The organism is Hyphomicrobiales bacterium, assembly GCA_016125495.1.
In the GTDB taxonomy this organism is placed as follows: domain Bacteria; phylum Pseudomonadota; class Alphaproteobacteria; order Rhizobiales; family RI-29; genus RI-29.
This window is the reverse complement of sequence record WGLQ01000007.1, coordinates 342,143-397,922: the sequence shown is the minus strand read 5'-3', so window position 1 is coordinate 397,922 and position 55,780 is coordinate 342,143. Positions and strand designations below refer to the sequence as shown.

Here is a 55,780-nt window from a genome sequence, read left to right as displayed (position 1 = left end):
GGTGAGGTCTACATCGAGGGCATCGAGAACATCGAGCGCGCCGACATGGAGGCGGCGGCCGAGCTCGGCTATGCGATCAAGCTGCTCGGGGTCGCGCTCGCGACCGAGCATGGGATCGAGCAGCGGGTGCACCCGACGATGGTTGCGCGCGGTTCGGCGATCGCCGGTGTCAACGGGGTTTCGAACTGTGTGGCCGTGGAGGGTGACCGCGTCGGACACATCATGCTGGTCGGTGCGGGGGCAGGGGCGGGGCCGACGGCCTCGTCCGTCGTCAGCGACATCCTCGACGTCGCGCGCGGCGATCAGAGCCCGGTGTTCGTGATCCCGGCGGCCGAACTCAAGGACATCGAGCGGGCCGGCATGAAGGCGCACGAGGGAGCCTACTTCGTCAGGCTCGCCGTCTACGACCGGATCGGCGCGTTCGCCGCCATCGCGACGCGCATGGCCGAGCAGCGCGTCTCGCTCGAGAGCATCGTGCAGCGCCGTGGCGGCAGTGCGGGGGGCGGCAAGCCGCAGGGCGATGGCGTGCCGATGGCCTCCGTCGTGCTGATTACCCACCGCACGACGGAGCGCGCCATTCGCGAGGCCTTGGCGGCAATCGAAACGGATGGTCATTTGAACGGGCGGCCACAATTGATTCGCATCGAGGATTTCTGAGCCGGGGCGGCCGTGACAGCGCGCGAAGGCGGCGATCGACTGGTGGACCGGGAAGGGGCTGACGCCGGACGGCGTGAAGGCGAGCGGCGGAGCGGGGGAGCTTGAAATGGCTATCGAGGCGACTTTGAACCGATCGCTGACACTCGAGATCGTCAGAGTGACGGAGCAGGCAGCGATCGCGGCGGCGCGGCTTCGCGGGCGGGGCGACGAGAAGGCCGCCGACCAGGCCGCCGTCGATGCCATGCGGCGCGAGCTGAACCGGCTGGCGATCAGCGGGCGCATCGTGATCGGTGAGGGCGAGCGCGACGAGGCGCCGATGCTCTACATCGGTGAAGAGGTCGGCGCGGGCGGGCCACGGGTCGACATCGCCGTCGATCCGCTCGAAGGCACGACGATCTGCGCCAAGGCGCTGCCGAACGCTCTCGCGGTCGTTGCCGTGGCACCAGAGGGCACGCTGCTGCACGCGCCGGACATCTACATGGACAAGATTGCCGTCGGGCCCGGCTACCCGGACGGGATCGTCGATCTCGACCGCACGCCGGGCGAGAACCTTTCCGCCATTGCCAAAGCCAAGGGCGTTGCGGTCGCCGACCTCACGGCCTGCATCCTCGATCGGCCACGCCATGCCCAGCTCATTGCGGCAGTGCGCGAGGCCGGGGCTGCCGTGCGCCTCATCGGTGACGGCGACATCGCGGGCGTCATCCAGACCACGGACCCGGCGGAAACGGGCATCGACATCTATTTCGGCATCGACGGGGCGCCGGAGGGGGTCCTGGCGGCAGCGGCGCTGCGGTGCATCGGCGGTCAGATCCAGACGCGCCTCGTTCCCATGAAGGACGATGATATCGTGCGTGCCCACAAGATCGGCATCGCCGACATCAAACGCAAATACACGCGCGACGAACTCGCGCTCGGCGATGTGATCTTCTCGGCGACCGGCGTCACGGACGGCTCGATGCTTTCGGGCGTGCGCTTCGGCACCGGCGTCATCGAGACCGAGACGATCGTGATGCGCTCGGCCACGGGCACCGTCCGGCGCATCTCGGCGCGGCACCGGATCGTGTCGGCGAGCTGACCGGGCGGCGGCCGGTCGACGCGAAACTGGTGGGAAGCCGGCCCTGGGGGTCGCCGAGGCCCTGCAAAGCGAGCACACTCCGGGGCGTCGATTCCCCGGGGGCACGCCATGACCGAAACAGCCACCCTCACCCAATCGCCGGACAGTGGGGCCGGTCCGGCCGAGCGTCGTCTCTTCCTTGGCGTTCGTCGCTCCGCGCGTGGGCTCTCCTGGTACGACCGCCTGGCGCCCGGAAGGGGCGCGCTGGCGACGGCGATCGCGCAACGCCACGATGTGCCCGAGCTGCTCGGCCGGCTGCTCGCGGCCCGCGACGTCGGGATCGACGAGGTGCCGGGGTTCCTCGATCCGCGGCTGCGCGATCTGCTGCCCGATCCCAAGGGCCTCCAGGACATGGGAAGGGGCGCCGAACGCCTCGCAACGGCCATCGAGAAGGGGGAACGGGTCGCGATTTTCGGAGACTACGATGTCGACGGGGCGACCTCCTCGGCGCTGCTGGCGCGGTTTCTCGCCGCGCACGACATCCGCTCGCGGATCTACATTCCGGACCGGCTCTTCGAGGGCTATGGCCCCAATCCCGAAGCGATCGCCTCGCTCATCGATGAAGGTGCCCAACTGATCGTCACGGTCGACTGCGGCACGGCGAGCCATGGTCCGCTCGCGGTGGCTCGCGAACGTGGGGTCGACGTCGTCGTCATCGATCATCATCAGGCGGACGCCGAGTTGCCGGAGGTCGCCGCACTGATCAACCCCAACCGCCAGGACGATCTCAGCGGCATGGGGCATCTCTGCGCCGTCGGCGTGGTCTTTCTGACGCTCGTTGCGACCACAAAGGCGCTGCGTGAACGCGGCCACTATCGTGCACGCCCGGAGCCGAGCCTGCTTGGCTGGCTCGATCTGGTGGCGCTCGGGACGGTGTGCGACGTGGTGCCGCTCGAGGGGCTCAACCGTGCCTTCGTCGTGCAGGGCTTGCAGGTGATGCGCCAGCGCCGGAACCTCGGACTGCGGGCCCTCGCCGACGCTGCCGGGCTCGCGGCCGCGCCGACGCCCTATCATCTCGGCTACGTGCTCGGGCCGCGCATCAACGCCGGCGGACGGATCGGCAATTCGGCGCTCGGGGCAACGCTGCTGATCTCGGAGGACGACGCGGAAAGCCAGCGCATCGCCGAAACGCTCGACCGGCTCAACCGGGAGCGAAAGACCATGGAGACCGAGATCCTCGAGGCCGCGCGCGCGGCTGGCGAGGCGCAGGTGGCCGATGATCCGGATCGGCCCATCATCATCGCGGGCTCCCGGGACTGGCACAAGGGCCTCGTCGGCCTCGTCGCCAGCCGGCTGACGGAGCAGTTCGGCCGACCGTCGCTGGTGATCGCCTGGGGCGAGAACGGCGAGGGAACCGGCTCGCTTCGCTCCATCCGTGGGTGCGACATCGGCGCGGCGGTGCGCCAGGCGGCGGCCGAGGGCGTGATCGTCAAGGGGGGTGGCCATGCCATGGCGGCGGGCCTGACGGTCGCCGAGGCGCGGCTCGGCGCGCTCGAGGGTTTCCTGCGGGCCCGACTCGCTGGTGTGGTGCGCGATGCACGGGCGGTCGCCGGCCTCGGCGTGGACGGCGCGCTCTCGCCCGGGGCGGCAACGCCCGCGCTGGTGACGCTGATCGAGAAGGCCGGGCCTTACGGTGCCGGCAATCCGAGCCCGAGGTTCGTCTTCCCGGCGCAGCGCGTGCGGGCGGTCAAGGTGGTTGGCGAAGCGCATCTGCGCTGCACGCTCGAGGGCGGCGACGGCAGTCGCATCAACGCCATCGCGTTTCGGGCGGCCGGTACCGCGATCGGCGACATGCTGCAGGCGTCCGACGGCATGCCGGTGCACGTTGCCGGGGCCTTGAAGCGCGATACCTGGGGTGGGCGCGAACGAATCGATCTCACCATCGACGACGTCGCCGATCCGCGCCTACAGGAGCAAGGCTGACCTCTGCCGAGACCCGTGAAGTGGCGCCGGTACGAGCCGCGGGTCGAAGCATCGCCCGAAGTCCTTGCGCGGCGCTGCGATCGTCTCTATACCGCTTGCGCGCCGCCCCCTTCGTCTAGTGGTCAGGACGCCAGATTTTCATTCTGGAAACAGGGGTTCGATTCCCCTAGGGGGTACCAAGCCATGCCGGGCCGATGATGCCCGTTGCGCCATGGTGGGGTGGCCGGTCCGCGCCCGAGGGCGCCGAGGACGGGCCCGGGTGAGACGCTAGACAATCGCCGATCCATCGAATGGCCGAAGCCCGCCGGTCGCGGGGGTGCCCCTTGCGGCCCTGCGCCGCCGCGAGCACCACCGCAGGGCGGGAGCGCGGATGCCCCACCGGATGCGACATCCGGCGCGCCAGCCGGCGTTGGCGCGATGGATGTTCGCAGCGGTCTTGCAGCCAGACGGAGCCCAGACGCCGCGGCCGGAGCAGGCGCAGGAAAAAATTCCCACTCCTACCACGTGCCTGTGTTGGGCATCGACGTCCACGGTTCGCAGGGCGTGAGGCTGTCGCCTTTCTGCAGCAATTCTATCGAGATGCCGTCGGGGGAGCGAATGAACGCCATGTGTCCGTCGCGCGGAGGGCGGTTGATCGTCACACCGGCCGCCATGAGGCGTGCGCAGGTCGCGTGGATGTCGTCGACGAGGAAGGCGAGATGACCGAAATTGCGCCCGCCCCGGTACTCCTCGGGATCCCAATTGTAGGTCAACTCGAGGAGCGGCGCCCGATCGGCCAGCGCGCGTTCCTTGTCGGCGGGGGCGGCGAGAAAAATCAGCGTGAAGCGGCCCTGCTGGCTCTCGTAGCGGCGGACCTCCTCGAGGCCGAGCTTGTTGCAGTAGAAGTCGAGGGACTGCGCGATATCGCTGATCCGCACCATCGTGTGCAGGTACTTCATCTTTGCACCTCAATTCGTCGAATGATCGGTCTTGGCGGTGGACTGTGGTGGCTCGGCAACGCCAACCGACACCGGGTGGTCGACGTTCGAACTCCGTTCCGGATACTCCACAGCCCCGCCAATGGGAAGCAGGCCGGCGACCTGGCGCTTGTCCCCGCGAAAAGCATCACTGTGGCAGAAGCTTACCAGGCGACCTGAAAATCGGTCGACGACCTTTTCCCCCGCATGCCGGCCGGTTGTTCCGCCCGATCCGAGGGGTGGCTTGAGATGTCCGGGCCGCCGGGGCAGTGTGCCGCTCAAGACGAGGCCGGTGCGGCGGGTGTGAAACCCTCGACCGCGGCGACGGGAAGGCCGGTTGCGGCGCCCCGTGCTGTTACAGAATTGCCACACACCCGAGGAAAGGCGTTGTGGCACCAAGTGGGATTTGGCCTGCTCGAAAGCTCCGGATTGGACCGGGAAAGTGGGCTGCCGAGGTGCTCGGCGGACCGGAACGGGACGTGGATGTCCATGGGACGTTCGAGGAGCGATCGGGGAAGGGGCAAGAAATGTGGTTCTCGCGGGGGCTATGAATGGTATTCTCGATTCGACGGCTTACTGATTCTGTCCCCAGTGGTGAGGGCCACTCTGGAGATGAGCGATCGGACAGGCCGGGGACTGTGGAAGTGATGCATTCGAGTGCGGGGGAATTTTGAGATGGATAGGTTTCCACCCGAGAAGAGGCCAGAAGGCACACCTGCCGAACAGCGTGATGCGAAGTCGGAAGCAGGTGGCGAGGCCGGTGTGGACGTGTTTGAAGTCGTAGGCCACATAAAGTGGTTCGATGCGAGTAAAGGATTCGGGTTCGTGGTTCCCGAGAACGGTATGCCAGACGTGCTGCTGCACGTGACCTGCCTCAGGGCGGGAGGCTATCAGACGGCCTACGAAGGGGCTCGGGTTCACTGCCAGGTCTTGAAGCGCCAGCGCGGCTTGCAAGCCTTCCGCATCCTCAACATGGACGAGTCGACGGCCGTTCATCCCTCCGAGATCCAGGCGCGCACGCACGTCAGTGTCGAGCCGGAGAGCGACTGGGAACGCTGCCAGGTGAAGTGGTTCAACCGCATCTCCGGCTTCGGATTCCTGACGCGGGGAGAAGGCACGGAGGATATCTTCGTGCACATGGAGACCTTGCGCAAGTACGGTTTTACTGAACTCCGCCCGGGACAGTGGGTGCTGTGCCGCCACGGTCGGGGCCCCAAGGGTGCGATGGCGGCTGAGCTTCGCCCGGACAGCGAAGCCGGTTATCGTTCGCCGCACTGAACGTGTCGACGATGCGCCATCGCGGAATTGATCGGAGGGCCGTGCAAGCGGCCCTCTTTCGTTTGGTGCAGTTCGTCATTTTCGTCGCTTCGCCGACTCTTGCCATGGCCGCCAGCAACACTCTGCCGCGCGAGGCGGTCGTGATCGAAACCGCCAGCGGCCCCGTGTCTTTCGAGGCAGAGATCGCGCGCACCCCGAGCGAGCAGGCCAAGGGGCTGATGTTCCGGCAGTCGCTCGGGGAACGTGAAGGCATGCTGTTCGTCTACCCGCGTCAGGTGGCCAGCATGTGGATGAAAAATACTTATATCTCACTCGACATGCTGTTCATCGACGAACACGGCCGCATCGTGCGCATCGCGCGCGAGACGGAGCCATTCTCGGCCGCCATCATCACTTCGGGCACGCCGGTGACCGGAGTGCTCGAGATCGGTGGGGGGCTGGCGCGTCGGCTCGGAATTGCCGTCGGTGATCGCGTTCGACATCCTCATTTCCCGGAGCCCTGATGCGCCCTAGCGCCGGTCGGCGAGCCGCTACGGCGGTCGCTCCCCGTGTCGCCGATGCCGACTGCCGGAGGGCGTGGCTTGACGCTGTTGCGGGTTGGCGTCAGAAGGATACAGGTTCGGGGTATAGCTCAGCCTGGTAGAGCACCGGCTTTGGGAGCCGGGGGTCGAGTGTTCGAATCACTCTGCCCCGACCATCGTGCATGATCGCTCGGTGTCGAGCGCCCGACATCGTGAGCGGACCAGAAGCCGCGCCCCACGACCTCCTCATTGCCCCTCGGGATCGGGAAGTTCCAGCGCGTATTCGGCGATCCCTTTCGGTGTGTCGATCAATCCGGTCTCAGCCAGAAAGCGCGCGAAACGCTCGTAGCGGGTCACGTCGAGCGCCCGAGGGCGCAGAGCGAAACGGCGGAGCGTGTCGCGCCAAGCCCGCCGGTTCAATTCGTCGTCGAGGTCGGGGTGGGTCGCAACGAAGCTCGTCCAGGCCCGATCCGGGTCGTTGATGAGATCGACGGTCGCGGCCTCGAGCGCGGAGAGGAAGCGTGGCAGGCGGGGATCGTCGAGGCGGGCACTGTTGGCAACCACAATCAGCTCGTCATAGAGGGGAACGCCGTGCTCTTCCGGGTAGAAGGCGCGCCCCGGGCGGCCGACGATGTCCATCTGGTTCAGTTCGAAATTGCGAAATGCGCCGATCACGGCGTCGACCTGCCCCGCGATGATCGAGGGCGAGAGGGAAAAGTTGACGTTGACGAGACGGACGGATTCGAGGGCCAGACCGTGCGAGGCCAGCATCCGCCCGAGGATCGCGTCCTCGAAGCCGCCGATGGAAAAGCCGACCGTGCGGCCCTCGAGGTCGGCGATCGATGCGATCGGACCGTCGGCGAGCACCACGAGGCAGTTGAGGGGGGTGGCAACGAGAGTGGCGATCCGCTTCAGCGGCAGGCCGGCGTGCACCTGCAGATGCAACTGCGGCTGATAGGACACGGCAAGGTCGGCGTGACCGGCGGCCACCAGTTTCGGCGGATCGTTTGGATCGCTCGGCGCCACGAGTTCGACGTCGAGGCCGGCGCGAGCGAAGTGGCCGTGCTCGCGGGCGACGATGAGGGTTGCGTGGTCAGGGTTGACGAACCAGTCGAGGAGGACGGTGAGCCGCTCTGCCGCGATCGCGCGCGGAGAGGCGAAAGCAAGGGCGAGGGCGAAGGCGAGGGGTGCGAGGAGGCCGCGGGCGAGAGCGAGCATAGGTTCATGTCTCCTTGTTCGGCAGCCAGTGGAGGAGGCGGCGGGTTGCGAGGGTGACGACGGCGTGGAGCGTGAGCGTCATCAGGACGAGGATGAAAAGAGCGGCAAACAAGGTGGCGGTGTCGACGCGCTGGTTGGCGCGCAACATGAGGAAGCCGAGCCCCTCTGCCGCGCCGACCCATTCCCCGACGATGGCGCCGATGGGAGCGGAAACCGCGGCGAGCCGCAAACCGACCGCGATGGTCGCAAGGGCGGTCGGCAGGACGATGAGGAGGAAGGTGCCGAGGGGACGGGCGCGCATCAGGCGGGCCTGGTCGAGCAGTCGGTCCGGCACTCCGGAGAGGCCGGCGAGCGTGGCGAGGGTCACTGGAAAGAAAACGATGAGGGTTGCCATGGCGATCTTCGGGGCGAGGCCGTAGCCGAGCCAGGTGACGAGCAGCGGCGCGATGGCGAATACCGGGAGCGCCTGGGCGACGGCCAGGGCGGGCATGAGCCGGCTGCCGAGGGCCGGCAGGCGCCAGCAGGCAATGCCCGTGGCGAAGCCGATGAGCGTGCCGAGAAGAAGCGCGAGTACGATCTCGAGGGCGGTGATCGAGGCGTGGTGAAGAAACAGGCCGGGACGCTCGAAGAGGCGGGCGATCACCTCGCCGGGTGCCGGCACGATGTAGTGGGGGATGCGGAACAGGCGGATGGCCAGCCACCAGATCAATAGGGCGCCCGCGACATGGAGCAGCGTTCGCAGCATTGTTCGTCCCGCCGCTCTCATAGGCGAGCCGCCGACTGTGGCCTGTCGGCATGGTGCGCGCGAGGTGAGGCGGGGGAGGCAGGTTCCCCGGTGAGCATCCGCTGCCAGAGGTCGTCCAATGTCACTCCCGGCTCGAGCGTGACAATGCGCGCGGGCGTGCCCTCGAGCAGCACGATGCGCTCGCCGAGGCGCAAGGCTTCGTCGGGATCGTGCGTGACGATGACGAGGGTTCGGCCGGTGCTCTCGGCAGCGACCAAATCCTGCATGCGCCGCCGCGTTATGGCATCGAGGGAGGTGAAAGGTTCGTCGAGGAGGAGAAGGTCTGCCTGCTCGTAGAGCGCGCGGGCGAGGGAGACGCGCTGGCGCATGCCGCCGGACAGCGTTTCGGGTGGGGCGGCCGCGACCTCGGAAAGACCAATGCGCCGCAACAATTCATCGCGTCGGCGGTGGTTGATCGGCACGCCGCGAAGGCGCGCGCCAATGGAAATGTTGCCCGCGACGTCGAGCCACGGCAGGAGGCTGGCGCTCTGCTCCATGAGCGCGATGCGCGCGTGGCCGTCGCGCCCATGCTCGATCGCCCAGCCGGTGATATCGAGGAGCCCTGCAAGGGCGCGCAGCAGCGTCGACTTGCCCGACCCGCTCGGCCCGAGGATCGCGGTCCGCCGGCCATGCGCGATGGTGAGCCGGCCTGGAGCGAAAAGCCGGGCGCCATAATGCCGCGCGCGGATGGCTTCATCTGTGCGGAATTCGAGTGTCGTGACGGCGCCGGGTGGCTCTGCGACGTCGGTTGCGCGGCTCGCCGGCGCCGATGACGATCCGCCCTCCGGGACCGAGCGGATGGCGCGCGTCAGCATTGAATCTCGTTCGTGCATGTCCCATCCCTTCGCCGGCATGACCCGGATCAGGTTCGAAGGGTGGTTGGCCGGCTCGGGCGGGCGTGCCGCCGTTCAGGCCAATCTCAGCCGGCTGCCGCCGGCCCCCCTTGGTGCGGGGCACGATGCGCCAATCGGGCGGGCAACGCAAGCGCCGAGCGGCACCTCGCGGTTGATCCGGATCGCGCCGCTACCGGCATGGAGGACGGCACGGCGGACCGGGTCCCTTCAAGCAACCGTGTGCGGTCGTGACGTGCGATGGCGGAGCGCCACTGCTATCGTGGTTCGAACGCCCGTCAGCAATGGAGTGGACGAAGAATGGTTCGTGTGGATCGCCTCTCATCTTCGGTGTTCGTGTTGCTCGCGGCCCTGTTGGTTGTGTCGTTGTCGGTTGCGATACCGGCGAGGGCGGCAAAGACCAGCGATCGCGCCGACGGGCTGAGCCCCGAGATGGTCCACGGGCTCCAACTTTTTTCCCCCATCGAGGCCAGCAGCCGACAGGCGGTCGACTACTTCGCCGAGCGCTCCGGCAAGGACGCGGTGCCGGTGCTGATCCTGGCACTGCGGTTCGTCTCGGAGACGCAGCCGGCAATCATCGATCTCCTGCGCAAGCTGACCGGTGAGACCACGCTGCGCTCCTGGGACGAGTGGATGGTCTGGCAGGAGGCCAATCCGATCGCGGAGTATCGGCCCTTCGACGGGTTCGACCACATCAGCATGGCGGTTCATGCGAGTGTCGATCCGGCCCTTTCCGTGTTCGTCTACCCGGGCGTGCGACACGAGATCCGCCTCGAGGAGATCACCTGGGGCGGCGTGGTCAAGGACGGCATACCGCCGCTCACCAATCCGAAGCGGATCGCCGGAGCCGACGCCGATTTCATGAGCGATGACGAACTCGTCTTCGGAATTGCGATCAATGGCGACGCCCGCGCCTACCCGTTCCGAATGATGGACTGGCACGAGATGTTCAACGATGTGGTCGGCGGCGTGCCGGTCAGCCTTGCCTATTGCACGCTGTGCGGCTCCGGTATCCTTTTCGAGACGACGGTCGAAGGGCGGGAAAAGCCATTCGTGTTCGGATCGTCCGGCTTCCTCTTTCGGTCCAACAAGCTGATGTACGACGAGGCCACGCACTCTCTCTGGAATCAATTCACGGGCAGGCCGGTGGTCGGGCCGCTCACCGGTTCGGGGATCGAATTGAAGACACGTCCCGTGGTGATCGGCCGCTGGGCGGACTGGAAGCGTGATCACCCCGCAACGACGGTGCTCTCGCTCGAGACGGGATACCGGCGCGACTATTCGCCCGGGGCGGCTTATGGCACCTACTTTGCGTCCGACAAGTTGATGTTCCCGGCGAGCGTGGAGGATGCGCGCCTCAAGCCCAAGGACTACGTCTTCGCGCTGCGCTCGTCCGGCGCGGAGAAGGCCTGGCCATTGCGTCTCTTCGAGCGCCGGCCCGTGCTCAACGACGTTGCCGGGATCGTGTCGCTGACGCTGGTCGGCGATGCGGCGACGCGCACCGTGCGTGCTTATCGGACCGACGGACGGGAATTCTCGGCGGCCGGCGCAGCGCAACGTGGCGGACCGACAATTCTGAGCGATCCGGAGGGAATCCATTGGCGCGTGACGGAGGAAGCTCTCGTTGCGCCGGACGGCAAGAGCTTTCATCGCCTTCCGGGCCACGTCGCCTACTGGTTCGCCTGGAGCGGCTACCTCGGAAAGAGCGGTGAGCTGGCCAGCGAGTGAGAGCGGGCGGCGTCGGACCGACGGGGAGCAAGATCGTCAGCGTGGCGCACCGCCTCCGGCAGGGAGCGTTGCGGCGCCCGGTGCGCGGTGCGGTGGCCCGAGCAACCGGTGGCGCAGGAGCGCCATGAGCGGCTTTTCGATCGCAAGGTGGTAGACCAGTCCCGCCGCAACCGAGACGGCGATGGCGACGGTCATGGCGACCAGCCAACCGTCGAGGATCGGCACCTTCGCGCAGAGCCGCGAGGTCACCGAGACGATCGGGTTGTGCAGGAGATAGATCGCATAGGACGCGTTGCCGAGGAGGATGAGTACCGACGGAGCGCCGAGGCGTCCGGCAAGCTCGGCGCTCGTTGCCCCGACCATGATGAACGCAACGGCGAGGCCGAAGACGACACGCACCTCGAGGCCCGCGCCGAGCCACCACCAGAGGGTGAGAATGGCAGCTCCGATCAGGACGTAGAGGGCGGGAGGAAGGCGGCGCGCGCCGTTCGCGACCCAAAGGGCGGCGGCGACACCGAACAGGAACTCGAGGTTGATGGCGCCGAGAAAGAACCGCGCCGGGATCGCCTCGGCCGCCCCAGCGTACCAGGATGCCACGATCAATCCCGCCCAGACGAGGCAGCCGGCAACGAGACGACCGGAAAAGAAGAGAAACGCAAAGAGCACATAGAAAATGAGTTCGTGCTGCAGCGTCCAGGCGACGGAGAGGGCCGGAGGACTCGCCGTCGGAAGGAGAAAGAGGGAGGAGAGCCAGCCCCAGTCGCGCGGCGCGCCGGAAAGCCCCGGTGCGAGCGTGTAGATCGCCACCATCGCGAGCCCGATCGGCAAGTAGGGGGCGAAAATCCGGATCAGCCGGCCTTCGAGGAACCTTATGCCCTCGGGCACCGTGCGCTGCCTCATCCGGCTGGCATGGGTGATGACGAAGCCGGAGAGGACGAAAAAGAAATCGACGCCGAGCTCGCCCAAGCGCGCCACGGCATCGAGCGTTGCCGGCAATGGCGCAACGAAGGCGGCCGTGCCGAGTGCGGCGTGAAAGACCACGACGGCGAGCGCGGCGATGGCGCGGCCCGCCTGCAGTGTCGTCAGGGTCGCGGTTCGCTCGGCTGCCAAGGCCATCCCTCCGCCCCGCCCGCCAAGGGCGCGCCAAGTGACCGCTGCCGGTGCAACCGGTCACTGTTGCGAGCCGCGATGCCTGCCCCGGTGGTCACGCGGGTCACCCGCCGAGCTTTCCCGGATTCGCCGGTCCATGCACCACGTTGGCGAGGCTCTCCCCCACCAGATAGCGCTCGAGATTGGCAGCGAAGAAATCGGCGAACTCGACCTGCCAGCCGTTGATCATGTCGGCGCAGTGGGGTGTCGCAAAGAGATTGGGCGTGGTCCAAAGCGGGCTGTTGGCGGGCAGTGGTTCCTCCTCGAACACGTCGAGGTATGCCGCCCGCAAATGCCCGCTGGCCAGCGCGGCAAGGAGGGCCGAGGTTTCCACGCAGCCGCCGCGCGCGGTGTTCACGAGAACTGTGCCGCGCTTCATGAGGGCGATCGTTCGCGCGTTCATCAGGTGGCGCGTGCGGTCGTTGAGGCGGACGTGCAGGGAGACGTAATCGGCACGTGGAAGCAGGTCGTCGAGCGCGTCCGTGCCATGCACCTCGTCGCAGTGCGGGTGCGGTGCCGGGTGTGCGCGTGTCGCCAGGACCTTCATGCCGAGCGCCTTGGCGTTGTGGGCCACCCAACCGCCGATCGCTCCGAGCCCGACGACGAGCAGCGTCTGGCCGGCGAGCGGGCGAAACCCGAGCGGGCGCCAGTCGCCGGTCAGCTGCTGGTCGCGGTAGTCGAAGAACTTGCCGTTGATGGCGAGAATGGCGCCGGTCACCGTCTCGGAGAGATGGCGCGCGAGGACGCCGGCGCAGTTGCAGACGGTGACGTCGGGGCGGGCGAAGGGCAGCATGTGGTCGTAGCCGGAGCCACCGACCTGAAAGAAGCGCACACTCGGTTGCTCGGAGACGATGCGCTGACCGGCCTTCGTGAAGCCCTGGTCGCCGATGCCGAAACCGAATTCGGCGGGTGCTTCGGCGAGGCGCGCTGTGAGTTCGTCGGGCGTTGCGGCGAGGCGGAAGACGATATCGGGAAAGCGGTCTCGGAGACGGTCGATGTAGAGTTCCGGCTCCTTGTCGATGATGATGGCGTTGCGCATCGTGTTCCTCGCGATCGTCCTTCACTCGCCACGTGCTCCGGGCGCCGGAGCGCCGCGCTCGTCACCGGTGCATCCTGCCGGCCCGGGCGCTCGGGCGGTACTCGGGGCGGTATGCCCGCTCGGGCGGGAGAGTTCAATCGTCGTGCGTGCAGCCGAGTTCGGCGGCCCGCGCCTGGTAGAGTTCGAGGCGGGCGTGGTCGGGGCCCGACATCGTCATCAGGGCCTCGTCGCGGGTTCGGTGGCAGTCGGTGGCACCGGGCAGCGCCCTCGCCTTCGGGTCGTTGAAACAGCGCCGGTATTTGATCCAGAGGGCCATGCGGGTGCGCCAGAGCGCGTCGCAGTCGGTGCCCGCGGCGGCCGCGGGCGCAGCGGCCGTGGCCTGCGACTGCGGCGCTCCGACCGTTGCGAGCATCGCGCCAGCCAGCACGAGCGAAAACAACAAGCGCTTGCGAGCGGGCGGGACGGTCATCGTCCCTCCCGCCACCACATCAGGGAGACCAGGGCGATGAGGGCCGCGAGGGCAATGAAGCCGGCATAAAGGGGAATGAGGCGGACGCCTCGCGTCACGTAGGCGTTGCGATCGCGCAGACCGATCCAGCTGGCGCCGTGCATCAGCCGGGCGGACTGAAGCAGGCTGACGCGCGGCATGGTGAGGTCGCCGTCGTCGGCAACAGGCCAGAGGGCGCCGCCGCCCGTCAGCTCGAGCATCGGCGACAATGGCGCGGCGCTCGCGGTCACCTCCATCATCTCGCGGCTGTTGGCGGCACCCGCATGGGCCACACTGGACAAGCCGTCGGCGGCGATCTGATAGAGGCCGGGTAACTCGACCTCGACATCGCCGCGCCAGAGGCCTGGGCTCGCCTCCTCGAGGCGGGTCTCGATAGTCGTGCCGTCAGGAGCCGTCAGGGTCACCGGTCCGGTTTCGTCACCCATGGTGCGGCGCTCGATGGAGATGGTCAGCCCGCGCGCGGACGCGCCGAGATATTCTTCCTCGAGGTCGGGCTCCTTCATGAGCCAGTGGGCGAGGCGGCGCAGCAGCGTGGTGTGGGGACCGCCGCCCTCGAGGCCTCGGGCCCAGAGCCAGGCGTGGTCCGAAAGGAGCAGCGCTACGCGCCCCTCGCCCACGCGGTCGAGCACCAGAAGTGGCTTGTCGGCTGGACCGTTCATGACGACGTGGCCCTTCTCCACCTCGGCATCGATGAGGCGGAACCAGCGGCCCCAGCTCGGCGTGCCGCTCGCGTCCACTGGGCTGCCCGGCAGATCGCGCGTCACCGGATGGCGCCGACCGACCTCGGATACCGTGGGTCGATACGCTTGCTCGACGATGCGGCCGGTCGGGGCGGCGGGAAGAATCTGGCGCAGCGGCGTGCGGTAGAGGCTGAGGTGATCGACGTAGTCCGTGCCGGCCGCCACAAGAACGGCACCGCCGCGTTCGGAAACGTAGCGCGCGATGTTGTCGATGTAGAGCACGGGCAGCACGCCGCGCCGCTGGTAGCGGTCGAAAATGATGAGGTCGAATTCGTCGAGCTTTTCCGAGAACAGCTCACGCGTCGGAAAGGCGATGAGCGAAAGCTGATGGATCGGTGTGCCATCCTGCTTTTCCGGCGGCCGCAGGATCGTGAAATGGACGAGATCGACTGCGGCATCCGACTTCAGGAGATTGCGCCACGTGCGCTCGCCGGCGTGTGGTTCTCCGGAAACCAGCAGCACGCGCAGGTTCTCACGCACGCCCTCGGCCTCGATCACGGCGCGATTGTTGGCCTCGGTCAACTCGCCTTCGGCGGACTCGAGTTCCAGCTCCATGAGGTTCTTGCCGGCGCGCGGAAAGGCGAAGGGCAGGCGGATGCGTTGGCCGGGCCGCGCCATGAGGAACTGATCGGGCCCACCCTGGCGGCGTACCCGGATGCGGGATGGCGCGCTGCGGGCGGCCTCGGCCAGACGACCCTCGCCTTCGACGACGATGGCGAACTCGACATCGGCCTCGCTGCCGACGATGCCGTAGCGCGGCGCCTTGACGATGCCGATGCGTCGGTCGAACTCGCCTTTGCGACCCGTGATGAGGGCATGCACCGGAACGTCGGGGCCGAGGGCCTGGGCGGTCGCCGGTACGTCGTGAATCTGGCCATCGGTGACGAAGACGACGCCGGCGAGCCGGTCGGTCGGGACCGAGGACAGGGCTTGTTCGAGAGCGCCGAACAGCTTGGTTTCGTCAGGGCTTTCGCTGCCGGCAGCAACGAAGCGCGTTTCGAGATTGGGGATGCGGGCCATGCGGGCGGCAAGCTCGTCGCGAATGGCCGTGGCGCGTTCCGCGCGCCCATCGAGGCGCTGGCTGGTGCTTTCGTCGGTGACGACGACGGCGATGTTGGTGAGCGTCTCGCGCTCCTCCTGGCTCAGCGTCGGGTTGGCCAGCGCGCCGAGGAGGGCCAGCAACGCCAGCACGCGCAAGAGAGCGCCCGCGCGGGCCCGCCAAAGCACGAGGACGCAAACGACGGCCACGACCGCGGCGGCGGCATAGAGCACCGGCCAAGGCACGATTGGGGAAAAGATCAGCGACCAGCTCACCGGCGTCTCAATCCTATTGCCCGAGGCGCTCGAGGAGCGCCGGGATGTGGACCTGATCGGCCTTGTAGTTGCCGGTCAGCGCATACATCACGATGTTGACCCCCACGCGGTAGGCCATCTCGCGTTGGAGTTCGCCACCCGGCACGACCGCATAGAGGGGGCGGCCGACGTCATCGGTTGCCCAGGCCGCGGCGAGGTCGTTGGCAGTTATGAGGATCGAGGAAACCCCGTCGACCTGGCGGACCTCGCGGGAATCGCTGGCCAGTTGTCCGCCGGCCTCGACCCAGAGGGGACCGCCGTCCCACCGCCCGGGGAACGACGACAGCAGATAGAACGACTTGCTCATGACGTGGTCGGGCGGAACCTGCTCGAGGCGCGGAATGTCGAGGCGCGAGATGAGGCGCTGGAGGGCGCGCGCGCCGGGCCCGTCGGAAGCCCCTTCCCCGAACGACTGGCCATAGTCGCGGGTGTCGAAGACCAGCATGCCGCCTTGCTTCATGTAGGTGTCGATGCGCGAGAGCGTGGCATCGTCGAGGGCCTCGGCGTCGGGCAGTACGGGCCAGTAGACGATCGGAAAGAAGGCGAGTTCATCGCTTGAGATGTCGATGCCGATCGGCTCACCCGGTTCGACGGCCGTGCGCATGCGCAGGACGTGGGCGAGGCCGGAAAGGCCACGCTCGCTGGTGCGGTCCACTTCCTCGTCACCCGTCACGACGTAGGCAAAGCGTGTCGCGAGCGAGACCGAGAGCGCGAAGGCGGTCGCGGCCTGCTCGTCGGGCGTGGTCGTGGCGGTGGCGGCCGGGCTGCCGGTGCCATCGTTCTGGGCCCGGGCGCCGGTCGAGGCGCCGATGGTGAGCATGCCACTCGCAACGAGCAACAGAATGGCGGCGCTTCGCGTGGTCGTCGAAAGCGCGCGGCGGCCACCCTGTAGCAGCATGAGCGCCAGGGCATCGACGAGAAGGAGGGCGAGCCCGGCCAGGAACAGCCACGGGCGCAACTCGACGGTCTCGTCGTCGCCGATGCCGATGGTCGCAACGCCCGAAGGGGTCGGCGGGCGGGCGACGAGTTCGGAACGGACCGACATCACATTGAGAGCGCGGCTGGCGTCGGACAGGCCGTAGAAGCCGGGCGGATGAATGGCGCTCGGCTCGGCGGCCTCGAAGCCGTTGAGGCTGATGGGCTGGGCGGTGACCGGCGGTGGTCCGAGGCGACCGAGGCCATCGAGGGTGATCTGGGGGGCGAGGACGGTGGCGGTCGAGGCCTGCACAGCGGCCTCGGTGGCGGCGTCGCCATCGTCGCGGGTTTGCACGGGCTTGCCCTCGCCGGCAGCGAGACTGAGGTTCGAAACGGTGAGGAGCTGGCGCATCATGTCGACGAATAGCCCCGAGAGCGGCAGGTTGGACCAATCCGAATTGGCGGTGACGTGCACCAGCACGAGCCAGCCCTCGCCCTCGCGGCGGGCGGTCACCAGTGGCGTGCCGTCGGTGAGCCGGGCCCAGACGCTGACATCGGGCGTGAGGCCGGCCGGGTCCGCCAGAACCTGGCGGTTGACGGTGACCTCCTCGGGGACGGGGAGGCCGGCAAAGATGCTGGTCTCGTCGAACGTCTGGAGGCGCTGCGGGGTGCTCCAGGAGAGGGCCCCGCCGAGCGTGCGGCCACCAAAGCGCAATGGCACCGGCAGCAAGGGGTCGCCCGCTCGCTCGAGGCGCGGTCCGGCGAAACGCACCAGCACCCCGCCCGTGCGCACCCACTCACGCACCCGCTCCTCGGTGCGCCCGACGAGGGTACCGATGTTGGCGAGCACGAGGGTCGAGACGCGCCGCTCGAGGACGCTTTCGAAGGTACCCGACAGATCGCCCTCCTCGCCGCGCACGATGTCGGCGAAGGGCTGCAGTGCGCGCTCGAGGTAATAGAGCGGGGCGAGCAGGGGCTGTGCCCCTTCCTGGCTCTCGCCGGAGATGAGCGCGACGCGCTTCCAGCGCGAGCGGGCGTCGAGCAAGTGCACCGCCGCCGGTCCCGGGCTCGAGGCGCCCTCGAGGGAGCTGATCTCCAGGCGGCTGACCTGATTGGCGAGTTCGAGGGGCAGGTCGAGCGAGGCCGATGCGAGGCTGGCGCCGGCCTCGACGGCGAAGGTGGTGTCGGCGAGGCGCTGGCCTTGCGCGGTGAAGGCCGAGATCGTGCCTTCGCGCCGGTCCCCCGGCAGGGCGAGAACCTCGAGCTTCAGGAGACCGCGCACGCCCGAGGCGCGGCGCAGGGCAAGCAGGCGCGAGCCGCCCTTCGGTTCGACCACGGTCAGTCGGTCGGGGGTCGAAACGAGCGCCAGCAGGTCCTCCTGGAAGGCCTGCGCCGCGCCATAGTCCAACGGGTCGGCGATCCACGAAATCGTGACGCCGTCTGCCCCATCGAGGGCGGCGCGTAAGCGTCTTGCGGCGCCCGCACGTTCCGGGGCGTGGGGCGCCGGGGCAAGTGCGGCGGCCCGCTCGGCGGTTCGGCTGGCCGGTGCGAAGACCGGAACGCTGGCGCGCCCGTCTGGCGCAGTCTCGACGATCAAGGTCGGGCGGTTGTCCCTTTCGGCCTCGTCGAGCAGGAGATCGAGTGCGGCCTTGCGCGCCGGCCAGTCCGCCGCCGCGCCCCAACCGTTGTCGACCACGATGGCGAGCGGGCCGGTGCCCTCGATCGCGCGGCCACGTGGATTGAGGCTCGGCTCGGCGAGGGCCAGGATGATGGCGGCGGCGGCGAGCATGCGGATCAGCATCAGCCACCAGGGGGTGCGCGACGGCGTGCGTTCGCGGTTGATGAGATCGCGCAGGATGCGGACGGCCGGAAAGGCGACACGGTTGGGCCGGGGGGGCGTCGTTCGCAGCAGCCACCAGATGAGCGGCAGCGCCAGGAGGCCGAGGAGCAGCCAGGGGCTGGCAAATCCGATGAGGCCGGCGAAGGGCAAGCTCATCGCGCGCCTCCCACCGCCAGCGGAGCCGACGAAGCGGCAAGCTCGAGGCGGCCGGAAAGCCGTGCATAGAGCGCGAGCAGTGGCTCTTCCGCCGGGCGATCCGTGTGGTGGACGAGCAAGGTCCAGCCGAGGGCACGCGCGAGATCGCCGAGGCCGGCGCGGTGCGCCGCCATCCGCTCGCCATAGGCGGCGCGCAGGGTCTCGACCTTGTCGGCGAGGACGCTTCCCTCGCTCTCGAGGCCGAGGAACTCGGTGCGTCCCGCATAGGGCAGAGTTTCCTCGGCAGGATCGAGGATCTGAACGAGGTGGCCACCGGCCCGCTGACCCGCAAGGCGAGAGAGCCGCTCGGCGAGTGCATCGATAGGTTCGAGGAAATCGCTCAGCAGGATGCAGTCCGAAAACGGTCCGACGGTGGCCTCGGCAGGCAGGCTCGGGGGCGCCTCGGCGCGCCGCTCTTGGGACAACAACTCCTCGGCCAGACGCTGGACGATGTTGCGCGAGAGGCGGGCGCCGGTAAGGCCGAGGAGGCCGACGCGCTCGCCGCCACCGGCGAGCAATTCGGCGAGGGCGAAGGTAATGACCAGCGCGCGGTCACGCTTGGTGATCCTGGCGAGGTGGCTGCAGAACACCATGGAGGGCGAGAGGTCGGGCCAGAGCCAGACGGTGTGAGCTGCCTCCCACTCGCGCTCGCGCACGAACAGCCGGTCGGAGCTGGCGGAGCGCCGCCAGTCGACCTGCTCGCGGCCATCGCCGGGCTGGAGCTGACGAAACTGCCAGAACGTCTCGCCCGGCCCGGCGCGGCGCCGGCCGTGAATGCCGTGGGCAACCGTATGGGAAACGCGCTTGGCTTCGACCAGCAACTCGGGCAGGCGCGCGGCGAGCGCGTCGGCATCGCGCTCGAGGCCGAGATAGCGGGCACGATCCGGCCCGCCGGCCGAGCTTCCATCGCCCGGCCCCGGGCCGTGCCTGCGATCGGTCGTCTCGCTCACTGCGACCTCATGCGATCTCGGCGGTGAGGCGGGCGATGATCCCCGAGAGGGTGGCGCCCTCCGCCCGTGCCGCGAAAGTCAATGCCATGCGGTGCTTCAAGGCCGGCTCGGCCAGCGTGGCGACGTCCTCGACGGAGGGCGAGAGGCGCCCTTCGAGCAACGCCTTGGCACGCACGGCGAGCATCAGGGCCTGGCTGGCGCGGGGGCCGGGGCCCCAGGCGACGAGCCGGGCCGTGCGCTCGTCCGCACCACCGCCAGGGCGGGCGGAGCGGACCAGCCGCAGGATCGCGTCCACCACCTTTTCGCCGACCGGGATCTGGCGCACGAGGTGCTGGGCGGCCATCAGCTGGTCGCCCGAGAAGATCGTCTCGAGGTTCGAGCGCACCGTACCCGTCGTTGCTTCGAGCATGCGTCGCTCGGCGATCTCGTCCGGGTAGTCGACGTCGATCTGCATCAGGAAGCGGTCGAGCTGGGCCTCGGGAAGCGGGTAGGTGCCTTCCTGCTCCAGCGGGTTCTGGGTGGCGAGCACGTGGAAAGGAGCCGGCGTGTCGTAGCGGTGGCCGGCGACGGTGACATGGTGCTCCTGCATGGCCTGGAGGAGCGCGGACTGGGTCTTGGGGCTCGCCCTGTTGATCTCGTCGGCCATCAGGAGCTGCGTGAAGATGGGGCCCTTGACGAAGCGGAAGCGGCGCGCGCCCCCCTCGCTCTCGTCGAGGATCTCCGAGCCGATGATGTCGGAGGGCATCAGGTCCGGCGTGAACTGAATGCGCTTGTTGTCGAGGCCGAGGACGGTCCCGAGGGTCTCGACCAAGCTGGTCTTGGCGAGCCCAGGCACGCCGATCAGCAGCGCGTGGCCACCGGACAGCAGCGTGATCAGGGTGAGGTCGATGACCCGCTCCTGGCCGAAAATGACGCGGCCAGCGGCCTCTCTGATGCGCCGCAGGCTCTCGCCAGCGCGCTCGATGTGAAGGACTGCGTCCTCGGTATTGGGGGTGAGTGTGCTCATGTCCTGGACTATATGTTGTGCGGGCCGGCTACACCAAGCTTGTCCCGCCAAATTGGGTCACAAACGTGTTGTCGACCATCCTGGATGGGGCGCTGCCGGTGGCAGCTGTGCGACCGCACGGTGAGGCCATCGTAGGAGGCTTGACGGCCGCCGTCACGCGGCGAAAACGGTGGCCACGCGGGTTTGATCCCGATGCGGCGCGGCGATCGCGCCGGAAAGCGAGCAGGAGGCGATCGAGGTGGGCGACGCCAAGCACGACACCAGTCACGACAACGGCGGTGGCGGAGCCGTGCTCGGCCGGCTCGAGGCGCTGCTCTCGGAGCAGGCCCGTGCCGACCGGCCGCCGTTGCACACCTGGTCGCCGCCCGAGGGAGCAGACATCGGACTCGCCATCGAACGGGACGCGAGCTGGAGCTATCGAGGGAGCGAGATCCGGCGCGAGGCGCTGGTGCGGCTCTTTGCGCGTGTGCTGATGCGCGATGCGGCGGGCCGCCATTGGCTGGTGACGCCAGCCGAGAAAGTGCCGGTGAGGGTGGCCGATGCGCCGTTCATGGTGGTGGAGATGTCGGTGCGCGGCGGTGGCGAGGGGGGCGATATCCTCGTGCGAACGAATCTCGACGAGGTGGTGGTGATCGGGGCGGCTTCGCCGCTGCGTTTGGTGGGCGATCCGCTCGACGAGGGATTGGCGGTGTACGTGACGGTGCGCGATGGCCTCGAAGCCCGCTTGACGCGGCCTGTCGCCTACGAGCTGATCGAGCACATGATCGAAGCCGGCGACGTGCGGGACGGCATGCTGGGATTGACGAGCGCAGGGGTGTTCTTTGCCGTCGTCGCGCGGGCGCGGCTCGCGGCGGAGGTCGAATGACGAACGAGAAGACCGGCGACATGGAACGCGCGTGGTTCGCCGACACCTCGGCCTTGCGGACCCATGCGCTGGCGCGTCTCGCACCGGGTGAAGTGCGCGAACTCTACGACGGCGCCCTCATTCCTGAGCGCGGCGACCACCAGTTAGGGCTCGCGCTCAGCCGTGGTGCGGTCGTGCTGGCTGGCCCGCGGGCCGTGGGGCAGGACGCCCGGGCGCACGGCCCGGTCCGGCCCGAGGAGGCGGCCCACTGGCGGCCGGCGGCGGTCCTGGTGGCGATCGTCGAACGTGCGGGCGGGCTGAACGTTATCCTCACGGTGCGCAGCGAGGCGCTGCCCTCGCACGCCGGCCAGATCGCTTTCCCGGGCGGTAAAATCGACCTCGGCCGCGAGGATGCGCTCGGTGCCGCACTGCGCGAGGCCGAGGAGGAGATCGCGCTTCCGCGTGAAGGGGTCGAGCCGCTCGGGTACTTGGACTGCTATCAGACCGGCTCCGGGTTCCGCATCCAGCCGGTCGTCGCGCTGGTCGATCCCGAGGCCGAGCTCATGCCCCATCCTCGGGAGGTGGCCGACGTGTTCGAGGTTCCGCTTGCGTTTCTCATGAATGCCCGCAACCATCGAATGCACAGCGCCATATGGCGGGGGGCGCGGCGGAACTACTACGCCATGCCTTATGGCGAGCGCTACATCTGGGGCGCCACGGCCGGAATCCTGCGCAATCTGCACGAGCGTCTCGAGGGAGTATAATGCGGGTCATCCTCATCAATCTCTTCCTGCTGCTTCTTCCGCTGATGCTGTTCATCGTCTACGCCTGGTTGACGAACCGGCGGGCGCGCAAGGGCGGGCTGCTGACCGATGCCCCGCTCATCTCTCTCGCCATTGCCGGCGTTCTCCTGGTGCTCGCGATGGTCGCCTATTTCATCTCCTTCGATTCCGCGCCGCCGGGCGGGAAATACACTCCGCCATCGTTCGAGAACGGGACGCTGCGGCCTGGTGAAATCCGCCCGCGGGAGGATTGAGGCCCGGGCATGGAGGACGAGAAGGTGCGCGGCCCTGCCAAGGGGGATGGACCGACGGACGCGGAGGCCGCCGCCTCGCGGCTGCTCGCGGCAACGGATTGGCTCTCTTCACGACCGGTGCAGACGGTTCTCGGCGTGCTCGAAGGGGGCGGGGCAAGGTCGCGCGTGGTCGGCGGCGCGGTTCGAAACACACTCGTCGGCCGGCCGGTCGGCGATGTGGACGTCGCGACGGAGGCCGTTCCCGATCAGGTCGTGGAACTTGCGGGCAGGGCGGGGGTGAAGTCCATCCCGACCGGCATCGAGCATGGTACCGTGACGCTCGTCGTCGAGCACGTGGCGATCGAAGTGACGACGCTTCGGCGGGACGTCACCACCCATGGCCGCCGGGCGGAGGTCGCCTTCGGGAGCGACTGGGTGGCGGACGCCGGGCGGCGCGACTTCACGATCAACGCTCTCTACTGCGACCGGGAGGGCAGACTTTTCGATCCGCTCGGGGGATTGGCGGATGTCGCCGCGCGGCGCGTGCGGTTCATCGGGGAGGCGGACCGGCGGATCGCGGAGGATTACCTTCGCATCCTGAGGTTCTTCCGGTTTTCCGCCGAGTATGCCGAGGGTGAGTTCGACCGCGAGGGATTGCTGGCGGCGGTGCGCGGGCGGGCGGGGCTGCGGCGCCTCTCCGGCGAACGTGTGCGCACTGAACTCCTGCGCATCCTGCTGGCGAAGCGGGTGGGCGTCGCGCTCGAGGCGATGCGCGATTGCGGTACGCTGGTGGAGGCGCTGGGGTTCGTGCCGCGCGGGGGGCTTGCGCGTCGCGTGGCGGAGGTCGAGGTGGCGATGGGCCTGGCGCCCGATGCGCTGCGACGGCTCGCCGGGCTGTTCCTCCATTCCCGGGGTGACGCCGCGCGGATCGCCGAGCGCCTCAGGCTCTCGCGGGTCGAAGGTGAACGTCTCGCGGCGATGGCGAGTGTGCCGATGCCGGAACCGCGGCAGGGTCATGGCGAATTGCGCCGGCTCCTCTATGCGCATGGTGCGACGGCCGTCGTCGACCGTCTCGTGCTGGCCGTGGCTGGCGGGACGCTCGGGCTCGAGGATGGAAAAGCCGCGACGCGATTCGCCGAGACCTGGCAAGTGCCACGGTTTCCCGTTGCCGGTCGCGATCTGCTGGAACTGGGCCTTGCGCCCGGCCCGGCGGTCGGCGCGCTTCTCGCGCGCATCCAAGCGGACTGGGTGAGGGAGGATTTCGCACCCGAGAGGGGAGAACTGCTCGAGCGGGCGGCCGCCGCGATCGCGGGTCGCTCCTGAAGCAGGCCTGACGGGTCATGTGGGCGCGGTGGACCCGTCAGTTCGCGCCGGCCGGCGCGGGTCGCCTCCCGGTTGGCAGCAGCCTTAGCTCGTGGCTGCTAACGCCTTGTTTCGTAACAAAAATGCCACTTTTCTGTTCCGCGAACACGTCTATCATCTCCATTCGTGTCGTTGTCAACCGTGCCTGGAAAGGAGATGACATGGCCGACAGAAGCTTGCTCGAGCAGCTCAGAGGCTACAGCCTGACGACCGCGGAGATCCTCTACCGGCTGCCCGATCATCCATCGCTCCTGCAGTCCTACATCTGGCAGGAGTACGACATCCATCCGAGCTTTCCGCGCCTGACGCGCTTCCTCGAGTTCTGGATGGAAAAGCTCGACGGTCCGCTGTTCGGTGTCCGTGTAGCGCACAGCCAACTCATCCGTCCGGCGGAATTGCGCGTCATCGACGGTTCGTTCCGGCTCAATTGATCGGCTGACCTGCTCGCGCGGTGAGCCGGGTTCCGGGGCCTGCCTCAGGCAGCCATGGCGCTCGCATAGACGTCCATGGCCAGGATGCCGTGTTCGTAACTCGCGTGCGTGCGGGCGAACGTCTCGCCGGGTGCGCGGGCGCCGAGCGCGACGAAGAACGGCAGCAGGTGCTCGTCGGTCGGATGGTTGTCGGCGCCGTGTGGCGCGCGCCGGCGATAGTCGAGGAGGTCCTCAAGGCGATCCTCGGCGACGGCCTCGGCGAGCCAGTCGTTGAAGGTCGAAACCCACCCCGGTACGGGCGCGTCCACGGGCTGTCCACGGAACGCCATGAGGTTGTGAGTGAGCGCGCCGGAGGCGAGAATGGCGACGCCGTCCTCTCGCAACTTTGCGAGGGCGCGACCGACCTCATGGTGATGGGTCGGATCGCGATCGGGCTGGACAGAGACCTGCGCGACCGGAAGGCTGGCATCGGGGGCCATGAGGCTGAGCGGCACCCAGACGCCGTGGTCGTAGCCGACGTGATCGGCGGTTCCGGCGTCGAGACCGGCGGCCCGCAGAAGCGCGAGTGCGGTGTCGGCGACGTCGAGCGCGGCGGGCGCGTCGTAGCGGATCTGCCGTAGACGCGGATCGAAGCCACCGAAATCATAAACCGTTCGCGGCGCGGCGTCGCACGCGACCATCGGGGTGTGCGTCGTCCAGTGGGCCGAGACGACGAGGATGGCGCGAGCCGGCGTGAGCTTGCGGCCGAGCGTCCGCAAATGGCCGTGGGCCGGCGTTGCGCGCAGGGCCAGCTCGGGCGAGCCATGCGAGACGAAAACCAGCGGGGAGAGGGGCATGTGTTACCTCGTTCGATGGTGCAACGGCGCGAGGTCCGTGGCGCGCTCCAGGATCGGCGGCGGTGCCTCGCCTCCGCCGTGCGGCCGGCGCCCCGGACCAGGGCCCGGGGCGCTTCGTTCCTGGCTATCAGGAGACGACCGCGCGAGCCAGCCGGCCGCTCGCGCCCGCCGGAGCCATGCGCTCGCCGAGCAGCGTGCCGAGGCTCAATGCGCCGTTGCCGAGGAAGACCTGGGCAAGACTCGCCACTATCAGGAACGCCGGGAATTCCCAGCCGCCGCCCTCGTTGGAGAACAGCCAGCCCTTGTCGCCGTGGACGAAGAGGATCGAGCCGGCCAGCACTGGCAACATGGCGAGCGAAACCAGCCGGCTTGCGACGCCGAGGATCAAGAGCACGCCGCCGACCAGTTCGATCAATATGGTTCCGTAGGCCGCGATCGCGGGCAGTCCGAGGCTGGCGAAGAATTGCACCGTGCCCGGAATCGTGAAGACCGCGATCTTCAACCAGGCATGGGCGAGAAAGAGGGCGCCGAGCCCGACGCGCAGGACGAGTGCGCCGAATTCGGGCGCGTTCGGCTGGATGTGGCTCGTGGTGTGTCGCGTGGGCATTGCGGGTTCTCCCTTGGATCGGTGGATCGGCGGCCGGTGCGACGTTCGCGGTTTCGGCGCCGCTCGCGATCATTTCGGAGTTGAAGGATCAGCTGACAATCGGCATTCGTTGAAACCCATTGTTTCGAGGAATGAACCAATATGGATCGCATCGAAGCCGTACGTGCGTTCGTGGCCGTGGCCGAGACGGAAAGCTTCACGGCGGCGGCCGTGCGGCTCGGGCGCTCCAAGGCGACCGTGAGCAAGCAGGTGAGCCAGCTCGAGGCGCGGCTCGGTGTGCGCCTGCTCCAGCGCTCGACCCGCCGCGTCAGCGTGACGGACACCGGCAGGCACCTTCTGGAGCGGGCCGGAGCGTTGCTCGGAGAACTGGCCGCGCTCGAGGAGAGCGTTCTGCAGGATCATCGCTCGCTCGGCGGCAGCCTCAAGATCTCGGCGACGGTGACGTTCGGTGAGCACGAGGTGCTGGGCCTCGTTGCCGCGTTCCATCGCGCTCATCCGGCGGTCATGCTGTCGCTCGATCTCACCGACCGTTTCGTCGACCTGGTCGGCGAAGGTGTCGATGTGGCGATCCGCATCGCGGCGCCAGAGGATTCGGCCCTGGTGCGTCGACGGCTTGGCGAGGTCCGGATCGTGACGGTCGCCTCTCCCGGCTATCTCGAGCGCGCCGGTTGGCCAAGAGGGACGGGCGATCTCGCGAGGCATGTCTGCATCGGCGATTCGAATGTGCGCAACCCTGGCGTCTGGCGGTTCTGCGATGCAACCGGCGGTGCCACGCGCGCGCATGCGGTCAACCCGGTCGTTCGCGTCAATGGCGCCCTCGCCGTGCGCCGGCTGCTGCTCGAGGACCTCGGCATCGCGCAGGTGCCGGAGTTCGTCGTCGCGGACGATCTGGCGAGCGGCCGCCTCGTCCGGCTCGGCGGCGAACTCGAGCATGGTTCGAGCTTCGAACTCGCGCTTGTCTTCGCACACGCGCGCCATCTCGCCGTTCGCGCCCGGGCGTTCATCAACTTTGCCGTCGATTGGTTCGCGGATCGCTATCGGGCCTGAGGCTCGGGCTCACGAAGTCTGTCGAAATCGTCAACATGAAACATAGAGTTTTCGATCTGGCGATCATGGTTCGGCCACTTGCCAAGGCGCTCTCGCAACCTACATGAGGTCTGTCGCCTCGTTCAGAGGACGAGCCCCTCCCCCCGGGGGGTCGGTATCCTCGAGGCGGCGAGAGTGCCGCTTTCCGCCCCCCCTTGGGAACGGCACTCAGCTGCGAGCCGGGCCTGTCCCTCGTGCCCTCCCCCCCCCCTGACCGGGGGCCGGGTCCGCCCGCAGCCGGTTGGTGATGCAGAGAACCCGATCTCCTCGCTAGCCCTGCAATCCGCACCAACCTCGGCCCGGTCGCCCCTCCCCCTCGGGCGACCGGGCCTTTGGGTTTTCCATGACGCCCCGCGCGTCGATACCCCCTTGTGAAGTCGGCTGGAAAAGGCACTATTTCCACATGGTGCGCGCGTGCGCCGCCGGGTAGACGGCGTGTATTGCCAGCGGCGCGGGAAGGGGATCGACATGGCGCTCAAGGACCTTCTGGTCGCATTCGATGGAACGCCCGGTGCGCTCGGCGCACTGGATGTGGCGCTCGAACTCGCGGCACGCCACGACGCGGCCCTCAGCGGCGCCTTCGTTTTCCCCCCGACACCGAACGACGCCATGGTCCGCCAGTGGATCCGCGCCGACATCGTCGAGGGCATGGAGCGGGCGCAGCGCGAGGCGGCAGAGGCAGTCGGGGCAGTGTTCCGCGCGCGGCTGGCCGAACGTGGCTGCAGGCGGCAGGTGGAGTGGATCGTCGAGCGCGGCGAGCCGGGACCGACGCTGGCGCGGATCGGGCGCTTTCACGATCTCATGGTGGTGGGCAAGTTCGTCAGAGCGATGGCGCGTGAGCCTGGCGCGCTCGAGCCGGAGGACCTGGTGCAGCGTGCCGGCCGCCCGCTCCTGGTCGTGCCGGAAGGTGCGGGGGCCGGCGAGATGCGTACCGGCGGTGTGGTCGTGGTTGCCTGGGATGGCAGCCGCGCGGCGGCCCGGGCGCTGGGCGATGCACTACAGCTCGTGCAGCCGGGCCAAAGGGTCGATGTCGTCACGATCGAGACCGGCCACACGCGCGACCTTTACGACCCGATGCCGGAGCGTGATCTCGTCGTGCATTTGAGCCGGCACGGAGTGCAGTCGCGGGTGGTCAATGTCGAGGCGCCGACGGATCGCGTCGGGCATGCGATCCTCGATCACTGCAACGTCGTGCATCCGTCCTATCTGGTGATGGGGGCCTATGGGCGCGCCAAGTTCGGCACGCTGCGGTTCGGCTGCGTCACCGAATTCGTCCTGCGCAACATGCAGCATCCCGTGCTGATCTCGCGCTAGGCGATCTCGACATTCACCGGACCCGATCTGCGGCCTTGCGCATTCGGCGGGATCAGCGGGTCCGCCAGGCCTGCGTGCGCTTCAAGATGCGCCGGGAGGCCAACGCGTGCAGGATGCGGGCGGCGGCGTTCGTATAGAAAATCATCATGCCCATGGCGGCCGCCGGCGCGATGGTGCCGGCATCGTCCATGTTGAGGACCGCGACCGAGGCCAGCGCCGTCTTGGTGGAATAGAGGAAAACAACGGCTGACACCGTCGTCATGGCATTGACGAACATATAGATCGAGATGTCGAGGATCGAGGGCAGGCAGACCGGAACGGTCACACGGCCGAAGAGCCGCCAGAACGGCTGGCGCAAGGACGATGCGACCGGCTCGAACTCGGCGTCGATCTGCTTTAGGGCCGTCATCGCGGTCAGATGACCCACCGTGTAGAAGTGGGTAACCGTCGATATGACGAGGATGGCCATCGTGCCGTAGAGGAAATGGGCGGGGTTGGCCGGGTCGTTGAAGAAGAAAATGTAGGCGAGGCCGAGAACCATTCCGGGAATGGCCATCGGCAGCATGGCGAGGAACTGGAACAGATTGCGGCCGGTTCGGAAGCCATCGATCTTTTCCACCATATAGGCGCCGGTGAAGACGATCACCGTGCCGATGACGGCGGTGTAGAGCGCCATGCGCAGCGAGTTCCAGTAGGCCGCCCAGCCGCCCCCATCCATCTTGTTGAAGTCGTAGTTGGCGAGCGTCATGCTGAGATCGTAGGGCCAGAAGCGGATCAAGGCCGCAGCCTGGCACGTGGCGATGATGCCCACGATGAAGAGCGCGACCAGCAGGCACCAGACGAGCCACAAGCCATCCTTGCCGGGATCAGGGCGGGGCTGGAAGGGCACCGAGCGCGCCGACAGGAGCGAGACCTGGCGCCGCGTCACGATGCGATCAACGGCGAATGCGAGCACGGCCGGAATGAGGAGAATAAGGGAGACGACCGCCCCCATCTCGAAATTCTGCTGACCGATGACCTGCTTGTAGATGTCGACCGCGAGCACATTGTACTGCCCGCCGATCACCTTGGGCAGACCGAAGTCGGTGATCACGAGCGTGAAGGTGACGAAGCCCGCCGAGATGAGGCCATAGCGCGCACCGGGGATGGTGACGGTCCAGAAGGTGCGCCAGGAGGAGGCGCGTAGCGACTCGGCCGCTTCGTACTGGCGCTGATCGGCAATCGAAAGGGCGGTCGAGATGATGATGTAGGCATGCGGAAAGGTGAAAAACACCGAGCCGATCACGATGCCAATCGGGCCATAGATCGAATTGCCCATGAGCAGCGGGGTCAGGTAGCCCTGAGTGCCGAACATGTAGACGAGCGCGATGCCGGGCAGCAGCGAGGGCACCAGGATCGGCATCATGGCGATCAGCTTGAACGCGCCCTTGAAGGGAACGCACGTGCGATTGATCGCGTAGGCGAAGCCGAAGGCCATCAAGAGCGTGATGATGGTGCTGACGACGGCAATCTGGACCGAGTTGCCGATGGAGCCGAAGAGTGCCGGGTTCGTGAAATAGGCGACGTAATTGTCGAGCCCCGTCCTGGCGATGGGGCGCAGGTTCAGGCGCCGGAAGGTATTGCTGTCGAACTCGCGCCATTCCATCGAGTTGACCAGTTGCAGGCCGACGAGATAAGGGGCATCCGGCACGGTTCCCCTGATCCGCCAGCGCTGCTTGCTGCGAAAGCTGAAGTCGGGAAAAAATTCCGTCGGGGCCAGGCGTCCGTTGACGTTGCTCGCCAGACGCTCCGGCGTGAAGCGGCCCAGTTCCGCGTTGAGGTCGTCGAGGCCTCGCGCCGGTCCCCAGTTGCCGCTGTCATCCGATCGCATCACCTCGTAGCGCGAGAGGTCGAAGCCGTAGGTGACGAACGACTTCGAGAGCATCGCATAGAGCGGCAACGCGAGCGCGCCGACGAGATAGAGCCCGATCACAACCACGAAGAAGCGCTTGACCCAGCCGTCGCGGTCGATCCGCAATTGCGTGTCGCGGCCGGCCGGGAGCGTCGTACTGGCGCTCATCTCCCGGCTCCGTCGGCAAAGACGAGCACGCGCTCGACAGGGATTTCCACCGTCAGGGGATGGCCGGTCTCGATGCGCATGCGACGCGTCGCGTTCATGGAGAAGTTGGCGATCATCCGCGTGCCATCGCCCGTCACGAGGTGGCAGCGCCAGTAGGAGCCCAGGAATTCCATGTCCTCGACCATGCATTCGAGCCGGTTCGCGCCGCGCGGAGCATCGGCCGCCATCGGCAGGATATCCTCCGGACGGATGGCCACTGTCACCCGTGCGCCCGGGGCATGGCCTTCGGTGCGGGCTGCGAGGTGCAGGGAGTCGAGACTGACCCGTCCGTCCGCGACCCCGGCCGCGAACTTGTTGGTTTCGCCGATGAAGTCGGCAACGAAGAGGCTTGCGGGATGGCGATAGACCTCGGTCGGCGTGCCGACTTGTTCGATCACGCCGTGGTTCATGACCACGATGCGGTCGGCCATCGAGAGGGCCTCCTCCTGATCGTGGGTCACCATCACGGTGGTGACGCCGAGCTTGCGCTGGAGTTCCTTGATCTCGTGGCGGAGATGGACGCGGACCTTGGCGTCGAGCGCGGAAAGGGGCTCGTCGAGCAGAAGCAGGCCCGGGTTTATGGCGATGGCACGGGCGAGGGCGATGCGCTGCTGTTGACCGCCGGAAAGCTGGGCCGGGTATTTCGGTCCCTGTTCGGGGAGGCCGACCAGGGCGAGCAATTCGGCGACCCGGGCCTTTATCTCCGCGCGCGGACGGCCCGTGTTCTCGAGGCCGAAGGCGATGTTGCGCTCCACGGTCAGGTTCGGAAAGAGCGCATAGGACTGGAAGACGATGCCGTAGTCACGCCGCGAGGCCGGCAGGGTCGAAACGTCGATGCCGCCCTGCATGATGGTGCCCCGGCTCTGCGGGTCGAGGCCTGCGATGGCGCGAAGAAGCGTCGTCTTGCCGCACCCGGACGGACCGAGGAAGCAGACGAACTCGCCGGGGGCGATGTCGAGATCGATGTCGCGAAGGGCGACGAATTGGCCGAACGCCTTCCACAACCCATGGATCTGGAGATAGGGCGCAGCGGCGGGTGTACCGGATGCGGATCGACCGTCGGTCATGGGCGCCTTCATATGCGGGGAGAAGGAAATCGCGGGCGGGAGCAACTCCCGCCCGCGCGTTCGATCACTTCGGTGCAGACTTGCTGTCGTAGCGCTTGGCCCACTCCGCGAGGATCGCGGCGCGGTTGTTGGCGGCCCACTCGAAGTCGTTCTGTATGAGCATCGAGGCGAAATTCTCCGGCAGATGCTCGATCGGACGCGAGATCGAGGGCACGGCAACGAGGGCGTAGCCTTCGTTGTACATGTTCATCGCCGTGTCGCCGACGGACCAGTCGAGGAGCTTCTGGGCAGCTTCCAGCTTGGACGTTCCGGCGATGATCGCGCTCGCCTCCATGTCCCATCCGACGCCTTCCGACGGCACGATGATCTCGATCGGGGCCCCGTCGCGCTTCGTACGGGCGGCGCGGAACTCGAAGGAGATGCCGATCACCGCCTCACCGGCGCCCGCCGAGCGGCAGGGCTTGGAGCCGGAATGCTGGTACTCCTTGATGTTCTCGTGGAGGGCGTCCATGTACGCCCAGCCCTTCTCTTCACCGAACATCTGCAGCCAGCTCGAGACGTCGAGGAAGCCGGTTCCCGACGAAGCCGGGTTCGGCATCACGATGTGCCCGCGGTATTGCGGGTTGGTGAGATCCTGCCAGCTGGTCGGCGCGGTGAGGCCATGCTTGGCCGCCTCGACGGTGTTGAAGCAGATGGCCGCCGCCCAGGCGTCCATGCCGACCCAGGCCGGGGGATTGTCGGCGTCGCGGAACTTGGGATCGAGCCGCTCCAGGCCCTTGGGCGCGTAGGGCTCCAGCATGCCCTCGGTCTTGAGCACGAGGAGCGAGGTCGCGGCCAGCCCCCAGACCACATCCGCAACCGGATTGTTCTTTTCCGCCAGCAGTTTCGCCGTCACGATGCCGGTCGAATCCCGCACCCAGTTGATCTTGATCTCCGGGTGGTCCGCATTGAAGCGCGCGGCGTACTTCTCGAGGTCGTCGGCTTCGATCGCGGTGTAGACGGTCAGCTCGGTTTGTGCCCAGGCGCTCGTTGCCAGCAGCAGCGCGGCGAGGCCGGCAACTGCTCCCTTTATCATCCTGATCATCGGCGTTTCCCTGTCGTTTCCTCAGACTGAAAGTGGCATCTTACCGTTCTCGACGGACGGTCCACCGGTCGCGACCGGTGTCCGGGCGATGCGATGCAACATCAATGCTGACTGTGAGAACCTCTGTCACATATGTAAAGCCCCATCGGTGATCGCCGCCGCACCCGGACGGTGCGTCAGCTCGACGAGGCGAGCGCAACGACGCCCGCGGCAACCACCACCGCGGCCAGGAGGCGCATACCCGCCGGGCGCTCCCCGAAAACGAAAACACCGATCAGCGCGGCGATGATGACACTCGACTCGCGCACTGCCGAAACCGCTCCGATCGGGGCGATCGTCTTTGCATAGAGGACGATCCCGTAGGCCGTGAAGGAGAGGACACCGCCCGCGATGCTGATCGCCAGGACCCTCGGTGCCATGGTCACGCGCGTTGCCCAACGTCGCCCGACCACGACGGCCGGCACGACGGCCTCGGCAAGGTACAACCAACCGATGTAGCCGAGCACGCTTCCGCTCGAGCGGATGCCAATGCCGTCGGCAACGGAATAGAGCGCGATCGTGAGGCCAAGGGCCACGGCGAACCACATCGGGGCCCGCCCCTTGCGGCGGCTGGAGAAGGCCAGCAAACCGATGCCGGAGGAAATCAAAGCCACTCCCGCCAGCCCAAGGGGTGGAAGTGTTTCGCCGATCAGCGCCATCGCCCCGAGGGTGACCAGGGCCGGAGAGAGCCCCCGGGAGATCGGATAGACCTGGGAGAGGTCGCCTTCGCGGTAAGCCCGAAACAACAGCCAATAGTAGACATAGTGGACCAGCGCCGAGGTTATGAGATAGGGCCAGCTCTCGACGCGCGGGGCCGGCACGACCGCGATGATCGCGAGCCCCGCCAGGGCATGGGTGGCCGCGATGCCGGCAAGAACCAGCCCCCGGTCACCGCCACCCCGGACCATCGCGTTCCAGCTCGCGTGCATGACGGCCGCGAACAGCACCAGCGCCAGCGCGAAACTGCTCATCGGGCTTCACGCGGCAAGGATCGCCCCTTCCACGATGTCGAGGGCTCGGTCCAGATCGGCGCGCTCGATCACCAGCGGTGGCGAGAGGGTGAGCACCGAGCCGGCGCTGATCTTGAAGCTCAGCCCTTGCGAAAGGCAGCGGTAGTAGATGGCCTCGGCGCGTGCCGGATCGGGCGAGCGGCTGTCGCGGTCGGTGACGATCTCGACGCCAAACATCAGACCGCGGCCGCGGACGTCGCCGACATGGGGCGATCCGGCGAGCCGGTCCCGCAGGCGCGCCATCGCCCCGTCGCCCAACTCGCGTGCCCGCTCCGCCAGCCCCTCGCTCTCGAGGATGTCGAGCGTCGTCAGCGCGGCGCGGGCGGTCAGGGGATTTTTTTCGTGGGTGTAGTGGCCGATGGCGAAGTTGCCGCAGACGTCGAGGTCGCGCCGCGCGACCACTGCCGCGATGGGCAGCATCGCGCCCCCGAGCGCTTTGCCGAGCGTGACGATATCGGGGACCACGCCGTCGTGCTGGAAGGCGAAGTCACGCCCGGTCTTGCCGAGGCCCGTCGGGATCTCGTCGAAGATGAGCAAGGTCCCGTGACGGTCGCAGGCGGCTCGCACCGCCGCCCAGAAACCCGCCGGCGGTACGACCGGGACGGCGCGCATCGGCTCGGCGATGACGGCCGCGACGTCGCCTTCGCGCGCGAGCACGTAATCGACCATGCGGGCGCAGGCGAGGGCGCAGGTCTGCGGTCCCGAATGGCCGTAGGCGCAGTGATAGCAGTGGAACGGCGCCACGTGCTCGGCGCCCGGAAGCAGCGGACCCGCCACATGGCTTCGAAACGTCGCTTCACCTCCGACCGCCGAGGCACCGAATCCCGCGCCATGGAAGGCGTCCCAGAAGCTCAGGGTCTTGAAGCGTCCGGTGGCCGCCCGCGCGATCTTCAGCGCGACCTCGTTGGCGTCCGATCCGCCTGTCGTGAACAGCACCTTGCCGAGATCGCCCGGAGCCATCGCGCCGAGCCGCTCGGCGAGTTCCAGCGCGACCTCATTGGCGAAGCGACGCGGGGAGAACGTCAGGTCGTCCAGTTGCGCCTTCAGCGCGGCGACGAGGCGGGGATGGCGATAGCCGATGTGGTGGACCGAATTGCCGTGGAAATCCATGTAGCGACGGCCGGCCAGATCCTCGATCCAGATGCCTTCGGCCTTGGCGATGGTCAGCACGCAGGGACTGGAAAGGCTCTGGTGCAGGAAGGCGGCGGCATCGCGCTCGAGGAGTTCGCGGCTCGCGGCGTGATCCTGGCCCGCCTGCCAGCGCGCGCGGGCCTCCGAGCGGTTGGACTCGCCTTCGGTATGCTGAAGCGTCATGCCCCGGGTCCCTAATCGAAAAGTTCGGCGACGGTTTCCTCGCCGATCGCAAAGCCCGTGCTGGCACCGGTTCCGCTGGTCACCATCACGAGGCGGACATCGGGATGGGGCGCGTCGCGGAAGGCCGAGCCTGCGGCCGAGGAATAGGTGCCTGTCCAGCGTGCGGAGACAGCAAGGCGACGAGGGCCGAAAAGGGCCTCGAACTCGTCGAGGATGAGCCGATCAACCAACTGGGAAGCAAATGGGTCCGGGGTCGGGGCGTAATGGTGGGAGTCGCCGACGACGAGCGATCCGTCGGCGCTCTGGACCGCGATGACATGGACCCCGTTCGCGAGCATCTCGGGCTGTTCGGCCTCGAGGCGCCGGCGCAATGGCGCTGCCGCTGGCAGGTCCGCAAAGCCGCCGTAGCGCAGCAGGCTGAGGTCGGAGACGATTGCCGCCCGCAGACGAAAGCCGGGATCGGCAAGACGCAGCATCTGCAACTTGCAGCGGGTCACCTCGCGCGCCGCGATGTGCGCGCCATAGAGGCCGGTCAGATCATCGCCGGGGCATACGATCACCTTGGCGGCCTCGATGCGGCCGGCGGAGGTTTCGAGGACGGGAGGGGCGACGTCGGTGACGGTGGTGCCGAAGCGGAACTCGACGCCGAACCGACGGGCGAGATGGTCCGCGAGCCGTGGCAGGGCCAACCGGGATTCGACGCGGAGCTCTTGGGGACCGTGCAAGCCGCCGGCGAGCGCGGCTCCCTCGAGCTGCGGTTGTAGGGCGAGCAACTCGCCGCGCGACAGCAGGCGGCAGTCACCATCGATCCCGGTCGCCGCGTAGGCCTCCAGCAGCGCCATTGCCTCGGGTCGCCTTGCGGCAACCAAAAGCCCCCGGTGCTCGATCGCGATGCCGGCCGGCCCGGCGATCTCGAGCCAGATGTCGCGGCTGCGTTCGGCGCGCCTGCGATCCTCGCCCTGCCGCTGGCCGGTGACGACGACGAGACCGAAATTGCGGATGCTGGCACCGTTGGCCTGGGCATCGCGGTCGACGACCAGCACATCGAGCCCCCGGCGTGCGGCCGCAAGGGCATGACCAAGGCCGACGATCCCGGCACCGACGACTGCCAGATCAAACATGTGCGCCTACCACGGTAGCGAGAACGTTTTGACGTTGGTGTCGCTCTTCATCGCCTCTACGACGCCTTCCTCGTAGCCGTTGCCGCTGCCGCTGTCCTCGATGCCGCCGAAGGGAGATATCCCGATGCGGTAGGGGATCGGGGACATGGCCTACTCCGCGCCCGCGTCGCAAGCGATCTCGAAGGCATCGAAATTGCGCAGCGTCGGCGCTGCCGGCAGGTCCATGCGCCGGTTGACGATGAAGGGGACAGCCTGCTCGGTGAGGCCGCCGTGACTGCGCAAGGGAACGTCGAGGGCGGCAAGGTCATGGCGGTCGGCGCTCGTGCCGATGGTCATGTTCTCGCCCGAGGTGAGGACGATGTCGCCGATGCGGTCGGCGGGCAATTCGAAGCGGGTGACAGCCTCCTGCCCGGTCAGCACGACGTCGATACCGGGCACCCGCCTCAGGCGCTCGACGATGGCATTTCGGTCCGAGCCATCCGGCAGGTAGGCCGTCGCGAACGAGCCGAGCGCGCCATGATGGACGACGTAGGGGTCGGTGATCGGCAGGATCACCCGTGCGGCCGCACGGCCGAGCCACTGGTCGAGGAGGTCTTGGACATAGACGACGGCCGGTGAGCCGTCGGCGAGGTGCTTGGGCTTCATACCGTGATCGGCGGTGACCACGATGGCCGCACCGAGGGCGTCGAGTTCGCCGAGATAGCGGTCGAACATGGCGTAGAAGTCGTTCGCGACGGAATCGCCCGGCGCGTACTTGTGCTGGATGAAATCAGTGGTGGTCAGATACATGATGTCGGGCCGGAACTCGGCGAGGAGCTTTACTCCGGCCGCGAAAACGAACTCGGAAAGTTCGGCCGAATAAACATCCGGTACCGCGCGGCCCAGCCAGGCGGCGGCGTCGTCGAGGCCATGCTCGGCGCGGGTGGTCGCCGAGGATCGCTCGGAGGAAAAGCAGATGGCGCGGCCCTCTGCGAAACGCAGCCCCGCGCCCAGCAGCGCACGCAGTTTGTCCTTGGCCGTGACGATGGCGACCTTGGCGCCGGCATCGTGGAAGCCGGCAAAGATGGTCGGCGCGCGCAGGAAGCGCACGTCGTTCATCATCACCTCCTCGCCGGTTTCACGGTCGTAGAGATAATTTCCGCAGATGCCATGCACGCTGGGCGGCCGTCCGGTCGCGATGGAAAGGTTGTTGGGATTGGTGAAGGACGGGATCACCGAATGGGCGATGCGGTCCGTGCCTTCGGCGCGGATGCGCGCGAGCGTCGGCATCAGGCCGGCGGTGATCGCGGCATCGAGGTAGGCCGGCTCGCAACCGTCGAGGCAGATGGCGATGGCGGTACGCTTCGGCCAGGGATAGGTGCGGCCGTTCACGGCGATGGTTCTCGGCATGGGGGCTCCTTACCGGGCTCCTCGGATCGGCATTCAGGCTGCGAGCTTGGCGCGCTCGGCCAGTGCCTCGGCCGGGGGGGCGGCGCTGCGCACGCCCATCGCCGCGAGCGCCCGTCCGGCGGCGGCCACGACGGCCCGCATCACCGCACCGTCCATCCGACCGATGCAGCCGATGCGGAAGCTGTCGGCGACCGTGAGCTTGCCAGGGTAAATGATGAACCCGTCGGCCTTCATCAGTTCATAGAATCGGTTGAACTCGAATGACGGATCGGCAGGGTTGAAGAAGGTGACGATGATCGGCGAAAGCCAGCGGTCGGCGAGCAGCGTCTCGAAACCGAGCGCCCGCATGCCCTCGACCATCACATCGCGATTGTTGCGGTAGCGCGCCCCGCGAGCCAGAACGCCGCCCTCTGCCGCGTGCATGTCGAGGGCCTTCTGGAACGCGGCCAGGACATGCGTCGGCGGCGTATAACGCCACTGTCCGGTCTTCTGCAGATAGGCCCACTGGGCATGGAGGTCGAGGGCCAGCGAGTGGCTGTTTCCCTTGGCGGCCTCGAGCGCGCTCCTTTTCGCGATGACGAAACCGAAACCGGGCACGCCCTCTATGCACTTGTTGGCCGAAGAGACGATTGCCTCGCACGGGGTCCGACCGACGTCGAGCGGAATGGCGCCGAACGCCGACATGCTGTCGATCAACAGCTTGCGGCCGCGCGCCGCGACCACCTCGGCGATCTCCTCGATCGGGTTGAGAATGCCCGAGGAGGTCTCGCAATGGATGACGACGACGTGGCTGATGGCCTTGTCGCCGTCCAATGCGGCGGCGACCTCCTCGCCGCGCGGTGGAAGGTAGTCGCCCTTGTCGATCACGACATGGTCGCGTGCGAGGTAACGCAGGGTCTCGGCTGCCCGTTGCCCATAGGCGCCGTTCGCCAGGACCAGGACCTTGCCGTCCCGGGGTACGAGCGTGCCCAGCATCGCTTCGACCGAAAACGAGCCCGAGCCCTGCATCGGAACGCAGGCATAGTGCTCTCCCGTGTCGCCGGCCATGGCGAGGAGTCTGCGGCAGACATCGCCCGTCATGGCGCGGAAATCGCCGTCCCACGAGCCCCAGTCGCGCAGCATCGCCTCCTTCACCTCGATGGCCGTGGTGAGAGGGCCGGGGGTCAGCAGGTAGGGCTCGCCCATGCGGGGTTTGGGAAACGCACCGTCGTCGACCATGCCTCGATCTCCAGATGAAGCTTTTGTGACAGCCTTGGCACCGCGCGGCGCCGATGTAAATCGGCTCGGCGGTGGGTCACGAGGTCGAGAACAGGCGTTTCGACGTCCGTCAAGGCGACTCGGGCACGCGGCGGAGCCGAGCGGACGGCGGCAAGAAGTCGGTTCGAAGGAACGAGCGATGATCGGGGCCGTCAGCCACGGCCCTTCGCCTCGACGTGACGGGCGAAGTTGTCGAGGATGGCCTGCCAGCCATCGCGCTGTTGGTCGAGGGAAAAGGTCGCCTCGGCCTCGAAGGTGACGCGAACGCGCACGCCATCGGGTAGTTTGGCGAACTCCACCCGGGCCGAGCGGTCACCGAACGCGTACTCGATCAGTTCGTGCTCGACGATCCTGGTGTAGGTGCCCGCGAAATCGAAGCCGACGCTCCCGTCCTTGGCCTCCATGCGCGAGGAAAAGGCGCCTCCCTCGCGCAGGTCCACCGTTGCCGAAGTCGTGTGCCAATCGTCGGAGGCCGCGTTCCAGCGCTCGATGTCACGCGGATTGGTATAGGCGCGCCAGACCTCGGCGACGGGCGCCCGGACGGTCGTTTCCACCGTGATCCTGGCGGGTGCGCCCATGGTGCCAATCTCCCTTCGAGCGGATATCGCGGGTCGAGCCGCCTACTTGCGCGGTCCGACGAAGGCGAACATGGCGCCCTGTGGATCGAGCGCGTTGACCGCGAACTCACCGCCTGGGATTTCCATCGGTCCGTGCAGGATCTGGCCGCCGCCATGCCCGGTGCGCTCCACCGCCACATCGACATCGGCCACGCGGAAGTAGTAGGTCCAGAGTGAAATCGGCAACTCCTTCGGCTTGGTCATGACTCCGGCGAAGATGCCGGGCACATCGGCGCGGCGGAAGAATTCATAGGCGCCCATCGGGCCCATGGGCATCTCACCGTCCTTCTTCCAGCCGAAGCGATCCGCATAGAACGCCATTGCTGCCGGCTGATCGGACGTCGCCAGTTCGTTCCAGGCGCAATGGCCGAGGCGCGGCTTGTCATAGGCAAAGGCGTGGCTCTCTCCATCGCTCATCCCGCGCATGATGTAGAACGGGGCGCCTTGCGGGTCCGTCACCATCGCGATGCGGCCGACGCCGGCAATGTCCATCGCCGGCATCTGCAACGCGCCGCCCGCCTTGGCAATCGCCGCTGCGCTGGCATCGACATCGTCGACGGCGATATAGCCGAGCCAAAGGGGGCGCGCGCCGCCCGCCTTCATCTCCTCGTTGATCTGCATGAGCCCGCCGACATCGATTCCGCTCATGGCGAACAGCCGGTAGTCCATCGCCGGCTGGCCGGAATCCCGCGCCGACCAGCCGAATATGTCGCCATAGAAGGCTTGCGCCGCGTCCGCATCGGAGGTCAGCAGTTCGTACCAGATGAAGTCGCCATGCCGGTTTGCCATGTCCTTGTCTCCAATGCCTCAATCTGGGATTTCGGGCTCGACCAGCCGGGCCAGGCTCGAGAGCGACTGCTGCCAACCGAGATAGCAGGCCTCCGGCGGGATGGCGTCCGGCACCCCTTCCTGCACGATGCTGATTTCGGTGCCGACCGAGACCGCCGTCAGGTCGACGGTCACCAGCATCTCGCCGGGCAGGTTCGGATCGTCGAAGACGTCGGTGTACTGCAAGCGCGTGGCCGGCTTCAGCTCGCGGTAGGCGCCGCCGAAGTCATGGCTCTTGCCGCTCGTGAAATTCGTGAATGACATGCGAAACGTGCCGCCGACCTTGGCCTCGAGGTGATGGACCTTGGCGGTGAAGCCGTTCGGCGGCAGCCAGCGCGCCAATGCGTCGGGATCGAGGAAGGCCCGGTAGACCTTCTCGGGCTTTGCCGTCAGGACGCGGTGGAGGCGGATCGTGCCGGGCATGGCGTTTCGCTCCTCGAGCCTATTCCTTGGAAGCGACCTCGACGATCGGCGCAAAACCGCCGTAGATCAATCGCTTGCCGTCGAACGGCATGGGGTTCCTCGAGGGGTCCATCCGCGGGTCGCCCGTTCCGGGATTTTTCATCCACTCCATCATCGTCGCGAAGGCCGCATCGCGTGTCGCCTTGTCGGGCCATTCGATCCAGGAAAAGACGACCGTCTCGTCGTCCTTGGCCTGAACGGCGCGACGGAAATCGGTCAACTTGCCATCCTTGATGTCGTCGCCCCAGCATTCGATGACGCGCAGGGCGCCGAGATCGATGAAGACGCCGTCACCTTCGTTGGCGTGATCGATGAACTTCTGTTTGTTGGCGGTCGGGACCGCGATCACGAAGCCGTCGACATAGGTCATGATTTTGCTCCTTCATCCGGCTCCGACCGCGGCCTCGAGCGCCGCGATATCGATTTTCTTCATCGTCATCATGGCCTCGAAGGCGCGCTTGGCCTTGGCGCGGTCCGATCCTGTCGTCAGATCCATCAGCAATCTCGGCGTGATCTGCCACGAATGGCCCCAGCGGTCCTTGCACCAGCCGCACGCGTTCTCCGTACCGCCGTTGCCGACGATCGCGTTCCAATAACGGTCGGTTTCGCTCTGGCTTTCGGTCAGCACCATGAAGCTGACGGCTTCGTTCGGCGTGACGATCGGACCGCCGTTGAGGCCGATGAACTTGCGCCCGAGCAGAGTGAACTCGACGGTGAGTTCAATTCCTTGCTTGCCGCCGGGGAAATCACCGGGCGCGGTGTTCACCCGTTCGACTTTGCTGTCGGGAAATGTCGCGGCATAGAACTCCGCTGCCCTTTTCGCTTCGCCGTGGTCGAACCACAGGAAGGTGACGAGTTTTTCCCGTTGTGTCATCCCGATCTCCGTAGCTGACTTCGCGCAGCGAGCAGCACCTCGACGTGACCTTCGAGACGATCGCTCACATCCGCGGCGATTTCGCGACGGGTTGACGGGCTTGCCCCCGCAGCACTCCAAATACATACCGTTCGGTATGTTGCAACGTCAAGCTCGAAAAGAAATGCCGCCCGGCGTGGTGCCGGGCGGCCTGGCATTCCTGGAATCGGGCTCGAGCGACAGTGCGACTATTCGGCGACGGCGGCCTTCGGGCGAACGACCGCCATGTAGTCGTTGAGCAGAGTTTCGGTGATCGCGCCGGGCTTGTAGTGGAAGTCACCGATCTCGGAGACGGGTGTGATTTCGGCGGCGGTGCCGGTGATGAAGCACTCGCTGAAGCTGGCCAGTTCGGTCGGCGAGATGATGCGTTCTTCGAGAGTGTAGCCGCGCCTGCGGGCGAGATCGATCACGGTGCGCCGGGTGATGCCGTCGAGGAAGGCGTCGGGGCGGGGCGTGTGGATGGTGCCATCCTTGATGAAGAAGATGTTGGCGCCGGTGCATTCGGCGACGTTGCCGCGATAGTCGAGCATCAGGGCGTCGGCGTAGCCGCGGGCCTCGGCCTTGTGCTTTTCGAGGGTGCAGATCATGTAGAGCCCAGCCGCCTTGGCCTTGCAGGGGATGGTTGCCGGATCGGGCCGGCGGTAGTCGGCATGGCGCAACCGGATGCCCCTGAGGCGTTGGGCCGGGTCGAAATAGGAGCCCCAATCCCAAGCGGCGATGGCGACATGGACACCGGCGTTCTGCGCGGCGACACCCATCTGGCCGCTGCCGCGCCAGGCGATCGGGCGGATGTAGCAGTCGACGAGGCCATTGCGGCGGACCGCCTCGCGCGAGGCTTCATTGAGCGTGGCCGGCGAAAACGGGATCTCGAAGTCGAGCCAGCGGGCACTTTCATAGAGCCGTTCCGTGTGCTCCTCGAGCTTGAAAATCTCGCCACCATAGGCGCGCTCGCCCTCGAAGACGCTCGAAGCGTAATGCAGACCATGGCTCAGGACGTGCAGATTCGCCTCGCGCCAAGGTTTCCACTCGCCGTCGAACCAGATCCAACCATCGCGATCGTGATAGGGCGCACCGGCCATTGTCGTTCTCCCAACGGCCGCTCCGATTTGGCCGCAATTTCACGGTGTTGCTGTTTTCTGGGCGCGCCACGCAACAATGTTGCGCAAATGGCGGCATCCGCGACAGGTATCAACCGACCGATGATATGTCAACATGGTTGACCTAAATGCCGTTCGCGACCATGATCGCGGCGGCTGGTGAGGCTTGAGCGCCTATCGCAGGCGTCGGTCCGGGCCCGCACAGCCCAGGGCTCTTGCCGGGGACGGGCGATCGGCCAGCGAGGAACGAGGCGCAGATGGCTGCAAACGACCTCAGTGCGGAAACGCTGGTTGCCGCCAACCGGGGCCAGGGCGGGGCGGCGGGGCAGGCAGAGCCCGCCGAAGCCGTCAAGAACGGTGATGATCCGATCGTGCGCGTCATCGAGCAGCTCTTTTTCGCCTACCGCGATTTCATTTCCGATCCGGACGAGATGCTCGAGGCGCTCGGCTACGGGCGGGCGCATCACCGCGTGCTGCATTTCGTCAACTTCAGGCCGGGTCTCAGGGTCGCCGATCTGCTCGACATCCTGAAAATCACCAAGCAAAGTCTCGCCCGCGTGCTGAAGCAGTTGGTCGACGAAGGGTTGATCGAGCAGCGGGCCGGCGAGCAGGACCGCCGCGAGCGATTGTTGTTCGCAACCGAGCGCGGTGCGGCCTTGTTCGCCCAGCTCATAGCGCCGCAAATCCGCCGGGTCGGCGGGGCGCTGGATGGTCTCGATGCCGATGGCCGTTGCGCGGTCGAGCAATTCCTCGTCGGAATCAGCAAGGCTCGTCGGGTGCGCAACGAAGCTCGCCTCGGGGCGAGACATGAGGAGGTGGAGGGACGCGATGAATCGGATCTCCGCACTGGGTGACGGCATCAAGCCGCCATCGGACGATGCGCCGCACGTCCTCGTCGTCGATGACGACCAGCGCATCCGCAAACTGATCGGACGCTACCTGTTGGAGAACGGCTTTCGAGCAACGACCGCGCGCGACGTCGAGTCGGCCCGTTCGGCGATGGAAGGGCTCGCCTTCGACCTCGTCGTGCTCGACATCATGATGCCGGGGGTCGATGGGCTGGCGTTCGCGCGCGAATTGAGGTCCGGTCAATTCGCCGGCCTGCCGATCCTGATGCTGACGGCCCAGTCCGAGCCGGACGACCGCATCAAGGGGCTCGAGGCGGGCGTCGACGACTATCTGCCGAAACCGTTCGAGCCGCGCGAGCTGTTGCTGCGGATCAACAACATCCTGCGGCGACGTGCGACGACGAGCATCTCGAGCGACGAGGTGAGGATCGGACCGTTCGTCTTCCATGTCACGCGGGGCGAATTGCAGCGAGACGGGGAGACCATACGGCTCACGGAGCGCGAGCGGGATCTGCTGCGCCAGTTCGCCCAACAGGCCGGTCAGCCGATCCCGCGCCATGAACTCGTGACCGACGAGGGGATCGGCAACGAGCGGGCGATCGACGTCCAGATCAACCGATTGCGCCGCAAGATCGAGGTCGATCCGGCCAATCCCGTCTATCTGCAGACCGTGCGTGGAAAAGGCTATATCCTGCATACCGACTGATGGTTGCGATCCTCGACAGTGACGAGAGCCAAGGCGCGACGAGCGGCCTCGGCGGACGACTGCGCCGGTTCGGCCAGTCGCTGTGGTCGTTCCTGCCGAAGGGGCTCTATGCGCGTGCCCTCATCATCATCATCGCGCCGATGGTGTTGTTGCAGTCGGTCGTCGCTTTCATCTTCATGGAGCGGCACTGGGAGGCGATGACGCGCCGCTTGTCGGAGGCGACGGCGGGCAGCATCGCGGCCGTCATCGACATGTACCAGGACTACGGCGAACAGGACAATTACGCCGGCCTCATCGAGGTGGCGCGCCAGCGCATGGGGCTTTCCGTCCAGGTGTTGCCGAAGGGTGAACTGCCGCCCGAGCGGCCACGGCCCTATTTCGACCTCCTCGATCGCACGCTTTCGAACGAACTCGCACGCCACGTTTCGCGGCCTTACTGGATCGACACGGTCGGACGCTCGCGGCACGTCGAGATTCAAATCCGCCTCGAGGACGCGGTGCTGCGCTTCATCACGCATCGCAGCCAGACATATGCCTCCAACTCGCACATCTTCCTCATCTGGATGGTCGGCACGTCCCTCGTCCTCCTGACCGTCGCCATTCTTTTTCTGCACAACCAGATCAAGCCGGTGGTGCGCCTGGCGGAGGCGGCCGACGCCTTCGGCAAGGGGCGGCCGGTGCCGGAGGATTTCCGCGCCAGGGGTGCGCGCGAGGTGCGCCAGGCCGCGAGCGCGTTCATCGAAATGCGCGATCGGATCGAGCGCCACGTGGAGCAGCGCACCGCCATGCTCGCCGGCGTCAGCCACGACCTCCGGACCATCCTGACGCGATTCCGGCTGGAATTGGCGATGATCGACGGGAGGGTCGATACGGACGCGCTGAAGAGCGATGTCGAGGAGATGCAGGCGATGCTGGAGGACTACATGTCCTTCGCCAAGGGGAGCAGCGGGGAGGAGACGGCGCTGCACGATGTGCGCGCCCTGATCGCCGAAATCGAGCAGGAGGCCGCCCGCCTCTCGCGGCGCTTCGAGCTGAAAATGGCGCACGACGGCCCGATGGTCGTCTCGATCAAGCGACGGGCGCTGAAGCGTGCGATCACAAATCTCGTCACCAATGCCGTGCGCTATGCCAAGACGGTGCAAGTGAGCGTAGGACTCGACGGGCACTGGCTGCGCATCGAGGTCGACGACGACGGCCCCGGCATCGTCGCCGACAAACGCGAGGAGGTTTTCCGTCCCTTCTACCGCCTCGACACCGCCCGCAACCAGGACGTCGGCAACACCGGCCTCGGGCTCGCGATCTCTCGCGACATCGCGCGAACACACGGCGGTGACATCTGGCTGGAGGACAGTCCTCTCGGCGGTCTCAAGGCGATCATCCAGGTGCCGGTCTGAGTGGCGGGCGCGAGCGTGGAGGAGTGAAATTGCGCGAACCGGACGGCAACCGGTCGGGCGGCGCGGCACCGTTCGGCGAGGGCGTCATCGAGGCGCTGACCACGCGCCATGCGGGCCCGGGTCGTGTGCGCTGGATCGCAGTGCGGCCGGCCCGGCGCGCGCCGATGACGTTGCGCGAGTGCGTCGACGTCTTGCCCCAAGGCCTCGTCGGCGATCACCGGATGAGGGAGGGAAAAAGGGCGGTGACACTCGTGCAGTGGGAGCACCTTTGCGTCATCGCGAGCCTTCTCGGGCGGGCGGAAATCGGGCCGGAGCTGCTGCGCCGGAACATCGCGGTCGCGGGCATCAATCTGCTGGCGCTGCGCCATCGCGTGATCGAGATCGGCACGGCGAAGCTGCGTGTCACCGGTCCCTGCGCGCCATGCAGCCGGATGGAGGAGGCCCTCGGGTCCGGTGGGTACAATGCCGTGCGCGGCCACGGCGGGGTAACGGCCGAGGTGGTGTCGGCGGGGGTGATCACCATCGGGGATGCGGTCGCGCTCGCCGTTCCCTGAGCCACGATTCAGCGCAAGTGCCGCGCGGCGAGAAGTGCGGCGGCGCGTTCGCCAATCATCATGACGGCGCTGTTGATGTTCGTCGTCACCATGGTCGGGAACACACTCGCGTCCGCAACCGTGACATTGGCGAGACCACACACGCCGAGATCCGGGGCAACGACCGATCGGGGGTCCCGGGGATCGCCCATCCGGCAGGTTCCCGATGGATGATAAACGGTTTCGACGACGCGATCGATGTGGGCGTCCAGCTCGGCGTCGGTGGTGACGCCCGGGCCCGGGGCGACCTCCCTCGATGCTATGGCGCGGAAGGAGGGGGCCTCCATGATGCGGCGGGCAAAGCGCATCGCCGCGCGCAGGATGCGGCGGTCGTAGCCTTCGGGATCGGAAAGGTAGCAGAGGGAAATCCGCGGTGCATCGCCGATGCGCGGACCGGTGAGGCCAATGTAGCCCTCGCTGCGCGCCCGCGTGACGTTCGGTGACAATTTGACGCCGTTGACCAATCGGCCGAGGCGGGGGTCCTCCTCGTATTTTTCCCTGACGCGCAGACCGAAGTGGAAGAGAACGTCGGGGGCGGGGGCATCGGCATCGATGCGGATCAGCATCGTAGCCTCGAAGGGCGTGATCGACCATGCGGGCACCGGATGGGCGAGTTCGAACGTGACCGCCGCCGCCGGGTGGTCGAGGAGATGCGATCCGATGCCTGCGACATCGTGCAGCACCGGGATCGAGTGGGCCGCGAGCGCACCGGCCGGTCCGATGCCCGAGACCATCAGGAGCTGCGGCGTCTGAATGGCGCCTGCCGAGAGGACCAGTTCGCCGGCAACCGAGACCCCGCCGCGCGTCGTTTCGATGGCGGTGGCGCGGCGGTCCTCGAAAAGGATGCGCTCGACCAGGGTCTCGGTCCAGAGGATCAGATTGGCGGGCAGCAGGTCGATCGGGTGCAGGTAGGCGACCGAGGACGACTGGCGGATCGCGCCACGGGCATTGAGGGGAAATGCGCCGACGCCCTCCTCGATGCCGTCCCGAAAGTCCCGGGTCGGCAGTCCCAACTCGTTGCCGGCGGCAATGAATGCGCGCGAGACGGGCGAGAGCGGCGGGTGTCTCTCGACATGTACGCGCTCTTCGATGCGCGCAAAGAACGGGGCGACGTCGTTGGGTCCCCAGCCCCGTGCACCGGCCGCGACCCAGGCCTCGAAGTCGCTCGGCGGGGGGATGAGAAAGGCGCAATCGTTGTGGTTGCCGCAGCCGCCGAGAGCGCGGGCGCGGGCATAGGCGAGTTCGGCGGGACCACCTTCGTGCGGTGCAGCCCGAAAGCCCCAGTCGAGCTCCGGCCGTTGCTCGTCGAGCCGGCTGATGTCGGTCAGCGTCGGGTCGCCCTCGTCGGCCGGGCCCGCCTCGATCAGCAGGATGCGCCAGTCGGGCCTGGCATCGGCGAGACGACGCGCGATGATGCAGCCCGCCGAGCCGCCGCCAACGATGGCGACGTCGACTTCGAGGATGCTCTCGGGTTCGCCCGTCATGCGTCCGTTTCGGCGCTCATGGCGTGCGCGGCCTCGTGCGGAAAGAGCGATGCCAGACCTTGCTGCGTCGCGGCGCAGACGCCCCGCTCGGTGATGAGCCCGCTGACGAGCCGTGCCGGGGTGACGTCGAAGGCCGGATTGGCGGCCGGCGAGCCCGGTGCCGCGATCTCCCCCCGTGACAGCCCGCCGTCGGCGGTGCGGATCGTCATCGAGAGGACCTCCTCACCGTCCCGCTCCTCGATCGGGATGGAAAAGCCGTCGCGGATCGTCCAGTCGATGGTCGACGAGGGCAAGGCCACGTAGAAGGGCACGCCGTTGTCGTGGGCGGCGAGCGCCTTGAGATATGTGCCGATCTTGTTGGCTACATCGCCGGTCGCCGTCGTGCGGTCGGTGCCGACAATGCACATGTCGACCCGGCCGCGCTGCATCAGGTGGCCGCCAGCGTTGTCGACGACAATGGTGTGGGGGACGCCGTGCGCGCCGAGTTCGTAGGCGGTGATGGCGGCGCCTTGGTTTCGGGGGCGGGTCTCGTCGACCCAGACATGGACCGGAATGCCGAGGTCGTGGGCCTGATAAATGGGGGACGTCGCGGTGCCCCAGTCGACGCAGGCGAGCCAGCCCGCGTTGCAGTGCGTCAGGATCTCCACCGGTTTGCCGGCCTTGCGCTCGGCAAGGGCGCGGATGATGGGGAGCCCGTGTTCGCCGATCCGCCGGCAGGTCTCGACATCGTCGTCGCACAGCCGGGCTGCCCGCGTGTAGGCCGCCCGGGCGCGCTCGGCCGCGGGCAGCGGGGCGAGGGTCTCGAACATGCGATCGAGTGCCCAGCGGAGGTTGACGGCGGTCGGGCGCTGGGCGGCGAGATGCGCGATCGCGTCCTCGAGCGCGGCATCGCCCGGATCGCGGCGCATCGCGAGGGCGACGCCATACGCGGCGGTCGCCCCGATCAGCGGTGCGCCACGCACCTGCATCGACTTGATGGCGTGGGCCGCTTCCGCGCAGCTCTCCAGCCGGCGCGTCCGGAACCGGTGGGGCAGTTCGATCTGGTCGATGATGCCGACGCTCCAGCCGTCGTCCTCGACCCAGATGGTCCGCATGGGGCGTCCGTCGATACGCATCCCTCGGCCTCCAGAAGGGTTCAGTGCCAGATTGTGGGGCTCACTCCGGCGTCAGGTCGTGCGCGGGCCGCCCGTCGCCTCGAGTACCAGCGCGTTGAAGCTACAGGAGCCGCAGCGCAAGCGATACCAGATGCCGTGGGGCGGCTGTGGTGTGACCTCGACCTCGGCGCCCCCATCGCCGCAACGCGGGCAGGCGATCGTGTGGCGGCCCGGGCGGCCAGCGAGCGGGCGTAGAGCGTCGCGCTGTGCCCGCTCGCGTTCGGCATGACTGGCGGCATCGAACTGTTCCACGCCCATGGCCGGGTCCGTTCCTCGTCGTCGCACCCGGGCGCGGTTCAGTGGCCCTCGAACGCCATCAGCGCGTGGCAGGCGATGCCGCTCGCCTCGAGTCTGCCGCGGCCGCCGAGGTCGGGAAGGTCCACGACGAAGGCGGCGCCGACGATTTCAGCCGATACGTGGCGCAGCAATTTGACCGCGGCCCGCGCCGTCCCTCCGGTGGCGATGAGGTCGTCGATCAGCAGGACGCGCTCGCCAGGCGCGATTGCATCCTCGTGGATCTCGATGGCGTCGATGCCGTATTCGAGTTCGTAGTCCTGGCCGATCGCCTTACCCGGCAGCTTGCCCTTCTTGCGGATCGGCACGAAGCCGCAGCCGAGCCGGTCGGCGACCGCCCCTCCGAGGATGAAGCCGCGCGCCTCGATGCCGGCAACGAGCTGCACGCCCTTGTCGTGAAAGGGCGAGGCGAGTTCCGCGATGCACTGGCGAAATCCGGCCGCGTTCGAGAGCAGCGTCGTGACGTCGCGGAACATGATGCCGGGCTTGGGATAGTCCGGGATGGTGCGGACCAGTGACTTCAGATCGAGCACGGTGGTTACCCTCTTGGGCGCGATTGTCGTTCGGGCTTGCCTTGGGATCGCCGCGAGCGTGTGCCCTGATGTCGTCCGCTCGCGGTGGCATAAGTGCACCGGGGGTGCCGGGGGGTGATACCAGCAGCGTGCCGGGAGGCAAGCATGAATGATATGGCCCTTTCGCTGGATGGCGAGCGGCGTGCGGACGACCTGCCGCGATCGTTCCGTGTCGCCAAGGACGAGCAGCGGCGCGCAGCCGCCCGAGCAGCCCGGGAATCCGTCCTGGTCGGCATCGATGTGCCGTTCTGGCGGCTCGTCGGATTCTTCCTCAAATGTGCCCTGGCGGCGTTGCCCGCGCTGTTCCTGCTGGCGCTCATCGCCTTCGCTCTCGCCGAGGTCGCCGACCGGATGCTTCCGGATTGGCTGAAGATGCAACTCATGTTCTGACGCCCGGTCCGGTGTCGGAGCCGACCCGCGTCGGCGGGAAGAGTGCGGTCAGACGCGCTCGAGCGCGAGGCTGATGCCCTGGCCGACCCCGATGCACATGGTGCAGAGGGCGCGGCGCGCGCCACGGTCGCCAAGTTCCAACGCGGCCGTCAGGGCGAGACGGGCACCGGACATGCCCAGTGGATGCCCGAGCGCGATGGCGCCGCCGTTCGGGTTCACGTGCGCGGCGTCGTCCGGCAAGCCGAGCTGGCGCAGGACGGCGAGCGCCTGGGCGGCGAAGGCCTCGTTCAGTTCGATGACGTCGAAGTCGGCGATCCCGAGGCCGAGGCGGCGCGCGAGTTTTTCCGTCGCCGGAGCCGGCCCGATCCCCATGACGCGCGGCGGCACCCCGGCCGTCGCGGCGCCCACGATGCGGGCCAACGGGAGGAGCCCGAAGCGCTCGATTGCAGTCTCGGAGGCCACGAGCAGGGCGGCCGCGCCATCGTTGACGCCGGACGCGTTGCCGGCGGTCACCGTTCCACCCTTGCGGAAGGGCGTTGCGAGCCCCGCGAGCATCTCGAGGGTGGTGGCCCGCGGGTGCTCGTCCGTCGTCACGACGACCGGATCGCCCTTGCGACGCGGGATGACGACCGGGGCGATCTCGCGAGCGAGGCGACCGCGCGCGATCGCGTCGGCGGCGCGCTCCTGGGAACGGTGGGCGAATGCATCCTGGTCGGTGCGCGAGACGGCGAATTCGGCCGCGACATTCTCGGCCGTCTCCGGCATCGAGTCGGTCCCGTAGGCGGACTCCATGGCCGGGTTGACGAACCGCCAGCCGATGGTCGTGTCGTGGATGCGGGCATCGCGGGAGAAGGCCTCCGCCGCCTTGCCCATCACGAACGGTGCCCGGCTCATGCTCTCGACGCCACCGGCAACGACGAGGTCGGCCTCGCGCGACTTGATCTGGCGGGCCGCGATCGCGATGGCGTCGAGACCGGAGCCGCACAGGCGGTTGACCGTGGTCCCCGTCACCGACGCGGGCAGCCCCGCCAGGAGGGCCGCCATGCGCGCGACGTTGCGGTTGTCCTCGCCGGCCTGATTGGCGCAGCCGAGGACGATGTCGTCGATCGCGTCCGGCACGATGGCGGGATGGCGCGCGAGAAGCGAACGGATGACATGGGCCGCGAGATCGTCGGGACGGACGGCCGAGAGCGCACCGCCGTAGCGCCCGATCGGGGTGCGGATGCCATCGACGAGATAGGCCTCGGACATTGCGTCAGGCTCCTGTGGCGGGCCCCGGTTCGGCGGCCGGCGGTTCTCCACCGGGTGCCGTTGGGGCGGGCGCACCAGTGAAGTTCGGCTCGCGCTTTTCCACGAAGGCGCGGACGCCCTCGCGATAGTCCGGCTCGGAGCCGAGGCGCCCCTGGAGGTCGCGTTCGAGGGCGAGCTGCTCGGCGAGGGTGTTGGAATGGGCCGAGGCGACCGCCTCGCGGGTGGCGAGCAGGGCACGCGGGGCGCCGGCCGCCAGCTTTCGGGCGATGGCGAGCGCGTGCGTCATGAGTTCGTCGTCCGGCACGGCGCGCCAAATGAGGCCCATCGTGGCGGCTTCCTCGGCGGGCAGCGGTTCGGCGAGCATCGCGAGACCTCGCGCCCGGGCGCCGCCGATCAGCCGCGTCAAAAGCCAAGTGCCACCGCAGTCCGGCATCAGGCCGACCTTGGCGAAGGACTGTATGAAGTGCGCCGAGCGAGCCGCGATGGTGATGTCGCCGTGGAGCGCGAGCGAGGCGCCCGCCCCCGCCGCGATGCCGTTCACGGCGATGACGAGCGGCTTTGGCAGGTTGCGCAGGCGCATGACGAGGGGCGTATAGCGGGCCTCGATCGAGTGGGCGAGGTCGGGCGGGGGCGCGCCCTCGCTGACGAGGCGCTCTGAAAGGTCCTGGCCGGTCGAAAAGGCGCGGCCGGCGCCGGTGAGGACGACGGCCCGACATGTCGGATCGCCTGCCACCCGGTCGAGGGCAGCGGTGAGCTGGCGGTGGAGGTCCACGTTCAGTGCGTTGAGCCGCTCCGGACGGTTGAGCGTCAGGACGGCGACCGGCCCGTCACGGGCCTCGAGGAGCATCTCGGACATGCGAGCTTTCCTTCCGGCTGGCCGCTTCTCACGAGCCCAGCACCCGGCCCGCGACGGCGTCGAGCTTGGCGAGGAGGGCGGCATCGCGCGCTTCCGGCGCCGTGATGATCGCATAATCGAGGGCGCGATCGCTGCCGAGCGGGCAGGCGGGGTGTTCGCGGGGGAAATCGGCGGCGAGTTGCCCGACGAGGCGCCGGGCCCGTTCGGCGTTGTCGTGGAGCGTCCTCAGGATCGCCGTGATGTCGACGTCGCGGTGGTCGTCGTGCCAGCAGTCGTAATCCGTTACCATCGCGACGGTCGCATAACAGATCTCGGCCTCGCGCGCGAGCTTGGCTTCCGGCATGTTGGTCATGCCGATGACGTCGCAGCCCCACTGGCGATAGAGGTTGCTCTCGGCGCGGGTGGAGAACTGCGGACCCTCCATGACGAGGTAGGTGCCGCCGCGCCGGAGGGCGACGCCGGACTTCTCGCCCGCTGCCGCGATGAGGTCGACGAGGCCGGGGCTGATCGGATCGGCCATCGCCACATGGGCGACGCAGCCGGTGCCGAAGAAGCTCTTTTCGCGCGCGAAGGTGCGGTCGATGAACTGGTCGACGAGCACGAAACTGCCTGGCGGCAGGTCCTCGCGAAACGAGCCGCAGGCCGAAACGGAGACGAGATCGGTGACGCCCGCGCGCTTCAGGGCATCGATGTTGGCGCGGTAGTTGATCGTCGTCGGGCTATGGCGGTGGCCCCGACCGTGGCGCGGCAGGAAGCGCACGGGAAGGTCGCCGACGGTGGCGAACAGGATCTGGTCGGACGGCTCGCCCCAGGGGGTCGCCACGTCGCGCCACTCGGCGAAGGCGAGGCCCGGCAGGTCATAGAGTCCGCTGCCACCGACAATGCCCAGAACCGATTGCGTCATACCCTGCACCTTTCGCCGGAACCGCCCGTTCGGGCGCCATCAGGGGCGGACGCTCGGCACTCGGGGCGCCGCTGTCAAGGGCGGATGGCTATGCGCGGGCTGGCGGGGTGCGCTCGAGCAGTGTCGAAGTGCAGGCCGGTGGTGGTGCAAGGTGCCGCACCGCCGGGCATGTCGGGAGCGAACCAGCCGGGCTCAGTGCGTGCCGGTGCGCGGCTTGGCGTCGGGGCGGCGCTGATGCAACTCGATGACACCGTCGGAGCGCTTCTTGACGCACACGAGGCGCCCACGGTGCTCGAGGAAGCGGACGTCGATGATTGTGACAGGCTGCGGTTCCATTTCGGTCTCCTGTTCGGGCTCGGGCGCCGGAGCTTGGCCCAGGTTGGGGGGGGGGGGCGTTTGACGTAAACGTCAATGGAACAGCGGGAGACAAACGCGGATCGAACGGGGCGTTGGCCGGGCTTGGCCAATGGCTCGAGGGCGAACGAAGAAGGCGCTGTCTGCTCTCCAGACAGCGCCTTGATTTTGGGAAGCACAGGACTGACCGAGCGGTGCTGGATCGCCAGCCGTCAGTGCTCGACGCGCGACCAGACCGCCCGCTTGGCGAGATAGAGCAGCACAGTCAGGATCAGGAGGTAGATCATGACCCGGATGCCGAGCTGCTTACGCTCCTCGAGGTGAGGCTCAGCGGCCCACATCAGGAACGCCGACACGTCGCGCGCCTGCTGGTCGAGCGAATTCGGGGTGCCGTCGGTATAATCGACCGAGCCGTCCGAGAGCGGTGCCGCCATGGCGATCTGGTGACCCGGGAAGGCTTTGTTGTAGCTCATGCCTTCGCCCATCTCGACGTCGCTGGGCGCATCCACGTAGCCGACGAGAAGAGCGTAGAGGTAGTCGGGGCCGCCCTCCTGGTAACCGGTGACGATGTCGGTCAGGTAGGTGAGCGGCGCAAAGACGCTTTCCTGGGAGGCCGAGCGCGCCTTGGCGATGACGGACAGATCCGGCGGATAGGCTCCGCCGTTGGCCGCGCGGGCCGCCTGCTCGTTCGGATAGGGCGAAACGAAGCGGTCCGAGAGGATGGCCGGGCGTTCGCTGGGCTCGCCGTCCTCGTCGAGCACGGTGACCGAGCGCTCGGCGGCAATGGCCGCGACCGCTTCGGGCGACATGTGAGGGCCGTGCTCGTCAGTGAGATTGCGGTAGGAGAGCAGGCTCATGCCATGACAGCCGGCGCAAACGGTGTTGTAGACCTTGAAGCCGCGCTGGAGCTGGACGGCATCGTAGTGGCCGAAGATTCCAGCAAAGCTCCAAGGCTGCTTGTCGATGTAGATCTCGTCGCCGGCGGCACGGGCCTCGCCCGGAGCCGCGGCGAGCAGGCCTGCCACGGCCACCAGGGCCAGCGCCGTACGTGCGGCGTTCTTGATGTGAGCACGCATTGTCGTTGCCACCCCTGATCTAGCGTTTCTCTGGGGCAGCGGCGGCCCCTGCGGCACTCGTTGCCGTGCCGGCGCCCTTGCCCTTGGCTGAACCGAGCACGGCCTCGGTGATGCTGCGTGGCATCGGCCGGGGTGTCTCGATCAGACCGAGGAGCGGCAGGATCACCAGGAAGTGGAGGAAGTAGTAAGCGGTGCAGACGCGGCCCCAGAAGAGATACCAGCCGTCCGGCGACTTGGCGCCGAGGTAGCCGAGCACCAGGGCGTTGACGACGAAGAGCCAGAAAAACCACTTGTAGATCGGGCGGAAGCGCGCCGAGCGCACCCGTGAGGTATCGAGCCACGGCACCAGGAAAAGAATGGCGATCGAGCCGAACATCGCGATGACGCCCATCAGCTTGTCCGGGATCGCGCGCAGAATGGCGTAGAACGGCAGGAAGTACCACTCCGGCACGATGTGCGCGGGCGTCTGGAGTGGGTTGGCGGGGATGTAATTGTCGGCATGCCCGAGGTAGTTCGGTGCATAGAAGACGAACCACGCAAAGAGCAGGCAGAACACGGCGAGGGCAAAGCCGTCCTTCACCGTGTAGTAGGGGTGGAAGGAGAGCGTGTCCGAACTCGACTTCACCGGAATGCCGGTCGGGTTGTTGTTGCCCGTCGTGTGGAACGCCCAGATGTGCAGGATGACAATGCCAACCAGCACGAACGGCAGCAGATAGTGGAGGCTGAAGAGCCGGTTGAGCGTGGTGCCCGTGACCGAGTAGCCGCCCCAGATCCACTCGACCACCGCCGTGCCGACGCCGGGGATGATCTGATCGAGCGCCGAAAAGAGGTTGGTGATCACCGTCACGGCCCAGAAGCTCATCTGGCCCCAGGGCAGCGTGTAGCCCATGAAGGCGGTCGCCATCATCACCAGGAAGATGAGCACACCGAGGATCCACGACACCTCGCGCGGCGCCTTGTAGGAGCCGTAGTAGAGGGCGCGGAACATGTGGATGTAGACCGCAAAGAAGAACATCGAGGCGCCGACCGCGTGGGTATAACGCATCAGCCAGCCCCAATTCACGTCGCGCATGATGCGCTCGACGGAGTTGAAGGCGTCGTCGGCGCTCGCGACGTAGTGCATCGCGAGAACAATGCCGGTGACGATCTGGACAGCGAGGCAGAAGGTCAGGATGCCGCCGAAGGTCCACCAGTAGTTGAGGTTGCGCGGCGTCGGAAACGCCATGAAGTCGGCCGCCAGCCGTACGATCGGCAGGCGCTCGTCGAGCCAGCGCTCGATGCCCGTCGACGGCTTGTAAGTGCTTTCGTGAGACATGAGATGGCCCCTAGCCAATCGTGATGCGGGCATCGCCGCTGAAGGTGTACGGCGGAACCGGGAGGTTCTCTGC

55 protein-coding genes, 2 tRNA genes and 1 riboswitch (2 of these 58 cut by a window edge) are annotated in these 55,780 nt (G+C 67.5%); of the genes, 20 read left to right on the top strand and 37 right to left on the bottom strand.

The annotated features are described in order from the left end of the window. The 4 genes from GC150_07275 to GC150_07260 all read left to right on the top strand — a co-directional run. A protein-coding gene (locus GC150_07275; protein ID MBI1384694.1) for a homoserine dehydrogenase crosses the window boundary here: on the top strand, positions 1–657 show its final stretch. Its footprint begins 666 nt before the window's first position; the window shows 657 of its 1,323 coding nt (coding positions 667–1,323); its start codon lies off the left edge, out of view; its stop codon occupies positions 655–657. Between the two features lie 106 nt (positions 658–763). Continuing rightward, complete coding sequence (gene glpX / locus GC150_07270; GenBank protein MBI1384693.1) at positions 764–1,732, top strand: class II fructose-bisphosphatase; 969 nt, start codon at positions 764–766, stop codon at positions 1,730–1,732. A gap of 108 nt (positions 1,733–1,840) precedes the next feature. After that, positions 1,841–3,694, top strand: a complete 1,854-nt coding sequence (recJ, locus tag GC150_07265) for a single-stranded-DNA-specific exonuclease RecJ (protein MBI1384692.1) — start codon at positions 1,841–1,843, stop codon at positions 3,692–3,694. Positions 3,695–3,798: 104 nt separating this feature from the next. Continuing rightward, positions 3,799–3,873, top strand: a tRNA-Glu gene (locus tag GC150_07260). A gap of 318 nt (positions 3,874–4,191) precedes the next feature. Here GC150_07260 and GC150_07255 read toward each other — a convergent pair. Beyond that, positions 4,192–4,632, bottom strand: a complete 441-nt coding sequence (locus tag GC150_07255; GenBank protein MBI1384691.1) for a lactoylglutathione lyase — start codon at positions 4,630–4,632, stop codon at positions 4,192–4,194. 693 nt (positions 4,633–5,325) lie between these two features. On the opposite strand from GC150_07255, the gene GC150_07250 reads away from it, so the two are divergent. From GC150_07250 to GC150_07240, 3 genes are all read left to right on the top strand, one after another. Next, positions 5,326–5,928 carry a cold-shock protein gene (locus GC150_07250; GenBank protein ID MBI1384690.1) on the top strand — a complete coding sequence of 201 codons (603 nt, stop codon included), beginning with the start codon at positions 5,326–5,328 and terminating at the stop codon, positions 5,926–5,928. A gap of 104 nt (positions 5,929–6,032) precedes the next feature. Next, positions 6,033–6,431 carry a DUF192 domain-containing protein gene (locus GC150_07245; GenBank protein ID MBI1384689.1) on the top strand — a complete coding sequence of 133 codons (399 nt, stop codon included), beginning with the start codon at positions 6,033–6,035 and terminating at the stop codon, positions 6,429–6,431. Positions 6,432–6,548: 117 nt separating this feature from the next. Beyond that, positions 6,549–6,625: transfer RNA gene (locus tag GC150_07240), tRNA-Pro, on the top strand. Positions 6,626–6,695: 70 nt separating this feature from the next. Here the strand turns inward: GC150_07240 and GC150_07235 are convergent. The 3 genes from GC150_07235 to GC150_07225 form a co-directional block, all read right to left on the bottom strand. Continuing rightward, positions 6,696–7,667, bottom strand: coding sequence for an ABC transporter ATP-binding protein (locus GC150_07235; protein MBI1384688.1), 972 nt, complete (start codon positions 7,665–7,667; stop codon positions 6,696–6,698). A gap of 4 nt (positions 7,668–7,671) precedes the next feature. Beyond that, a complete protein-coding gene (locus tag GC150_07230; GenBank protein ID MBI1384687.1) occupies positions 7,672–8,433 on the bottom strand; it encodes an ABC transporter permease subunit in 762 nt (253 codons plus the stop codon). Then, complete coding sequence (locus tag GC150_07225; protein MBI1384686.1) at positions 8,430–9,305, bottom strand: ATP-binding cassette domain-containing protein; 876 nt, start codon at positions 9,303–9,305, stop codon at positions 8,430–8,432. The genes GC150_07230 and GC150_07225 overlap by 4 nt, the downstream gene beginning before the upstream one ends. Further along, positions 9,274–9,405, bottom strand: a riboswitch (TPP riboswitch). (Overlaps the previous gene by 32 nt.) A gap of 137 nt (positions 9,406–9,542) precedes the next feature. Here GC150_07225 and GC150_07220 point away from each other — a divergent pair. Further along, complete coding sequence (locus GC150_07220; GenBank protein ID MBI1384685.1) at positions 9,543–11,030, top strand: DUF3179 domain-containing protein; 1,488 nt, start codon at positions 9,543–9,545, stop codon at positions 11,028–11,030. A gap of 36 nt (positions 11,031–11,066) precedes the next feature. On the opposite strand, the gene GC150_07215 is transcribed toward GC150_07220, so the two are convergent. From GC150_07215 to GC150_07185, 7 genes are all read right to left on the bottom strand, one after another. After that, positions 11,067–12,146, bottom strand: coding sequence for an acyltransferase family protein (locus GC150_07215; protein MBI1384684.1), 1,080 nt, complete (start codon positions 12,144–12,146; stop codon positions 11,067–11,069). 97 nt (positions 12,147–12,243) lie between these two features. Then, positions 12,244–13,218, bottom strand: coding sequence for a D-2-hydroxyacid dehydrogenase (locus GC150_07210; protein ID MBI1384683.1), 975 nt, complete (start codon positions 13,216–13,218; stop codon positions 12,244–12,246). 133 nt (positions 13,219–13,351) lie between these two features. Beyond that, the gene (locus GC150_07205; protein ID MBI1384682.1) at positions 13,352–13,687 is read right to left on the bottom strand and encodes a hypothetical protein; all 336 of its coding nucleotides are present in this window, start codon (positions 13,685–13,687) and stop codon (positions 13,352–13,354) included. Then, positions 13,684–15,780, bottom strand: coding sequence for a hypothetical protein (locus GC150_07200; GenBank protein ID MBI1384681.1), 2,097 nt, complete (start codon positions 15,778–15,780; stop codon positions 13,684–13,686). The genes GC150_07205 and GC150_07200 overlap by 4 nt, the downstream gene beginning before the upstream one ends. A 13-nt stretch (positions 15,781–15,793) precedes the next feature. Next, positions 15,794–18,724, bottom strand: coding sequence for a DUF4159 domain-containing protein (locus GC150_07195; protein MBI1384680.1), 2,931 nt, complete (start codon positions 18,722–18,724; stop codon positions 15,794–15,796). A 2-nt stretch (positions 18,725–18,726) separates the two neighbouring features. Next, the gene (locus tag GC150_07190) at positions 18,727–19,719 is read right to left on the bottom strand and encodes a DUF58 domain-containing protein (protein MBI1384679.1); all 993 of its coding nucleotides are present in this window, start codon (positions 19,717–19,719) and stop codon (positions 18,727–18,729) included. A gap of 7 nt (positions 19,720–19,726) precedes the next feature. Further along, the gene (locus GC150_07185) at positions 19,727–20,725 is read right to left on the bottom strand and encodes an AAA domain-containing protein (GenBank protein MBI1384678.1); all 999 of its coding nucleotides are present in this window, start codon (positions 20,723–20,725) and stop codon (positions 19,727–19,729) included. A 205-nt stretch (positions 20,726–20,930) separates the two neighbouring features. On the opposite strand from GC150_07185, the gene GC150_07180 reads away from it, so the two are divergent. The 5 genes from GC150_07180 (at position 20,931) to GC150_07160 (ending at position 24,377) form a co-directional block, all read left to right on the top strand. Further along, positions 20,931–21,590, top strand: coding sequence for a DUF1285 domain-containing protein (locus GC150_07180; GenBank protein ID MBI1384677.1), 660 nt, complete (start codon positions 20,931–20,933; stop codon positions 21,588–21,590). A 20-nt stretch (positions 21,591–21,610) separates the two neighbouring features. Beyond that, positions 21,611–22,333 (top strand): CoA pyrophosphatase, encoded by a 723-nt coding sequence (locus GC150_07175; GenBank protein MBI1384676.1) that lies wholly within the window; start codon positions 21,611–21,613, stop codon positions 22,331–22,333. After that, positions 22,333–22,605, top strand: coding sequence for a hypothetical protein (locus tag GC150_07170; GenBank protein ID MBI1384675.1), 273 nt, complete (start codon positions 22,333–22,335; stop codon positions 22,603–22,605). The genes GC150_07175 and GC150_07170 overlap by 1 nt, the downstream gene beginning before the upstream one ends. 9 nt (positions 22,606–22,614) lie before the next feature. After that, positions 22,615–23,907, top strand: coding sequence for a CCA tRNA nucleotidyltransferase (locus GC150_07165; protein MBI1384674.1), 1,293 nt, complete (start codon positions 22,615–22,617; stop codon positions 23,905–23,907). 200 nt (positions 23,908–24,107) lie between these two features. Further along, positions 24,108–24,377, top strand: a complete 270-nt coding sequence (locus GC150_07160) for a hypothetical protein (protein ID MBI1384673.1) — start codon at positions 24,108–24,110, stop codon at positions 24,375–24,377. A gap of 44 nt (positions 24,378–24,421) precedes the next feature. Here GC150_07160 and GC150_07155 read toward each other — a convergent pair whose 3' ends face one another. Then, positions 24,422–25,213: a dioxygenase gene (locus GC150_07155; GenBank protein MBI1384672.1), complete on the bottom strand. Its 792-nt coding sequence runs from the start codon at positions 25,211–25,213 to the stop codon at positions 24,422–24,424. A 127-nt stretch (positions 25,214–25,340) separates the two neighbouring features. Continuing rightward, on the bottom strand, positions 25,341–25,820 hold the full coding sequence (locus GC150_07150) for a DoxX family membrane protein (GenBank protein MBI1384671.1): 480 nt from the start codon (positions 25,818–25,820) through the stop codon (positions 25,341–25,343). Between the two features lie 141 nt (positions 25,821–25,961). On the opposite strand from GC150_07150, the gene GC150_07145 reads away from it, so the two are divergent. Further along, a complete protein-coding gene (locus GC150_07145; protein MBI1384670.1) occupies positions 25,962–26,867 on the top strand; it encodes a LysR family transcriptional regulator in 906 nt (301 codons plus the stop codon). A 507-nt stretch (positions 26,868–27,374) separates the two neighbouring features. Beyond that, positions 27,375–28,220, top strand: a complete 846-nt coding sequence (locus GC150_07140; GenBank protein MBI1384669.1) for a hypothetical protein — start codon at positions 27,375–27,377, stop codon at positions 28,218–28,220. A 52-nt stretch (positions 28,221–28,272) separates the two neighbouring features. Here GC150_07140 and GC150_07135 read toward each other — a convergent pair whose 3' ends face one another. The 14 genes from GC150_07135 to GC150_07070 all read right to left on the bottom strand — a co-directional run bounded on the left by GC150_07135 (position 28,273) and on the right by GC150_07070 (position 42,498). Then, positions 28,273–30,279 carry a putative 2-aminoethylphosphonate ABC transporter permease subunit gene (locus tag GC150_07135; protein MBI1384668.1) on the bottom strand — a complete coding sequence of 669 codons (2,007 nt, stop codon included), beginning with the start codon at positions 30,277–30,279 and terminating at the stop codon, positions 28,273–28,275. Further along, a complete protein-coding gene (locus GC150_07130) occupies positions 30,276–31,397 on the bottom strand; it encodes a putative 2-aminoethylphosphonate ABC transporter ATP-binding protein (protein MBI1384667.1) in 1,122 nt (373 codons plus the stop codon). The genes GC150_07135 and GC150_07130 overlap by 4 nt, the downstream gene beginning before the upstream one ends. Before the next feature lie 52 nt (positions 31,398–31,449). Continuing rightward, a complete protein-coding gene (locus GC150_07125; protein ID MBI1384666.1) occupies positions 31,450–32,469 on the bottom strand; it encodes a putative 2-aminoethylphosphonate ABC transporter substrate-binding protein in 1,020 nt (339 codons plus the stop codon). 176 nt (positions 32,470–32,645) lie between these two features. After that, positions 32,646–33,479 (bottom strand): hypothetical protein, encoded by an 834-nt coding sequence (locus GC150_07120; protein MBI1384665.1) that lies wholly within the window; start codon positions 33,477–33,479, stop codon positions 32,646–32,648. A gap of 6 nt (positions 33,480–33,485) precedes the next feature. Further along, positions 33,486–34,832, bottom strand: a complete 1,347-nt coding sequence (locus GC150_07115) for an aspartate aminotransferase family protein (GenBank protein ID MBI1384664.1) — start codon at positions 34,830–34,832, stop codon at positions 33,486–33,488. An 11-nt stretch (positions 34,833–34,843) separates the two neighbouring features. Further along, complete coding sequence (locus GC150_07110) at positions 34,844–35,953, bottom strand: TIGR03364 family FAD-dependent oxidoreductase (GenBank protein ID MBI1384663.1); 1,110 nt, start codon at positions 35,951–35,953, stop codon at positions 34,844–34,846. Positions 35,954–36,103: 150 nt separating this feature from the next. After that, positions 36,104–37,342, bottom strand: coding sequence for a phosphonoacetate hydrolase (gene phnA / locus GC150_07105; GenBank protein ID MBI1384662.1), 1,239 nt, complete (start codon positions 37,340–37,342; stop codon positions 36,104–36,106). 33 nt (positions 37,343–37,375) lie between these two features. Next, the gene (locus GC150_07100) at positions 37,376–38,527 is read right to left on the bottom strand and encodes a 2-aminoethylphosphonate--pyruvate transaminase (GenBank protein MBI1384661.1); all 1,152 of its coding nucleotides are present in this window, start codon (positions 38,525–38,527) and stop codon (positions 37,376–37,378) included. A gap of 224 nt (positions 38,528–38,751) precedes the next feature. Then, positions 38,752–39,177 carry a polyketide cyclase gene (locus tag GC150_07095; protein ID MBI1384660.1) on the bottom strand — a complete coding sequence of 142 codons (426 nt, stop codon included), beginning with the start codon at positions 39,175–39,177 and terminating at the stop codon, positions 38,752–38,754. A gap of 42 nt (positions 39,178–39,219) precedes the next feature. Further along, on the bottom strand, positions 39,220–40,005 hold the full coding sequence (locus tag GC150_07090; protein ID MBI1384659.1) for a VOC family protein: 786 nt from the start codon (positions 40,003–40,005) through the stop codon (positions 39,220–39,222). 18 nt (positions 40,006–40,023) lie between these two features. Continuing rightward, on the bottom strand, positions 40,024–40,467 hold the full coding sequence (locus GC150_07085; GenBank protein MBI1384658.1) for a hypothetical protein: 444 nt from the start codon (positions 40,465–40,467) through the stop codon (positions 40,024–40,026). Positions 40,468–40,486: 19 nt separating this feature from the next. Beyond that, positions 40,487–40,876: a DUF1428 family protein gene (locus GC150_07080; protein ID MBI1384657.1), complete on the bottom strand. Its 390-nt coding sequence runs from the start codon at positions 40,874–40,876 to the stop codon at positions 40,487–40,489. Between the two features lie 12 nt (positions 40,877–40,888). Next, positions 40,889–41,380 (bottom strand): VOC family protein, encoded by a 492-nt coding sequence (locus GC150_07075; protein ID MBI1384656.1) that lies wholly within the window; start codon positions 41,378–41,380, stop codon positions 40,889–40,891. Between the two features lie 227 nt (positions 41,381–41,607). Beyond that, entirely contained in the window at positions 41,608–42,498 is an 891-nt protein-coding gene (locus tag GC150_07070) for a branched-chain amino acid aminotransferase (protein MBI1384655.1), read from the bottom strand. Between the two features lie 275 nt (positions 42,499–42,773). Here GC150_07070 and GC150_07065 point away from each other — a divergent pair, with 275 nt between their 5' ends. The 4 genes from GC150_07065 (at position 42,774) to GC150_07050 (ending at position 46,018) form a co-directional block, all read left to right on the top strand. Next, entirely contained in the window at positions 42,774–43,370 is a 597-nt protein-coding gene (locus GC150_07065) for a MarR family transcriptional regulator (protein MBI1384654.1), read from the top strand. Beyond that, a complete protein-coding gene (locus GC150_07060; GenBank protein MBI1384653.1) occupies positions 43,345–44,070 on the top strand; it encodes a response regulator in 726 nt (241 codons plus the stop codon). Before GC150_07065 ends, GC150_07060 begins: the two co-directional genes overlap by 26 nt. Then, positions 44,070–45,464: a HAMP domain-containing protein gene (locus tag GC150_07055; GenBank protein ID MBI1384652.1), complete on the top strand. Its 1,395-nt coding sequence runs from the start codon at positions 44,070–44,072 to the stop codon at positions 45,462–45,464. Before GC150_07060 ends, GC150_07055 begins: the two co-directional genes overlap by 1 nt. A gap of 95 nt (positions 45,465–45,559) precedes the next feature. Next, the gene (locus GC150_07050) at positions 45,560–46,018 is read left to right on the top strand and encodes a hypothetical protein (GenBank protein ID MBI1384651.1); all 459 of its coding nucleotides are present in this window, start codon (positions 45,560–45,562) and stop codon (positions 46,016–46,018) included. An 8-nt stretch (positions 46,019–46,026) separates the two neighbouring features. On the opposite strand, the gene GC150_07045 is transcribed toward GC150_07050, so the two are convergent. Genes GC150_07045 through GC150_07030 form a run of 4 tightly spaced genes read right to left on the bottom strand, consistent with a single transcriptional unit; the run spans position 46,027 to position 49,522 of the window. Beyond that, positions 46,027–47,541 (bottom strand): choline oxidase, encoded by a 1,515-nt coding sequence (locus tag GC150_07045; GenBank protein MBI1384650.1) that lies wholly within the window; start codon positions 47,539–47,541, stop codon positions 46,027–46,029. Further along, positions 47,538–48,656 carry an S-methyl-5-thioribose-1-phosphate isomerase gene (mtnA, locus tag GC150_07040; GenBank protein MBI1384649.1) on the bottom strand — a complete coding sequence of 373 codons (1,119 nt, stop codon included), beginning with the start codon at positions 48,654–48,656 and terminating at the stop codon, positions 47,538–47,540. Before mtnA ends, GC150_07045 begins: the two co-directional genes overlap by 4 nt. Positions 48,657–48,707: 51 nt before the next feature. Next, entirely contained in the window at positions 48,708–48,953 is a 246-nt protein-coding gene (locus tag GC150_07035; protein ID MBI1384648.1) for a hypothetical protein, read from the bottom strand. 38 nt (positions 48,954–48,991) lie between these two features. Then, complete coding sequence (locus GC150_07030; protein MBI1384647.1) at positions 48,992–49,522, bottom strand: adenine phosphoribosyltransferase; 531 nt, start codon at positions 49,520–49,522, stop codon at positions 48,992–48,994. Between the two features lie 144 nt (positions 49,523–49,666). Here GC150_07030 and GC150_07025 point away from each other — a divergent pair, with 144 nt between their 5' ends. Next, on the top strand, positions 49,667–49,951 hold the full coding sequence (locus tag GC150_07025; GenBank protein ID MBI1384646.1) for a hypothetical protein: 285 nt from the start codon (positions 49,667–49,669) through the stop codon (positions 49,949–49,951). Positions 49,952–49,999: 48 nt separating this feature from the next. Here the strand turns inward: GC150_07025 and pcaF are convergent, their stop codons facing one another. From pcaF to petA, 6 genes are all read right to left on the bottom strand, one after another. Next, complete coding sequence (pcaF, locus tag GC150_07020) at positions 50,000–51,202, bottom strand: 3-oxoadipyl-CoA thiolase (protein MBI1384645.1); 1,203 nt, start codon at positions 51,200–51,202, stop codon at positions 50,000–50,002. A gap of 4 nt (positions 51,203–51,206) precedes the next feature. After that, complete coding sequence (locus tag GC150_07015; protein ID MBI1384644.1) at positions 51,207–52,058, bottom strand: 2-(1,2-epoxy-1,2-dihydrophenyl)acetyl-CoA isomerase; 852 nt, start codon at positions 52,056–52,058, stop codon at positions 51,207–51,209. A gap of 28 nt (positions 52,059–52,086) precedes the next feature. Next, positions 52,087–52,962 carry an S-methyl-5'-thioadenosine phosphorylase gene (locus tag GC150_07010; protein MBI1384643.1) on the bottom strand — a complete coding sequence of 292 codons (876 nt, stop codon included), beginning with the start codon at positions 52,960–52,962 and terminating at the stop codon, positions 52,087–52,089. A 566-nt stretch (positions 52,963–53,528) separates the two neighbouring features. Beyond that, on the bottom strand, positions 53,529–54,392 hold the full coding sequence (locus GC150_07005) for a cytochrome c1 (GenBank protein ID MBI1384642.1): 864 nt from the start codon (positions 54,390–54,392) through the stop codon (positions 53,529–53,531). 19 nt (positions 54,393–54,411) lie between these two features. After that, a complete protein-coding gene (locus tag GC150_07000) occupies positions 54,412–55,707 on the bottom strand; it encodes a cytochrome b (protein MBI1384641.1) in 1,296 nt (431 codons plus the stop codon). A gap of 10 nt (positions 55,708–55,717) precedes the next feature. Continuing rightward, positions 55,718–55,780, bottom strand: partial view of a ubiquinol-cytochrome c reductase iron-sulfur subunit gene (gene petA, locus GC150_06995; protein MBI1384640.1) — the end only. The gene runs 510 nt beyond the window's last position; 63 of the gene's 573 nt are visible here — the last part of the coding sequence; the start codon falls outside the window, past its right edge; the stop codon is at positions 55,718–55,720.

What these genes read in the sequence shown, in the direction of transcription:
- GC150_07060 (MBI1384653.1), top strand. Translation starts at nt 43,345, where the DNA reads ATGAATCGGATCTCCGCACTGGGTGACGGCATCAAGCCGCCATCGGAC.
- GC150_07185 (MBI1384678.1), bottom strand. Translation starts at nt 20,725, where the DNA reads ATGAGCACACTCACCCCCAATACCGAGGACGCAGTCCTTCACATCGAG.
- GC150_07025 (MBI1384646.1), top strand. Translation starts at nt 49,667, where the DNA reads ATGAATGATATGGCCCTTTCGCTGGATGGCGAGCGGCGTGCGGACGAC.
- GC150_07150 (MBI1384671.1), bottom strand. Translation starts at nt 25,820, where the DNA reads ATGCCCACGCGACACACCACGAGCCACATCCAGCCGAACGCGCCCGAA.
- GC150_07145 (MBI1384670.1), top strand. Translation starts at nt 25,962, where the DNA reads ATGGATCGCATCGAAGCCGTACGTGCGTTCGTGGCCGTGGCCGAGACG.
- GC150_07255 (MBI1384691.1), bottom strand. Translation starts at nt 4,632, where the DNA reads ATGAAGTACCTGCACACGATGGTGCGGATCAGCGATATCGCGCAGTCC.
- GC150_07135 (MBI1384668.1), bottom strand. Translation starts at nt 30,279, where the DNA reads ATGAGCGCCAGTACGACGCTCCCGGCCGGCCGCGACACGCAATTGCGG.
- glpX (MBI1384693.1), top strand. Translation starts at nt 764, where the DNA reads ATGGCTATCGAGGCGACTTTGAACCGATCGCTGACACTCGAGATCGTC.
- phnA (MBI1384662.1), bottom strand. Translation starts at nt 37,342, where the DNA reads ATGCCGAGAACCATCGCCGTGAACGGCCGCACCTATCCCTGGCCGAAG.
- GC150_07235 (MBI1384688.1), bottom strand. Translation starts at nt 7,667, where the DNA reads ATGCTCGCTCTCGCCCGCGGCCTCCTCGCACCCCTCGCCTTCGCCCTC.
- pcaF (MBI1384645.1), bottom strand. Translation starts at nt 51,202, where the DNA reads ATGTCCGAGGCCTATCTCGTCGATGGCATCCGCACCCCGATCGGGCGC.
- recJ (MBI1384692.1), top strand. Translation starts at nt 1,841, where the DNA reads ATGACCGAAACAGCCACCCTCACCCAATCGCCGGACAGTGGGGCCGGT.
- GC150_07000 (MBI1384641.1), bottom strand. Translation starts at nt 55,707, where the DNA reads ATGTCTCACGAAAGCACTTACAAGCCGTCGACGGGCATCGAGCGCTGG.
- GC150_07085 (MBI1384658.1), bottom strand. Translation starts at nt 40,467, where the DNA reads ATGCCCGGCACGATCCGCCTCCACCGCGTCCTGACGGCAAAGCCCGAG.
- GC150_07205 (MBI1384682.1), bottom strand. Translation starts at nt 13,687, where the DNA reads ATGACCGTCCCGCCCGCTCGCAAGCGCTTGTTGTTTTCGCTCGTGCTG.
- GC150_07015 (MBI1384644.1), bottom strand. Translation starts at nt 52,058, where the DNA reads ATGTCCGAGATGCTCCTCGAGGCCCGTGACGGGCCGGTCGCCGTCCTG.
- GC150_07055 (MBI1384652.1), top strand. Translation starts at nt 44,070, where the DNA reads ATGGTTGCGATCCTCGACAGTGACGAGAGCCAAGGCGCGACGAGCGGC.
- GC150_07070 (MBI1384655.1), bottom strand. Translation starts at nt 42,498, where the DNA reads ATGGCCGGTGCGCCCTATCACGATCGCGATGGTTGGATCTGGTTCGAC.
- GC150_07100 (MBI1384661.1), bottom strand. Translation starts at nt 38,527, where the DNA reads ATGGGCGAGCCCTACCTGCTGACCCCCGGCCCTCTCACCACGGCCATC.
- GC150_07165 (MBI1384674.1), top strand. Translation starts at nt 22,615, where the DNA reads ATGGAGGACGAGAAGGTGCGCGGCCCTGCCAAGGGGGATGGACCGACG.
- GC150_07065 (MBI1384654.1), top strand. Translation starts at nt 42,774, where the DNA reads ATGGCTGCAAACGACCTCAGTGCGGAAACGCTGGTTGCCGCCAACCGG.
- GC150_07095 (MBI1384660.1), bottom strand. Translation starts at nt 39,177, where the DNA reads ATGGGCGCACCCGCCAGGATCACGGTGGAAACGACCGTCCGGGCGCCC.
- GC150_07210 (MBI1384683.1), bottom strand. Translation starts at nt 13,218, where the DNA reads ATGCGCAACGCCATCATCATCGACAAGGAGCCGGAACTCTACATCGAC.
- GC150_07090 (MBI1384659.1), bottom strand. Translation starts at nt 40,005, where the DNA reads ATGGCAAACCGGCATGGCGACTTCATCTGGTACGAACTGCTGACCTCC.
- GC150_07075 (MBI1384656.1), bottom strand. Translation starts at nt 41,380, where the DNA reads ATGACACAACGGGAAAAACTCGTCACCTTCCTGTGGTTCGACCACGGC.
- GC150_07125 (MBI1384666.1), bottom strand. Translation starts at nt 32,469, where the DNA reads ATGATCAGGATGATAAAGGGAGCAGTTGCCGGCCTCGCCGCGCTGCTG.
- GC150_07170 (MBI1384675.1), top strand. Translation starts at nt 22,333, where the DNA reads ATGCGGGTCATCCTCATCAATCTCTTCCTGCTGCTTCTTCCGCTGATG.
- GC150_07225 (MBI1384686.1), bottom strand. Translation starts at nt 9,305, where the DNA reads ATGCCGGCGAAGGGATGGGACATGCACGAACGAGATTCAATGCTGACG.
- GC150_07120 (MBI1384665.1), bottom strand. Translation starts at nt 33,479, where the DNA reads ATGAGCAGTTTCGCGCTGGCGCTGGTGCTGTTCGCGGCCGTCATGCAC.
- GC150_07045 (MBI1384650.1), bottom strand. Translation starts at nt 47,541, where the DNA reads ATGACGGGCGAACCCGAGAGCATCCTCGAAGTCGACGTCGCCATCGTT.
- GC150_07115 (MBI1384664.1), bottom strand. Translation starts at nt 34,832, where the DNA reads ATGACGCTTCAGCATACCGAAGGCGAGTCCAACCGCTCGGAGGCCCGC.
- mtnA (MBI1384649.1), bottom strand. Translation starts at nt 48,656, where the DNA reads ATGCGTATCGACGGACGCCCCATGCGGACCATCTGGGTCGAGGACGAC.
- GC150_07245 (MBI1384689.1), top strand. Translation starts at nt 6,033, where the DNA reads ATGGCCGCCAGCAACACTCTGCCGCGCGAGGCGGTCGTGATCGAAACC.
- GC150_07005 (MBI1384642.1), bottom strand. Translation starts at nt 54,392, where the DNA reads ATGCGTGCTCACATCAAGAACGCCGCACGTACGGCGCTGGCCCTGGTG.
- GC150_07160 (MBI1384673.1), top strand. Translation starts at nt 24,108, where the DNA reads ATGGCCGACAGAAGCTTGCTCGAGCAGCTCAGAGGCTACAGCCTGACG.
- GC150_07110 (MBI1384663.1), bottom strand. Translation starts at nt 35,953, where the DNA reads ATGTTTGATCTGGCAGTCGTCGGTGCCGGGATCGTCGGCCTTGGTCAT.
- GC150_07080 (MBI1384657.1), bottom strand. Translation starts at nt 40,876, where the DNA reads ATGACCTATGTCGACGGCTTCGTGATCGCGGTCCCGACCGCCAACAAA.
- GC150_07155 (MBI1384672.1), bottom strand. Translation starts at nt 25,213, where the DNA reads ATGCCCCTCTCCCCGCTGGTTTTCGTCTCGCATGGCTCGCCCGAGCTG.
- GC150_07250 (MBI1384690.1), top strand. Translation starts at nt 5,326, where the DNA reads ATGGATAGGTTTCCACCCGAGAAGAGGCCAGAAGGCACACCTGCCGAA.
- GC150_07010 (MBI1384643.1), bottom strand. Translation starts at nt 52,962, where the DNA reads ATGACGCAATCGGTTCTGGGCATTGTCGGTGGCAGCGGACTCTATGAC.
- GC150_07130 (MBI1384667.1), bottom strand. Translation starts at nt 31,397, where the DNA reads ATGAAGGCGCCCATGACCGACGGTCGATCCGCATCCGGTACACCCGCC.
- GC150_07230 (MBI1384687.1), bottom strand. Translation starts at nt 8,433, where the DNA reads ATGAGAGCGGCGGGACGAACAATGCTGCGAACGCTGCTCCATGTCGCG.
- GC150_07035 (MBI1384648.1), bottom strand. Translation starts at nt 48,953, where the DNA reads ATGGGCGTGGAACAGTTCGATGCCGCCAGTCATGCCGAACGCGAGCGG.
- GC150_07215 (MBI1384684.1), bottom strand. Translation starts at nt 12,146, where the DNA reads ATGGCCTTGGCAGCCGAGCGAACCGCGACCCTGACGACACTGCAGGCG.
- GC150_07175 (MBI1384676.1), top strand. Translation starts at nt 21,611, where the DNA reads ATGGAACGCGCGTGGTTCGCCGACACCTCGGCCTTGCGGACCCATGCG.
- GC150_07140 (MBI1384669.1), top strand. Translation starts at nt 27,375, where the DNA reads ATGGCGCTCAAGGACCTTCTGGTCGCATTCGATGGAACGCCCGGTGCG.
- GC150_07220 (MBI1384685.1), top strand. Translation starts at nt 9,543, where the DNA reads ATGGCGGAGCGCCACTGCTATCGTGGTTCGAACGCCCGTCAGCAATGG.